This is a genomic window from Streptomyces sp. NPDC007164, assembly GCF_040634135.1.
Lineage (GTDB): Bacteria > Actinomycetota > Actinomycetes > Streptomycetales > Streptomycetaceae > Streptomyces > Streptomyces sanglieri.
Genome location: NZ_JBEYFB010000015.1, coordinates 115343 through 173013, shown reverse-complemented (window position 1 = coordinate 173013; position 57671 = coordinate 115343). Strand labels below are relative to the sequence as shown.

The 57671-nt window shown below is 71.7% G+C and carries 50 protein-coding genes (1 of these 50 cut by a window edge); 26 read left to right on the top strand and 24 right to left on the bottom strand.

Features of this window, described 5'->3' with window-relative positions:
* Positions 1–285 precede the first annotated feature (285 nt).
* Positions 286–1167 (top strand): GNAT family N-acetyltransferase, encoded by an 882-nt coding sequence (locus ABZ622_RS20775; RefSeq protein WP_360545145.1) that lies wholly within the window; start codon positions 286–288, stop codon positions 1165–1167.
* A gap of 67 nt (positions 1168–1234) precedes the next feature.
* Here ABZ622_RS20775 and meaB read toward each other — a convergent pair whose 3' ends face one another.
* From meaB to mutA, 3 genes are read right to left on the bottom strand one after another with little or no spacing between them, the layout of a single operon-like run.
* Positions 1235–2254, bottom strand: coding sequence for a methylmalonyl Co-A mutase-associated GTPase MeaB (gene meaB, locus ABZ622_RS20770; protein WP_360545143.1), 1020 nt, complete (start codon positions 2252–2254; stop codon positions 1235–1237).
* Between the two features lie 12 nt (positions 2255–2266).
* On the bottom strand, positions 2267–4468 hold the full coding sequence (gene scpA, locus ABZ622_RS20765; protein WP_360545141.1) for a methylmalonyl-CoA mutase: 2202 nt from the start codon (positions 4466–4468) through the stop codon (positions 2267–2269).
* The gene (gene mutA / locus ABZ622_RS20760; protein WP_360545139.1) at positions 4468–6330 is read right to left on the bottom strand and encodes a methylmalonyl-CoA mutase small subunit; all 1863 of its coding nucleotides are present in this window, start codon (positions 6328–6330) and stop codon (positions 4468–4470) included. Before mutA ends, scpA begins: the two co-directional genes overlap by 1 nt.
* A gap of 218 nt (positions 6331–6548) precedes the next feature.
* Between mutA and ABZ622_RS20755 the strand changes: the two genes are divergently transcribed.
* The 7 genes from ABZ622_RS20755 (at position 6549) to ABZ622_RS20725 (ending at position 13173) form a co-directional block, all read left to right on the top strand.
* Entirely contained in the window at positions 6549–6944 is a 396-nt protein-coding gene (locus tag ABZ622_RS20755; RefSeq protein ID WP_124722018.1) for a helix-turn-helix transcriptional regulator, read from the top strand.
* A 47-nt stretch (positions 6945–6991) separates the two neighbouring features.
* Positions 6992–7786, top strand: coding sequence for a molybdate ABC transporter substrate-binding protein (gene modA, locus ABZ622_RS20750; protein WP_360545137.1), 795 nt, complete (start codon positions 6992–6994; stop codon positions 7784–7786).
* Between the two features lie 104 nt (positions 7787–7890).
* Positions 7891–9831: an ABC transporter permease gene (locus ABZ622_RS20745; RefSeq protein ID WP_360545135.1), complete on the top strand. Its 1941-nt coding sequence runs from the start codon at positions 7891–7893 to the stop codon at positions 9829–9831.
* A 296-nt stretch (positions 9832–10127) separates the two neighbouring features.
* A complete protein-coding gene (locus ABZ622_RS20740) occupies positions 10128–10925 on the top strand; it encodes a tyrosine-protein phosphatase (RefSeq protein WP_360545133.1) in 798 nt (265 codons plus the stop codon).
* 205 nt (positions 10926–11130) lie between these two features.
* The gene (locus ABZ622_RS20735; RefSeq protein WP_360545131.1) at positions 11131–12075 is read left to right on the top strand and encodes a hypothetical protein; all 945 of its coding nucleotides are present in this window, start codon (positions 11131–11133) and stop codon (positions 12073–12075) included.
* A 135-nt stretch (positions 12076–12210) separates the two neighbouring features.
* Entirely contained in the window at positions 12211–12615 is a 405-nt protein-coding gene (locus ABZ622_RS20730; RefSeq protein ID WP_360545129.1) for a DUF1992 domain-containing protein, read from the top strand.
* Between the two features lie 66 nt (positions 12616–12681).
* Positions 12682–13173 carry a GNAT family N-acetyltransferase gene (locus ABZ622_RS20725; RefSeq protein WP_360545127.1) on the top strand — a complete coding sequence of 164 codons (492 nt, stop codon included), beginning with the start codon at positions 12682–12684 and terminating at the stop codon, positions 13171–13173.
* Positions 13174–13244: 71 nt separating this feature from the next.
* Here ABZ622_RS20725 and ABZ622_RS20720 read toward each other — a convergent pair whose 3' ends face one another.
* Positions 13245–13634 (bottom strand): VOC family protein, encoded by a 390-nt coding sequence (locus tag ABZ622_RS20720; RefSeq protein ID WP_360545125.1) that lies wholly within the window; start codon positions 13632–13634, stop codon positions 13245–13247.
* Positions 13635–13848: 214 nt separating this feature from the next.
* Between ABZ622_RS20720 and ABZ622_RS20715 the strand changes: the two genes are divergently transcribed.
* Positions 13849–14370: a DUF6328 family protein gene (locus ABZ622_RS20715; RefSeq protein ID WP_360545124.1), complete on the top strand. Its 522-nt coding sequence runs from the start codon at positions 13849–13851 to the stop codon at positions 14368–14370.
* Between the two features lie 31 nt (positions 14371–14401).
* On the opposite strand, the gene ABZ622_RS20710 is transcribed toward ABZ622_RS20715, so the two are convergent.
* Both ABZ622_RS20710 and ABZ622_RS20705 read right to left on the bottom strand, forming a co-directional pair.
* Positions 14402–15229: a VOC family protein gene (locus ABZ622_RS20710; RefSeq protein WP_360545122.1), complete on the bottom strand. Its 828-nt coding sequence runs from the start codon at positions 15227–15229 to the stop codon at positions 14402–14404.
* A 136-nt stretch (positions 15230–15365) separates the two neighbouring features.
* Positions 15366–15698, bottom strand: a complete 333-nt coding sequence (locus ABZ622_RS20705) for a DUF6479 family protein (protein WP_360545120.1) — start codon at positions 15696–15698, stop codon at positions 15366–15368.
* A gap of 296 nt (positions 15699–15994) precedes the next feature.
* On the opposite strand from ABZ622_RS20705, the gene ABZ622_RS20700 reads away from it, so the two are divergent.
* The 7 genes from ABZ622_RS20700 (at position 15995) to ABZ622_RS20670 (ending at position 24943) form a co-directional block, all read left to right on the top strand.
* Positions 15995–16384, top strand: coding sequence for a hypothetical protein (locus ABZ622_RS20700; protein WP_360545118.1), 390 nt, complete (start codon positions 15995–15997; stop codon positions 16382–16384).
* Positions 16385–16499: 115 nt separating this feature from the next.
* Entirely contained in the window at positions 16500–17066 is a 567-nt protein-coding gene (locus ABZ622_RS20695; protein ID WP_360545116.1) for a 2Fe-2S iron-sulfur cluster-binding protein, read from the top strand.
* The gene (locus ABZ622_RS20690; protein ID WP_360545114.1) at positions 17063–18049 is read left to right on the top strand and encodes a xanthine dehydrogenase family protein subunit M; all 987 of its coding nucleotides are present in this window, start codon (positions 17063–17065) and stop codon (positions 18047–18049) included. The genes ABZ622_RS20695 and ABZ622_RS20690 overlap by 4 nt, the downstream gene beginning before the upstream one ends.
* Before the next feature lie 75 nt (positions 18050–18124).
* Positions 18125–20224, top strand: a complete 2100-nt coding sequence (locus ABZ622_RS20685; RefSeq protein WP_360545112.1) for a xanthine dehydrogenase family protein molybdopterin-binding subunit — start codon at positions 18125–18127, stop codon at positions 20222–20224.
* 173 nt (positions 20225–20397) lie between these two features.
* Positions 20398–20907 (top strand): ATP-binding protein, encoded by a 510-nt coding sequence (locus ABZ622_RS20680; RefSeq protein WP_360545110.1) that lies wholly within the window; start codon positions 20398–20400, stop codon positions 20905–20907.
* A gap of 180 nt (positions 20908–21087) precedes the next feature.
* Entirely contained in the window at positions 21088–22506 is a 1419-nt protein-coding gene (locus ABZ622_RS20675; RefSeq protein WP_360545108.1) for an NADP-dependent succinic semialdehyde dehydrogenase, read from the top strand.
* Between the two features lie 40 nt (positions 22507–22546).
* A complete protein-coding gene (locus ABZ622_RS20670) occupies positions 22547–24943 on the top strand; it encodes a phosphoketolase family protein (protein ID WP_360545106.1) in 2397 nt (798 codons plus the stop codon).
* Between the two features lie 27 nt (positions 24944–24970).
* Here ABZ622_RS20670 and ABZ622_RS20665 read toward each other — a convergent pair whose 3' ends face one another.
* A complete protein-coding gene (locus ABZ622_RS20665) occupies positions 24971–25294 on the bottom strand; it encodes a plasmid stabilization protein (protein WP_360545104.1) in 324 nt (107 codons plus the stop codon).
* A gap of 134 nt (positions 25295–25428) precedes the next feature.
* Positions 25429–26544, bottom strand: a complete 1116-nt coding sequence (locus tag ABZ622_RS20660; protein ID WP_360545102.1) for a chemotaxis protein — start codon at positions 26542–26544, stop codon at positions 25429–25431.
* 194 nt (positions 26545–26738) lie between these two features.
* Here ABZ622_RS20660 and glsA point away from each other — a divergent pair, with 194 nt between their 5' ends.
* The gene (glsA, locus tag ABZ622_RS20655; protein WP_360545100.1) at positions 26739–28088 is read left to right on the top strand and encodes a glutaminase A; all 1350 of its coding nucleotides are present in this window, start codon (positions 26739–26741) and stop codon (positions 28086–28088) included.
* 52 nt (positions 28089–28140) lie between these two features.
* Here glsA and ABZ622_RS20650 read toward each other — a convergent pair whose 3' ends face one another.
* Positions 28141–28965 carry an endonuclease gene (locus tag ABZ622_RS20650; protein WP_360545098.1) on the bottom strand — a complete coding sequence of 275 codons (825 nt, stop codon included), beginning with the start codon at positions 28963–28965 and terminating at the stop codon, positions 28141–28143.
* Between the two features lie 253 nt (positions 28966–29218).
* On the opposite strand from ABZ622_RS20650, the gene ABZ622_RS20645 reads away from it, so the two are divergent.
* The 3 genes from ABZ622_RS20645 (at position 29219) to ABZ622_RS20635 (ending at position 31937) form a co-directional block, all read left to right on the top strand.
* On the top strand, positions 29219–29419 hold the full coding sequence (locus tag ABZ622_RS20645; RefSeq protein ID WP_259928011.1) for a hypothetical protein: 201 nt from the start codon (positions 29219–29221) through the stop codon (positions 29417–29419).
* An 80-nt stretch (positions 29420–29499) separates the two neighbouring features.
* Positions 29500–30657, top strand: coding sequence for a methyltransferase (locus tag ABZ622_RS20640; RefSeq protein WP_360545096.1), 1158 nt, complete (start codon positions 29500–29502; stop codon positions 30655–30657).
* A gap of 101 nt (positions 30658–30758) precedes the next feature.
* Positions 30759–31937, top strand: coding sequence for an acyl-CoA dehydrogenase family protein (locus tag ABZ622_RS20635; protein ID WP_360545094.1), 1179 nt, complete (start codon positions 30759–30761; stop codon positions 31935–31937).
* Positions 31938–32007: 70 nt separating this feature from the next.
* Here the strand turns inward: ABZ622_RS20635 and ABZ622_RS20630 are convergent, their stop codons facing one another.
* Together ABZ622_RS20630 and ABZ622_RS20625 are read right to left on the bottom strand one after the other, a co-directional pair.
* The gene (locus ABZ622_RS20630; protein ID WP_360545092.1) at positions 32008–32421 is read right to left on the bottom strand and encodes a cupin domain-containing protein; all 414 of its coding nucleotides are present in this window, start codon (positions 32419–32421) and stop codon (positions 32008–32010) included.
* 140 nt (positions 32422–32561) lie between these two features.
* Positions 32562–33578 carry a zinc-dependent alcohol dehydrogenase family protein gene (locus ABZ622_RS20625; protein WP_360545090.1) on the bottom strand — a complete coding sequence of 339 codons (1017 nt, stop codon included), beginning with the start codon at positions 33576–33578 and terminating at the stop codon, positions 32562–32564.
* Between the two features lie 264 nt (positions 33579–33842).
* Here ABZ622_RS20625 and ABZ622_RS20620 point away from each other — a divergent pair, with 264 nt between their 5' ends.
* Positions 33843–34736, top strand: coding sequence for a helix-turn-helix transcriptional regulator (locus ABZ622_RS20620; protein ID WP_360545088.1), 894 nt, complete (start codon positions 33843–33845; stop codon positions 34734–34736).
* 73 nt (positions 34737–34809) lie between these two features.
* Here the strand turns inward: ABZ622_RS20620 and ABZ622_RS20615 are convergent, their stop codons facing one another.
* Entirely contained in the window at positions 34810–35271 is a 462-nt protein-coding gene (locus tag ABZ622_RS20615) for a cyclic nucleotide-binding domain-containing protein (protein ID WP_360545086.1), read from the bottom strand.
* A gap of 488 nt (positions 35272–35759) precedes the next feature.
* Between ABZ622_RS20615 and ABZ622_RS20610 the strand changes: the two genes are divergently transcribed.
* The 4 genes from ABZ622_RS20610 to ABZ622_RS20595 all read left to right on the top strand — a co-directional run bounded on the left by ABZ622_RS20610 (position 35760) and on the right by ABZ622_RS20595 (position 41637).
* The gene (locus tag ABZ622_RS20610) at positions 35760–36635 is read left to right on the top strand and encodes a universal stress protein (protein ID WP_360545084.1); all 876 of its coding nucleotides are present in this window, start codon (positions 35760–35762) and stop codon (positions 36633–36635) included.
* A 170-nt stretch (positions 36636–36805) separates the two neighbouring features.
* Complete coding sequence (locus tag ABZ622_RS20605; protein WP_360545082.1) at positions 36806–37693, top strand: oxygenase MpaB family protein; 888 nt, start codon at positions 36806–36808, stop codon at positions 37691–37693.
* A 35-nt stretch (positions 37694–37728) separates the two neighbouring features.
* Positions 37729–39972, top strand: a complete 2244-nt coding sequence (locus tag ABZ622_RS20600; RefSeq protein WP_360545080.1) for a serine/threonine-protein kinase — start codon at positions 37729–37731, stop codon at positions 39970–39972.
* Between the two features lie 120 nt (positions 39973–40092).
* Complete coding sequence (locus ABZ622_RS20595) at positions 40093–41637, top strand: NAD(P)/FAD-dependent oxidoreductase (RefSeq protein ID WP_360545078.1); 1545 nt, start codon at positions 40093–40095, stop codon at positions 41635–41637.
* Positions 41638–41647: 10 nt separating this feature from the next.
* On the opposite strand, the gene ABZ622_RS20590 is transcribed toward ABZ622_RS20595, so the two are convergent.
* From ABZ622_RS20590 to ABZ622_RS20540, 11 genes are all read right to left on the bottom strand, one after another.
* Positions 41648–42622 carry an alpha/beta fold hydrolase gene (locus tag ABZ622_RS20590; RefSeq protein WP_360545076.1) on the bottom strand — a complete coding sequence of 325 codons (975 nt, stop codon included), beginning with the start codon at positions 42620–42622 and terminating at the stop codon, positions 41648–41650.
* A 4-nt stretch (positions 42623–42626) separates the two neighbouring features.
* Positions 42627–45071: a polysaccharide lyase 8 family protein gene (locus ABZ622_RS20585; RefSeq protein ID WP_360545074.1), complete on the bottom strand. Its 2445-nt coding sequence runs from the start codon at positions 45069–45071 to the stop codon at positions 42627–42629.
* Positions 45072–45078: 7 nt separating this feature from the next.
* Entirely contained in the window at positions 45079–46230 is a 1152-nt protein-coding gene (locus tag ABZ622_RS20580) for an SGNH/GDSL hydrolase family protein (RefSeq protein WP_360545072.1), read from the bottom strand.
* Positions 46227–47306: a right-handed parallel beta-helix repeat-containing protein gene (locus tag ABZ622_RS20575; protein ID WP_360545070.1), complete on the bottom strand. Its 1080-nt coding sequence runs from the start codon at positions 47304–47306 to the stop codon at positions 46227–46229. The genes ABZ622_RS20580 and ABZ622_RS20575 overlap by 4 nt, the downstream gene beginning before the upstream one ends.
* A complete protein-coding gene (locus tag ABZ622_RS20570; RefSeq protein WP_360545068.1) occupies positions 47303–47905 on the bottom strand; it encodes a DUF624 domain-containing protein in 603 nt (200 codons plus the stop codon). The genes ABZ622_RS20575 and ABZ622_RS20570 overlap by 4 nt, the downstream gene beginning before the upstream one ends.
* A gap of 5 nt (positions 47906–47910) precedes the next feature.
* On the bottom strand, positions 47911–49896 hold the full coding sequence (locus ABZ622_RS20565; protein WP_360545066.1) for a hypothetical protein: 1986 nt from the start codon (positions 49894–49896) through the stop codon (positions 47911–47913).
* Positions 49897–49899: 3 nt separating this feature from the next.
* Positions 49900–51690: a heparinase II/III family protein gene (locus ABZ622_RS20560; protein WP_360545064.1), complete on the bottom strand. Its 1791-nt coding sequence runs from the start codon at positions 51688–51690 to the stop codon at positions 49900–49902.
* Positions 51678–52442 carry an SDR family oxidoreductase gene (locus ABZ622_RS20555; protein ID WP_360545062.1) on the bottom strand — a complete coding sequence of 255 codons (765 nt, stop codon included), beginning with the start codon at positions 52440–52442 and terminating at the stop codon, positions 51678–51680. Before ABZ622_RS20555 ends, ABZ622_RS20560 begins: the two co-directional genes overlap by 13 nt.
* A gap of 44 nt (positions 52443–52486) precedes the next feature.
* Positions 52487–53410 (bottom strand): carbohydrate ABC transporter permease, encoded by a 924-nt coding sequence (locus ABZ622_RS20550; protein ID WP_360545060.1) that lies wholly within the window; start codon positions 53408–53410, stop codon positions 52487–52489.
* Entirely contained in the window at positions 53397–54239 is an 843-nt protein-coding gene (locus tag ABZ622_RS20545; protein WP_360545058.1) for a sugar ABC transporter permease, read from the bottom strand. The genes ABZ622_RS20550 and ABZ622_RS20545 overlap by 14 nt, the downstream gene beginning before the upstream one ends.
* A 138-nt stretch (positions 54240–54377) precedes the next feature.
* Positions 54378–55646 (bottom strand): ABC transporter substrate-binding protein, encoded by a 1269-nt coding sequence (locus ABZ622_RS20540; protein WP_360545056.1) that lies wholly within the window; start codon positions 55644–55646, stop codon positions 54378–54380.
* 225 nt (positions 55647–55871) lie between these two features.
* On the opposite strand from ABZ622_RS20540, the gene ABZ622_RS20535 reads away from it, so the two are divergent.
* Positions 55872–56981, top strand: a complete 1110-nt coding sequence (locus ABZ622_RS20535) for a LacI family DNA-binding transcriptional regulator (protein WP_360545054.1) — start codon at positions 55872–55874, stop codon at positions 56979–56981.
* Positions 56982–57000: 19 nt separating this feature from the next.
* Here the strand turns inward: ABZ622_RS20535 and ABZ622_RS20530 are convergent, their stop codons facing one another.
* On the bottom strand, positions 57001–57671 hold the 3' portion of the coding sequence (locus tag ABZ622_RS20530; protein WP_360545052.1) for an EamA family transporter. The gene runs 196 nt beyond the window's last position; 671 of the gene's 867 nt are visible here — the last part of the coding sequence; the start codon falls outside the window, past its right edge — the gene reads right to left on this strand; it ends in the stop codon at positions 57001–57003.

Genomic DNA, 57671 nt, shown 5'->3' with positions numbered 1-57671 from the left:
CGAACTGGATGAGGTGATGCGGAGAGCTGGACCGCCGGTCGGAAATGGACGGGCGCGGCAGCTGCGGAGAGATGAATCGGCACCGGCGCCTCGAACCGAGGCGAGCACGGGTACCACAAGCACGGTAGCACGGCCCGGCGGGAACGGGACCGTGCCGAGAGCGGGCAAGGCTGCGCGGGGGCTCCGAAATCCGGTTGTCACGGCTCTCGCGGGGTGATGTGGTTCTCCGGGCCGCCGGCCCGCTCACCCATCCTGACCTGCGCCCCGGGGCGCGGAGGAGTCACTTTGTCGATACGTATCACCGCGCTGGCCGACCCCGCTCCGCCGACCGGGAGTCACCGGCTGGCCTGGCTCGCCTCCGACGCCGGGGGCAGCCCCGTCGGTTCGGCGTTCCTGCGCGTCTTCACCCGCGAGGGCCAGGACCACCTCGCCGAACTCGAACTCGGCGTCCACCCCGCGGAGCGCCGCAACGGCGTCGGCTCACTCCTGTTCGACGCCGCGGTCGCCGCCGCCCGCGAGGCGGACCGGCGCACCGTCATTGCGCAGGTCGAGGCCGGATCGGCGGGGGATCACTTCCTGCGGGCCAAGGGGCTGCGCAAGGTCCTGACCCTGACATACGTCCGGCTTCCGCTGGCGAAGGCGGACATGCAGGCCCTGCACCGGACCGTCGGGCAACCGCACCCGGGCTACCGGCTGATCTCCTGGGACGGCACCGTCCCCGACGAGCTCGCGGAGACGTTCGCCGCCTCCCGCCGGGCGATGGACGACATGCCCATGGACGACACCGACTTCGGCACGGTCGTCTGGGACGTGGACCGGGTCCGGTCCGCGGCGGCAGCCGTCGCCGCACGCGGCGAACTCCTGCACACGGTCGCGGCGTTCGACGAGTCCACCGCGACGATCGCGGGCTTCACGGAACTCGTCGTCCCGGGTGACGGAACGGGCGACGGGCAGCACTACGGCACCGGAGTCCTTCCCGAGCACCGGGGACACGGCCTCGGAAGGTGGATGAAGGCCCGGTCCATCCTTCACGCCCGCGAGACCCGGCCCGGTCTGGCAGGGCTGCTGACGGACACCGCCGACAGCAATACGCACATGCGGCACATCAACGACGCGCTCGGCTACGAGCCGACACACACCTCGGTCGAGTACCAGCTCGATCTGTAGCCGACACGAACGTCCGGCGGCCCGGGAGTTCCGGACCGCCGGACGGAGACATCGCGTACCCGGGCCGTCAGGCCACCGGGTCACCGGACTCCGCCACCGCCGCCGCGCCCCGGAACGCGGCCAGGATCTGCTCGGCCGCCAGCGTGGCCGTCAACTCGCCGTCCCGGACCCGCTGTTCCAGCCCGGGGGTCAGCGCACGCACCTCCGGATGGCCGCGCAGACTCTCCAGCAGCTCGTCCCGCACCATCGTCCACGTCCAGTCGACCTGCTGGTCGCGCCGCTTCGCGGCGAGCCGCCCGGTCGACTCCAGCAGCGCGCGGTGCTGCTCCAGCCGTTCCCACAGGGTGTCGAGGCCGGCCGACTCACGGGCGCTGCACGTGAGCACCGGCGGTGTCCACGCCGCGTCCACCGGGTGCATCAGCCGCAGCGCACCCGCCAGTTCGCGCGCCGCCGCGCGGGCGTCCCGCTCGTGCGGGCCGTCCGCCTTGTTGACCGCGATCGCGTCCGCCAGCTCCAGCACACCCTTCTTGATGCCCTGGAGCTGATCACCGGTCCGGGCCAGCGTCAGCAGCAGAAACGTGTCGACCATGTTGGCCACCGCCGTCTCCGACTGCCCGACGCCGACCGTCTCCACCAGCACCACGCCGTAACCCGCGGCCTCCATCACCACGATGGACTCCCGGGTCGCCTTGGCCACTCCGCCGAGGGTGCCGGCGGTGGGGGACGGGCGTACGAACGCCGCCGGGTCCACCGCGAGCCGTTCCATCCTGGTCTTGTCGCCCAGGATGGAGCCGCCGGTACGGCTGGAGGAGGGGTCGACGGCCAGCACCGCGACCCGGTGCCCGAGCCCGGTGAGCATCGTGCCCAGCGCGTCGATGAACGTGGACTTCCCGACCCCGGGCACGCCGCTGATCCCGATCCGCCGGGCCGCGCCGGAGTGCGGCAGCAGCTCGCGTAGCAATCGCTGGGCCAGCACCCGGTGATCGGGGCGGGTGGACTCGACGAGAGTGATGGCGCGCGCGATGTGCGCCCGCTTCCCGTCGAGCACCCCCTTCACATAGCTGTCGATGTCGATCCTGGGAGCCATCGGGTCAGCGGCTCACAGCTCGTGGCCGAGCGCGGCGCCGAGCCGAGTCACCAGGTCGTACGCGGCATCGGGGATCACCGTCCCGGGCGGGAACACGGCTGTCGCGCCCGCCTCGTGCAGCGCCTCGACGTCCTGTGGCGGAATCACCCCGCCCACCACGATCATGATGTCCTCGCGCCCCTCGGCCGCCAGCTCCTCGCGGAGCGCCGGCACCAGCGTGAGGTGCCCGGCGGCCAGCGAGGAGACGCCCACGATGTGCACGTCCGCCTCCACCGCCTGCCGTGCCACCTCGGCCGGCGTCTGGAACAGCGGACCGACGTCCACGTCGAAACCCAGGTCGGCGAAGGCGGTCGAGATCACCTTCTGGCCGCGGTCGTGGCCGTCCTGTCCCATCTTGGCGACCAGGATGCGCGGACGGCGACCCTCGGCCTCCTCGAACCTGTCCACCAACGCCCGGGTCCGGTCCACGGAAGGGGATTCACCTGCCTCGTTGCGGTACACACCGGAGATCGTACGGATCTGGCCCGCATGCCTCCCGTACACCTTCTCCAGGGCGTCCGAGATCTCGCCCACGGTCGCCATCGCACGCGCCGCGTCCACGGCCAGGGCCAGCAGATTGCCTTCGAGCCCCGGACCGGGGTCGCGCCCGGCCGCATCCGTCAGGGCGCGCAGCGCCGCCTGGCAGGCGGTCTCGTCGCGTTCCTCGCGCAGCCGGCGCAGCTTCTCGACCTGCTGGGTGCGCACCGAGGAGTTGTCGACCTTGAGCACATCGATCTGCTCGTCGCTCTCCACCCGGTACTTGTTCACCCCGATCACCGGCTGGCGCCCGGAGTCGATCCGCGCCTGGGTACGGGCCGCGGCCTCCTCCACCCGGAGCTTCGGGATGCCCGCGTCGATGGCCTGCGCCATGCCGCCCGCCGCCTCGACCTCCTCGATGTGCCGCCAGGCCCGGCGCGCCAGGTCGTACGTCAGCTTCTCCACGTACGCGCTGCCGCCCCACGGGTCGATCACCCGGCCGGTCCCCGACTCCTGCTGGAGCAGCAGCTGGGTGTTCCGGGCGATCCGGGCGGAGAAGTCCGTCGGCAGGGCGAGCGCCTCGTCGAGCGCGTTGGTGTGCAGCGACTGGGTGTGTCCCTGGGTGGCCGCCATCGCCTCCACACAGGTCCGGGTGACGTTGTTGAACACGTCCTGTGCGGTCAGCGACCACCCGGATGTTTGCGAATGGGTGCGCAGCGAGAGCGACTTGGCGTTCTTCGGCTCGAACTCCTTGACCAGCTTGGCCCAGAGCAGCCGGGCCGCCCGCAGCTTCGCGATCTCCATGAAGAAGTTCATGCCGATCGCCCAGAAGAACGACAGCCGGGGCGCGAACGCGTCCACGTCGAGACCTGCGTCCCGGCCGGCCCGCAGATACTCCACCCCGTCCGCGAGGGTGTACGCCAGCTCCAGATCGGCCGTCGCACCCGCCTCCTGGATGTGATACCCGGAGATGGAGATCGAGTTGTAGCGCGGCATCTTCTGCGAGGTGTACGCGAAGATGTCGGAGATGATCCGCATCGAGGGCTTCGGCGGATAGATGTAGGTGTTGCGGACCATGAACTCCTTCAGAATGTCGTTCTGAATGGTCCCGGCCAGCTTCTCGGGCCCGACGCCCTGTTCCTCCGCGGCCACGATGTACAGCGCGAGCACGGGCAGCACCGCGCCGTTCATCGTCATCGACACCGACATCCGGTCCAGCGGGATGCCGTCGAAGAGCTGCCGCATGTCGTAGATCGAGTCGATCGCCACGCCCGCCATGCCGACATCGCCGGTCACCCGCGGGTGGTCGCTGTCGTAGCCCCGGTGGGTCGGCAGGTCGAAGGCGACGGAGAGCCCCTTCTGACCGGCGGCGAGGTTGCGGCGGTAGAAGGCGTTGGACTCCTCGGCGGTGGAGAACCCGGCGTACTGCCGGATCGTCCAGGGCTGGTTGACGTACATCGTCGGGTACGGGCCCCGCAGGTACGGGGCGATGCCCGGATACGTGCCGAGGAAGTCGAGCCCTTCGAGGTCGTGCCCGGTGTACAGCGGCTTCACCGCGATGCCTTCCGGGGTCTCCCACAGCAGGTCGCCGTCGGAACTGCCGGAGGACTCCTTCACCGAGGCGCGCCACTGGTCCTCGGAGACCTCGGCGGCGCCGCCCGGACCGAGCTCGATGCCGGAGAAGTCGGGGATACGCATTACGCCACATCCATACGGTCGAGGAGGGAGGAGAGCACGGCCACCACATCGGAGCCCGCGAAGACGTACTCGTCGACACCGGCGTACTCGCCGGGCCGGCCGGCCAGGAACACCCGCTCGGCGCCTGCCGAACGCAGCGCCCCGGCGACCGCCTCGGCCTGCTCGGCGTAGAGCGCGTCGCTGGAACACAGGCACGCCACGGTGGCGCTGCCCGCCCTGAACGCGTCGGCGGCCGTCGTCGCGTCGACGGAGACCGGGTCGTGGACCGGTTCGATGCCGCCCGCCTGGAACAGATTGGCGGCGAACGACGCCCGCGTGGTGTGCGCGGCGGCGGGGCCGAGCGCGGCGAGGAAGACCTTCGGCCGCTGCCCGGTCGCCGCGAGATGCGCGTCCGACCGGGCGCGCAGCGCCTCGAACGCCTCGTCACGGCGGACCCTGGGCAGACCGCCCGGTGCCGCGGCCGGTCCGCGCGGGGCAGGCTCGCGCTCCACCGGCCGCTCCGCCAGCTGCGGGAACTCGCTCACCCCGGTGATCGGCTCCTTGCGACGCGCCAGATCCCTGCTGCGCGCCGCCCAGGTGGCCGCGAGACGTTCACCGATCATTCCCGAGCCCAGCGCGGCGGCCTGACCGCCGGACCGTTCGATCTCCTGGAAGAACGACCAGGCGGCGTCGGCGAGTTCGGCGGTGAGCCGCTCCACGTACCAGGAGCCGCCCGCCGGGTCGATCACCCGGGCCAGGTGCGACTCCTCCAGCAGGATCGTCGAGGTGTTACGGGCGATGCGCCGGGCGAACGCGTCCGGCAGCCCCAGCGCGTGATCGAACGGCAGCACGGTGACGGAGTCGGCGCCGCCGACCCCCGCCCCCAGACAGGCCAGCGTCGTGCGCAGCATGTTCACCCACGGATCGCGCCGCGTCATCATCACCGAGGACGTCACCGCGTGCTGGCGCTGCGCCCCGGCTCCGGCGGCCCCGCAGACCTCCGCAACCCGGGACCACAGCCGGCGCGCGGCCCGCAGCTTGGCGATGGTCAGGAACTGGTCGGCGGTGGCCGCGTACCGGAACTCCAGCTGCCCGCAGGCTTCTTCGACCGACAGCCCGGCCTCGGTCAGCGCCCGCAGCAGGGCGACACCGGTCGCCAGCGAGGCGCCCAGCTCCTCGGCGGCCGAACCGCCGGCCTCGTGGTACGGCAGCGCGTCGACGGCCAGCGCCCGCAGCCTGGGGAACTCGCGGGCACACCGCTGGGCCCAGTGGACGGCGGCCGACAGATCGGGCTCGGCTCCGCCGCGGGCGGCTTGCCCGAACGGGTCCGCGCCGAGGTTGCCGCGCAGGCTCCGCGGGTCGATGCCCCGTTCCGTGCAGATCCGCAGAAACTCGGTGGCCGCGGCGTCGGTTTCACCGCCCGCGTCGAGCACCACGGGAGCCAGATCGAGGAAGACGCCGTCCAGGGCCCCCGCCAGCGCGGACACCGGGACACCCGCGGCACCGCCCACGGTCAGCCACAGCGAGGTGACACCGTTCTCCAGATCGGCGAGCAGCGCCTCGTTGAGACGCGCGGGATCGGGAAGGGTGTGCCGCTGCCGTACGTCCCAGCCGCCCGCCGCGTTGCCCTCGGACCTGCTGCCGCGGGTGAAGGGGGCGAAGCCCGGATATCCGGCATCGGGCGCGCTGTCGCGCGAGGTGTAGAGGGGGCGGGTGGTGAGCCCGTCCTCGACCGTGGTGGACAGCGCTTCCTCGGCGGCCGAACCCGCAGCCTCCTTGCCCGACTTGCGCAGCACACCTTCGACGAGGTGTTGCCAGTGCTCATGGGCGGGGGCGGGGAATTCGGCGGCCAACGAAAGCCCGTCGGCAGGCAGGACCGTCATGCCCAGATGCTAGGTCAGGGCGCTTGAGCGCAGCATGGGTTCCGCTTGTGACCTTGCCCTCTCCGAGCGCACTTGATCCTTCACCCACCGTCGCGTAGCCGGTCCTCGCCCCCGCCCCGGCCCGGTGCTTGGCGATTCCTCCAATGCCCCTGGCATTTGCTCCACAGATCACCCGGATGGATTGCAGCTGCGAGGACGATTCGAATATCTTGTCGCACATGCAGTCCTACACAATCGGCCAGGCGGCACGTCTGCTGGGGGTCAGCCCCGACACGGCCCGCCGCTGGGCGGACGCCGGGCGGGTCGCCACCCACCGCGACGAGAGCGGCCGCAGGCTCATCGACGGCCGGGACCTGGCCGCCTTCTCCATCGAGGTCGGCCAGGGCGGGGGAGGCGAGGACGACACCTCGTACACCTCGGCCCGCAACGCATTCCCGGGCATCGTCACCGCGGTGAAGCTCGGCGATGTCGCGGCCCAGGTCGAGATCCAGGCGGGCCCGCACCGTCTGGTGTCACTGCTCACCCGGGAGGCCGTCGAGGAACTGGGGCTGGAGGTCGGCATGCAGGCCACCGCTCGCGTGAAGTCCACCAGCGTGCACATCGATCGCGTCTGACGGCGCGTCACCCACGGCACGCATCAACTTCAAGGAGTCACCGGACCATGTCGACCACCCTCACCGGGCGGCGCGCCGCCGCAGCGGTCATCACCGCCGCACTGCTGCTCCCGCTCGCCGCGTGCGGCGGCAGCGACGACAGCAAGAAGGAATCCGCCGGGAAGCCGGCGCCGTCCGACATCCGGCTGACGGTGCTGGCCGCGGCCTCGCTCACCGATGTGTTCAAGACCGCGGGCGCCGCGTACGAGAAGGAGCACCCGGGCACGAAGGTGACGTTCTCCTTCGCCGGCTCCCAGGAGCTCGCCGCCCAGGTGAAGCAGGGCGCGCCCGCCGACGCCCTCGTCGTCGCCGACACCAGGACGATGGACGGGCTGAAGTCCGACACGGCGACGCCCGTCGTCATCGCCAGGAACCGCCTCGTCATCGCCACCCGCGAGGGCAATCCGGAGAAGATCGCGGGCCTGAAGGACTTGACCGACCCCGGGCTCAAGGTCGTCCTGGCCGCGTCCGAGGTGCCGGTCGGCCGCTACAGCAAGCAGGTCCTCGACGCCCAGAAGCTCACCGTCGAGCCGGTCTCCCAGGAGCCCAACGTCCGCGCCGTCCTCAGCAAGGTAGAGCTCGGCGAGGCCGACGCGGGCATCGTCTACCGGACCGACGCCGCCACGGCCACCGACAAGGTCGACGCCGTCGACATCCCGGACGCGCAGAACGCCGTGGCCTCCTACCCGGCCGCTACGCTGCGGCAGTCCAGGAACAGCGAGGCCGCCACGGAGTTCGTGAAGTGGCTGAGCACCCCGCAGGCGCAGAAGATCCTGCAGTCGGCGGGCTTCCAGCAGCCCTAGCCTCCAGCAGCCCCAGGTGTTCTGTCCCGGGAGGTCCTGTCCGGCCGGCCGCCCGGGGGAGCGTGAGCGGCCCTGCCCGAACCGACCGATTCCGGGAACCTCCGATGAGAGCTCTCCGCAGCCGGGTGCCCGGCGTGCGCACACCCCTCGCTCTGGCGATCCCCGCGCTGCTCGCCGTCGCGTTCCTGCTGATCCCGCTGATCGGCATTCTGGCCCGTACGTCCTGGGCCGACCTCGGCACCCATCTGACCAGCCCGGAAGTCACCCAGGCGCTCAGACTCTCCCTGCTGGTCTCCTTCTGGGCGCTGGGCCTCTCCCTGCTGCTCGGGGTGCCGCTGGCCTGGCTGCTGGCCCGGACGGACTTTCCCGGCAAGGCGTTCGTACGCTCCCTGGTCCTGCTCCCGATGGTGCTGCCGCCCACCGTCGGAGGCGTGGCGCTCCTCCTCGGCTTCGGCCGCCGGGGACTGCTCGGCCCCTGGCTGGAGGACACCTTCGGGATCACGCTGCCCTTCCACACCTCGGGCGCGGTGGTCGCGGCGACCTTCGTCGCGATGCCGTTCCTCGTCATCAGCCTCGAAGGCGCACTGGCCGGACTGCGCCCCGCGTACGAGGAGACGGCGGCCTCCCTCGGAGCCTCACCGGTCCGGGTGTTCTTCACCGTCACCCTCCCGATGGTCGCCCCCGGGCTCGCCGCCGGGGCCGCCCTCACCTGGGCACGGGCGCTCGGCGAATTCGGTGCCACCATCACCTTCGCGGGCAATCTGCCCGGCACCACCCAGACGCTTCCGCTCCAGGTCTACCTGCTGCTCCAGGACTCCCCGGAGGCCGCCACCTCCGTATCGCTGCTGCTGCTCGCCATCGCCATGGCCGTACTGATCACGCTGCGGGGGCGCTGGACCGGAACGCCGCGCGACCGCGCACGCGGCGCGCAGCCCCCGGCGGACGACCCGGCCGTCCCGGACACGGCACTGCGCGCGGACCGGGAGACGCCCCCTGCCCCGCAGGAACGACGCTCGCTGCACGCCGAGGTCACCGGCTTCGCCCGGCTGACCCTCGAAGCGGCGCCCGGCACCACGATCGCCGTCGTCGGCCCCAACGGCGCGGGCAAGACGACCCTGCTGCGCGCGCTCCTCGGCCTGACCCCGCGCGCCCGCGCCCGGCTGAGCCTCGGCGACACCGACGTCACCGAACTGCCCCCGCACCGACGTCAGGTCGCCTGGGTGCCGCAGGACGGCGCGCTCTTCCCGCACCTGAGCGCGCTGACGAACACGGCGTACGGGCTCCGCGCCCACGGCGTCTCCCGCGCCGAGGCCCGGCGAGAGGCGCAGCAGTGGCTCGACCGGCTGGGCGTCGGACACCTCGCCCACCGCAGGCCCGCCCAGCTCTCCGGCGGCCAGGCCCAGCGCGTGGCACTGGCCAGGGCGCTCGCCGCCCGCCCCTGGCTGCTGCTGCTCGACGAGCCGCTCGCCGCCCTCGACCAGACCACCCGCGCCCATGTCCGGCACACCCTGCGCACCCACCTCGCCGGGTTCGGCGGCGTCTGTCTGATCGTCACCCACGACCCCGTCGAAGCGGTCTCACTGGCCGACCGGGTGCTGGTGCTCGACGAGGGCCGCACCCTCCAGGACGCGCCACCGGCCGAGGTCACCCGGAATCCCCGCTCACCGTGGGTCGCCCGGATGCTCGGCCGCAACGCCTGGCCCGGCACCGCCGCGCCCGACGGCACGCTGGCCCTCGCGGGCCGCGGCCGGCTGGTCGTCGCGGACGCGCTCGCCGAGGGGACGGCGGCCCTCGCGATCATCGCGCCCGAAGCGGTCTCCGTGCACCACGACAGGCCCGGCGGTAGCCCCCGCAACGTCTGGCCCGGAACGGTGCGCGAGCTCACCGCCGTCGGCAGCCGGCTCCGGGTGGTGATCGCCTCCGACGAGGCGCCGGACCTGGTCGCCGAGATCACCCCCGAAGCGGCGACCGAGCTGGGCCTGGTGGAGGGCACTGCCGTATGGACGAGCGTCAAGGCGACCGAGGTCACCGTCGTCGTGCTCTGAACGCACGGATTCCGCGTACCGGCCAGGGACGTACCGGCCCGCTCTGTTCTCCGGTGGGAAACACTGGGCCGAGAATTCATGAGCGGGTATTCACGGAACACACCGCTATTGGTGTGGTACGCCCCTGACCTGGGGTGAGAGCGGTTGCGATTTCACATTTCCTTTATCCCGGCACATGCCCCCAAACGGTGTCCACCGGCGTTTTACTTTGTCGATTTCCCGGCTGCGTGCGACGTTTGATCCGGCAAAACCGAATGAATTCGGATACGCGTCGAGCGAAAAAGGGGAAGTTCATCGTGCAGACAGCCAGGGCCGTCCAGGCATCCACCGTCCTCAATCTGCGCGACCTGGGCGGCGTCGCCCTGGGCCCGGACCAGCGGGTCCGGGCCGGTGCCGTGCTGCGGTCCGGGCAGCTCAGCGGGCTCGACGCGGCGCAGGACTCCGGGATGTCCACGCTCGGCATCCGCACCGTCGTCGATCTGCGGACCGCCGACGAGCGGGCCGCTGCCCCCGACCGGCTGCCGCAGGGCGCGCGGCTGTTCGTCGCCGATGTGCTCGGGGACAACCCGGGTGTGGCGCCCGCCCGGCTGCGCGCCCTGCTCGCCGATCCCGTGGCCGCGGAGCAGATGCTCGGCGGCGGAAAGGCGGCCGGGCTGTTCGCGGACACCTACCGGCAGATGGTGCTCTCGCCGGGCGCGTCCGCCGCCTACCGGGCCTTCGTCGAGACCGTCGCCGACGACCGTGCCCGCCCGGTGCTCTTCCACTGCACGGCGGGCAAGGACCGGACCGGCTGGGCCGCCGCCCTGCTCCTGATGATGCTCGGCGCGTCGCGCGATGCGGTGCGCGCCGAGTTCCTCGCGGTGAATCCGGTGGTGCGGGTGGCCTTCGCGCCGTACGTGCAGGACTTCCTCGACGCGGGGGGCGACCCGGAGATCGCCTCCGCGATCACCGAGGTGCGCCCCCGCTACCTCGACACGGCGCTGGACGCCATGGACGAACGCTGGGGCGGACTCGACGGCTATGTGCGCGACGGTCTGCGCATCCCCGAGGCGGTGGTGGAGCGGCTGCGCGCCGGCCTGGTGGTGCCGGCCTGAGCGGCGGGCCGCGATCCGGCCGGCTCTCCTGTCCCCCTGCCCGCCCACGAGCCCCTGCCCGCCCGCGAACCTCTGTTCATCCGCGAACCTCCTGCCCACCCGCGAATCGATGGCGGGCTCTCGGGTTGACTTGATACCCCCAGGGGGTATGTTGTGAGGCATCGGGAAGCGCTGCCTCCCGGTCGACCCGATGGAGGGAACCGTCATGAACAACGCACTGAGGATCACCGCCTTCGCCGCCGCACTCGCCGCGACCTTCGGAACCGCATACGGGGTGGGCAGGAGCGTCGACCCGCTGGTGGCCGCCGAGGACCGCCCCGCACAACAACAGCACGGCGGCCACGGCGGGGGAGAGGAGGGCGGGACGGAGGCGGCTGCGGATCACACGCCCGGCGGACTGCAGATCTCCGAGGGTGGCTACACCCTGGACCTGGCGACACCGACGGTCCGGGCCGGGGCCCGGACCGAGATCCGGTTCGCCGTCAAGGACGACAGCGGGCGCAAGGTCACCGCCTATCAGCGTGAGCACGGCAAGGAGCTGCATTTCATCCTCGCCTCCACCGACCTCACCCAGTACCGTCACCTGCACCCCGTCCGTGCGGCCGACGGCACCTGGTCGACCTCCGTCGCCCTGCCCGAGGCCGGTGGCTACCGGGTGTTCGCCGACTTCACACCGGCGGCCGCGGGCGCCGGGAACCTCACCCTCGGCGCGGATCTGGCCGTCTCCGGCGCCTACCGCCCCGCCGCTCTCCCGGCCCCGGGCACCACCGCCGAGGTCGACGGCTACCGAGTCGCGCTCGGCGGTGAACTCCGGGCCGGCCGGAGCGGCGAACTGAAGCTGTCCATCAGCAGGAACGGCCGTCCCGTCACCGACCTCCAGCCCTACCTCGGTGCGTACGGGCACCTGGTCGCCCTGCGCTCGGGTGACCTGGCCTATCTGCACGTCCACCCGAACGAGGGCGGCCCCGGGCCGGAAGTGTCCTTCACCGCTACGGCACCCAGTGCCGGAACGTACCGGCTCTTCCTCGACTTCAAGCACGAGGGCGAGGTGCGCACCGCGGCGTTCACCGTCCGGGTGGCGGAACCGGGGAACGACGACGGCGGGCACCGGGAAGGCGGGGCCGGGGCGGCCGCCGGACACGCGCACTGAAACGGGCCGCCGGACCCGAAACGGTATTGCGCCGAGGGGTGTTGTGCCGCGGGGCGCGGAGGCCGGGAGCGGCGCCCCCTCGGCCCCTGGGTATCGTGGGGGACCGGATTACGAATCCTCCGAGAGGGGCGTACGTTGACCGAGCGAAAGCCTGCGGGCGTCAGCTTCGAATCATGGGTCGACAAGCAGGTCCGGGAGTCCGAGCAGCGTGGCGACATCTCGCAGTTGCCGGGATTCGGCAAGCCGCTCGACAGCATCGGGGCTCCCTACGACGAGAACTGGTGGATCAAGCAGAAGCTTCAGCGCGAGGGGGTCTCGGTGCTCCCGCCGGCCCTGGCCCTGCGCAAGCAGGCGGAGGACGCGGCCGAATCGGTGTCCGGGGCGCGGACGGAGGCCGAGGTGCGGCGCATCCTGTCCGAGGTGAACGAGAAGATCGCGGCGGCCATCAGGCGGCCGCCGCCGGGTCCGCCGCTGAACCTCAAGCCGTTCGACATCGACGCCATGGTCGACGAATGGCGCACGGCGCGCGATCCGTCGTAGTGCCCGACGGGCCGGCCGATGGCACGTGAGTGGGTGCCCGGCATTCGGATGCGTAATACTCCATTCATGAAATCGAGCATTACGCGCCGGGGTGGCGGGACGCCGCGGGAGTCCGTACGCGTCAGGCGTGCCACCGCCCGGGACGCGAAGCGGCTCACCCGGCTGGTCAGGACGTCCCGCGCCTACGAGGGGCACTACGCCGCCATGGTCGCCGGATACCGGGTCGGACCGGACTACATCGAGACCCACCGGGTCTTCGCGGCCGTGGAGCCCGACACCGACCGGCTGCTCGGCTTCTACTCGCTCGTTCTCGCGCCGCCGGAGCTCGACCTCATGTTCGTCGCCGACGCCGCGCAGGGACTCGGCATCGGACGGCTCCTCGTCGGGCATCTGCGCGGCGAGGCGGAGCGCGCCGGACTCACCGCAGTGCGCATCGTCTCGCACCCGCCCGCCGAGGGCTTCTACCGGAGTGTGGGGGCCCGTCGGACCGGCACCCTGGCCGCCGACCCGCCCGCGGTGATGTGGGACCGGCCCGAGCTGCTGCTGCCGATCGACTGACCGGACGCGAGGGGGCCCGGCCCGGCACCCGTATCCGGATGCGGGCCGAACCCCCTTGCCGGAGCGTCGTGTTACGAGGCGAAGCCCCCGTACGGACGCGTGATGATCTCCATGCCGTGACCGGCGGGATCGATGAAGTACACGCCCCGGCCGCCGTCGTTGTGGTTGATCTCGCCCGGATGCTTCCCGTGCGGATCCGCGTAGTACGTGACCCCGAGTTCCTTGATGCGGGCGTACGCGGTGTCGAACTCCCCTTCCGAGACGAGGAAGGCGTAGTGCTGCGTGGTGATCGGGGCTTCGGGAACGGTCGCGAAGTCCAGGGTGACCCCGTTCGCGGTGGCGACCGGGACGAACGGGCCCCATTCCTCGCCGACTTCGAGCCCCAGTATGTCCGCCAGGAACTCGGCGGACTCCCGGTTGTTCCGGGAGTGGATGATGGTGTGATTCAACTCGACTGACACTGTGGAATGCCTCCAACAGGCATCTCACGGGCACCTCCACGCCTCACCCGGCCGGTGACCGACGCGCGATGCCGTACTCAAGATCCTAGGTGAGGCCGGACCGATCGTCGAGGGCCGGGCGGACGATCCGGTCATCTCCCCGTCCCCGGTGAACCGTTACGGTGGGGGAGGAGGGGAACACGAAGTACTCCGGGTATTGGGACGGAGGCTCCCGGTGACCTCGACAGCGCATCGCCCCGACCGCGACCGCCCGGGCCACGACGACGGCCGCGACGAGACACCGGAGGAACGGGCGGACCGGCGGTGGACCGATCTGCTCCAGGAACTGCGGGTCGCCCAGACCGGCGTCCAGATTCTCTTCGGCTTCCTGCTCGCCGTCGTCTTCCAGCCCCGCTTCGCCGAGCTCTCGGACACCGACCGCACCATCTACGTGGTCACCGTGATGCTGGGATCGGCCACCGCCGCCGCACTGATCGGCCCCGTCTCGTACCACCGGCTGCTCACCGGGCGGCGGCTCAAACCGCAGACGGTCACCTGGGCGTCACGGATGACGGTGGTGGGACTCGTCCTGCTGTTCTGCACCATGTGCTCCGCCCTGCTGCTCATCCTGCGGGTGGCCCTGCACAACTCCGTCGCGCTGTGGCTGGTCGGCGGAATGGCGCTGTGGTTCCTGATCTGCTGGTTCGTCCTCCCGGCCTGGGCACTGGCCCGCTCCTCGTCCACGCATGACACATGACCGGGCGCCGCAGGGGGAGCGGGCGGTGCGGTCAGCCGGGACCGTCCGCCGTGAGACCCCGGACGTCCGTGACCGTGAAGAGGCCGCCGTCCGGGTCCAGCAGCGTCGCCGTCGTGCCCTGCGCCAGCGCCCGCTGCTCGACCAGGCTGCCGCCGTGCTCCCGCGCGGCCGCGACCGTGGCCGCCACATCGGCGACCGGGAAGTGCACCTGCCAGTGTGGGCGGACCAGCGGATCGGGCGCCGCCTCCACCGCGCCCGAGCTGATCCGGACCAGCCGGCGCCCGTCGCACTCGACGATGACCTCGTCCTTCTCGTACGACACCTCGCAGCACCCCGGGCGCCCGCTCGCCCAGTCGAGCACCTGCCCGTAGAAGATCGCGGCGTCGAAGGCGTTCCTGGTGTGCAGTCGCAGCCAGGCGTGCGAATGGTCGTCCGGCGCGGGCGGCGAGGTCGCGGGCTCGGTCCGCTCCCAGATCCCGAACACCGCACCGTCCCGGTCCGCCGCGAGCGCCCCGCGCCCCTTGCCGAGCGCCATCGGGCCCACGGCGACGGTGCCACTGCGCTCACGGATGCGTGAGGCGGCCGCATCGGCGTCGGTGACGGCGAAGTAGGGCGTCCAGACGACGGCCACCCGGTAGGCGGTCGCCACCGCGCCGATGCCGGCGACCGGTACCTCGCCCCGGCGCGCGACCGAGAACTCCTGCCCCAGCTTGCCCGGACGGAAGGTCCACCCCAGCACGGCGCCGTAGAACTCCTGCGCCGCCCGCAGATCGCGGGTCATGAGGTTGACCCAGCAGGGCGCTGCGGGTCCGGTCAGCGGCGCAGGTGTCGGCGCCTTCCCCGGGTGGCTTCCGGTCATGGTCCTACTGCCTTCATCGGTTCTGAGGTCTGGGTACGCCCGTGGCCGACGGGCCCACACCAGCCTCACCGGAGGCAGCCACCCCCGCAACACGCGAGGCCCCTGCCCGGGGCCGGCGCCGGGGGAGTCCGCCGGGTCAGTCGCGCCGCTCGTCGGTGTCGCGGGGGATGGGCTCGTTCCCGTGGTCACCGAGTTCGTACGGCGAAAGGCCCCGGCGGTCGGGCGGGAAGTGGTCGTCGCCGTGCACATCGCGCTCCTCCAGGTGGGCGCGGTGGTCCGGCCGGGGTGGCTGCTCGTCGGGTCTGGGTGGTGGCAGCTCCTGGGCCCGGCGCCGCTTCCCCAGCCAGACCGCGCCGATCAGCACGGCCACCAGCACCACTCCGACAATGCCCATCACCGACCCGGTCGCGCCCCGCCCGTCGGCGAGAACGAGAGCCAGTGAAGTCAGGTCTGTGCTCGAAAGGTCCATGCTTGCCGGATACCCCGAGGCGGAGCCGTCACGCAATAATTGCCATGAATTCATGTTTTAAGTGGATATGACCTGAAAAGGAGTTTCGCGTCGAGGGTGCAGCGGTCGTGCGGGGAACGCGGGGTGCGGTGAGGTGTACGTACCCGAACGGCGACCGTCTGCGGGGCCGCGCGCACCCGGCCTCGTGTCGCCGTCGTCCTGCCACGGGGAGAGCCTGGAGACATCCTCGAAACGCCGCAGGGGCACGGCGCCCGGCGCGGGGACGCGGAGCGGAACACCGAGCGGAAGGAACCGCGGTGAACACCATCAAGGAGAAGCAGACGGAGGAGAGCGGGTACGGGCAGGAGGTCTCGGTCGTCATCAGCGGGTGCGAGAAGGCCGACGCGCGGATGGTCTTCGACGTGCTGCGGGCCGCGTTCACCACTGACCGGGCCTCGGTCGACGTACCGCAGCAGCTCGCCGGGAAGCGTCCCACCGCGTGGGTGGTGACCGTCGACGTCGCCGAGGCGAGGGTGGTCTCCGGGCCGGTCGCCCTCGGAGCGCCCGTGAGCGTCGACGTCCAGGGCGGTTACTGGGCGGTGGAACGGCTCCGCCAGAGCCTGGCGCACGCCTTCGACGTGACGGTCGTCGGCACCGTCTCCGGCGACCAGGAGGAAGAGGTGCGGCTGCGGCTGGCGAACCGGTAGACCGATGGGCCGACAGTCCGGCGGGGCGCGGCCCGGCGGCGGAGCAATGGCACGGTACGCCCTCACACGTCTGGTAGAAAACGGATAAAAGGTCACCTCTGAAAGGTGCGAGTGCGTGGACCCCTCTCGCGGGCGGGACGACGGTGCGCAACAGCCGGGAGCAACCGGCGACCGTTCCACCCTGACACTGCAGATCAACGGAACCGAGCGGACGCTCACGCTCGATCACCGCACCACCGTCCTGGACACCCTGCGCGAGCACCTCGGTCTCACCGGTGCGAAGAAGGGCTGCGACCACGGACAGTGCGGGGCGTGCACCGTCATCGTCGACGGCCGGCGGGCCAACAGCTGCCTGCTGCTCGCCGTCGCCCACGACGGCGCCGCCATCACCACCGTCGAGGGCCTCGCCGACGGCGACCGGCTCCACCCCCTCCAGGAAGCCTTCCTGGACCGCGACGCCCTGCAGTGCGGCTACTGCACCCCCGGCCAGATCTGCTCGGCGGTGGGCATGCTCGGCGAGGCGGCGGACGGCTTCCCGTCCCACGCCACCGCCCGCAGGGCGCCCGTCACGGCCCCGGCACCGCTCGACGCCGACGAGATCCGCGAGCGGATGAGCGGCAACCTGTGCCGCTGCGGCGCCTACCCCCGCATCGTCGAGGCGATCGAGGACGTGGCGCTGTGAAACCCTTCGGCTATCACCGCGCCCGGTCCGCCGAGGAAGCGGTACACGAACACGCCGCGCACCCCGGCGCCGTGTTCCTCGGCGGCGGCACCAACCTCGTCGACCTGATGAAGCTCGGCGTGGCGGCCCCGGACCGGCTCATTGACATCAGCCGGCTGCCGCTGGACCACGTGGCCGACACCGAGGACGGCGGCCTGCGGATCGGCGCGACCGTACGCAACAGCGCCCTGGCCGCCCATCCCGCGGTACGCGCCCGCTACCCCGCCCTGTCCCAGGCACTGCTGTCCGGCGCCTCCGGGCAGCTCCGCAACACCGCCACGACCGGCGGGAACCTGCTGCAACGCACCCGGTGCGCGTACTTCCAGGACACCTCCAAACCGTGCAACAAACGGGACCCCGGCACCGGCTGCCCCGCCCTCGACAGCGCGCAGCGCGACCTCGCCGTGCTCGGCCACTCCACGCACTGCGTCGCCACCCACCCGTCCGACATGGCCGTCGCCCTGTCCGCCCTCGACGCCACCGTCCACCTGCACGGGCCGGACGGCGCGCGGACCGTGCCCGCCACCGGATTCCACCGCCTGCCGGGCGACACCCCCGACCGGGACACCGAGATCCGGCCGGGCGAACTCGTCACCGAGCTGGTCCTGCCACCGCGCCCGGAAGGCGCCGCCTCCCTCTACCGCAAGGCCCGCGACCGCGCCTCCTTCGCCTTCGCCCTCGCGTCCGTCGCCGCCGTACTGGGCGTCCGGGGCGGCCGGATCGAATACGCCGCGCTGGCCTTCGGCGGGCTCGCCCACCGGCCCTGGCGCGCCCGGGCCGCCGAAGACCTGCTCCGGGGCGCACCGGCCACCGGGGAGACTTTCGAACGGGCGGTGGACGCCGAACTCGCCGCGGCCCGTCCACTGCGCGAGAACGCCTTCAAGGTGGGCCTCGCCCGCAACCTGGCCGTCGACGCGCTCGCCGAACTCGCCGCCGACCGCTGAGCGGCCCGCCCCGGCACCGCCCGCCGACAGCCGAGCAACCGCACCAACGCCGCCCCCCGCCGTGAGGACCCCGTCATGAGCCAGGCCCCGTCACCACTGGGCACCCCCGTCGTCCGCCGTGAGGGCCGGGACAAGGTCACGGGCACCGCCCGCTACGCCGCCGAGCACACCCCGCCGGGGTGTCTGTACGGCCGGCCCGTCCCCGCCACGATCGCCCGCGGCCGCGTCGACGCCGTCCACCCGGACGAGGCACTGGCCCTGCCTGGCGTGCACGCCGTGCTCACCCACCACAACGCGCCCCGGCTGAAGGAGCCCGACGACCCGACCCTCGCCGTCCTCCAGAACGACCGGGTCCCGCACCGGGGCTGGCCCGTCGCGCTCGTGGTGGCCGACTCCCCGGAGGCCGCCCGCGCCGGGGCCGAGGCACTGCGGATCACGTACGAGACCGACGGGCACGACGTCCTGCTGACCGAGGACCACCCCGGCCTGTACACCCCGGAGATCGTCAACGGCGGCTACCCCGCCGTCCGGGAACGCGGCGACACCGAACGGGCCTTCGTCACGGCACCCGTACAGGTCGACGCCACCTACACCGTCGGAGCCCTGCACAACCACCCCATGGAGCCGCACGCCACGACGGCGCGGTGGGACGACGACGGACATCTGACCGTCCACGACTCCAGCCAGGGCTCCACCACGGTCCGCGACAGCCTCGCCACCGCCTTCGGGCTGAGGCCGCAGCAGATCACCGCCGTCTCCGAGCACGTCGGCGGCGGCTTCGGATCCAAGGGCACCCCGCGCCCGCAGACCGTCCTGGCCGCCATGGCCGCCCGCCACACCGGCCGCCCCGTCAAGATCGCGCTGCCCCGCCGCCAGCTGGCCGCCGTGGTCGGCCATCGGGCCCCCACCATCCAGCACATCCGGCTCGGCGCCGGACTCGACGGCATTCTCACCGCGATCGACCACGAGACCATCACCCACACCTCCACCATCAAGGAGTTCGTGGAGCAGGCGGCCGTACCGACCCGGATCATGTACGGCTCCGCCACCAGCCGCACCGCCCACCGGGTGGTCGCCCTGGACGTGCCGAGCCCCTCCTGGATGCGCGCACCGGGTGAGGCCCCGGGCATGTACGCGCTCGAATCGGCGATGGACGAACTCGCCTCGGCCCTCGGCATGGACCCCGTCGAACTGCGCATCCGCAACGACCCGGCCGTCGAACCGGACTCCGGGCGCGCGTTCAGCAGCCGCGGCCTGGCCGCCTGTCTGGAGAAGGGCGCCGCGCGCTTCGGCTGGTACGACCGCGATCCCCGTCCCGCGAGCCGTGAGGAGGGGCCGCTGCTGCTCGGCACGGGCGTCGCCGCCGCCACCTACCCCGTCTACATCGCCGCCTCCAGCGCCTCGGCGCACGCGGCCGCCGACGGCTCGTTCCGCATCCGGGTCAACGCCACCGACATCGGCACCGGCGCCCGTACCGTGCTCGCGCAGATCGCCGCCGACGTCCTGGCCACCCCCGTGGACAACGTCCGGATCGACATCGGCAGCAGCGAACTGCCCGACGCCCCACTGGCGGGCGGATCGTCCGGCACCGCCTCCTGGGGCTGGTCCGTGCACAAGGCGTGCACCCTGCTGCTGCGACAGCTGCGCGAGCGCACCGGCCCGGTCCCCGCCGAAGGGCTCACCGTCACCGCCGACACCCAGCAGGAGACCGCCGGACAATCTCCGTACGCACGCCACGCGTTCGGCGCACACTTCGCCGAAGTCGCCGTGCACTCACGGACGGGCGAGGTACGGCTGCGCCGGATGCTCGGGGTCTTCGCCGCCGGACGCATCCTCAACTCCCGTACCGCGCGCTCCCAGTTCATCGGCGGCATGACCATGGGGATCGGCATGGCGCTGACCGAGGCCTCCACCATGGACCCCGTCTTCGGGGACTACACCGAGAACGATCTCGCCTCCTACCATGTGCCGGCCTGCGCCGACGTGCCGGAGATCGAGGCGCACTGGATCGACGAGGAGGATCCGCATCTCAACCCGATGGGCAGCAAGGGCATCGGCGAGATCGGCATCGTCGGCGCCGCGGCGGCCGTCGGCAACGCCGTCCGGCACGCCACCGGAATCAGGCTCCGCGGCCTCCCGCTCACCCCGGACACCCTGCTGCCGTACCTCCTGTGACCCGGGCGGCCCCCTGGGCCACGGCCGACCGGGTGTTCCTTGTGTTGCGGGACCGCCTCCGCGGGGCCACTCTGTGAAGTGACCCAGAAGTGACATCTGCTCACTCTTCGTGTTCGGGGGTCGTTGGTTCAACGGGGCGAAGCCAGTGGGCCTCGATGTGAGGAGCCTCGACGATGACCGTTCCACTCGACCGGCACTACCTGGTCGAACTCCAGGTTTCGGCAGAGCGTGTGTCCCAGCTGCGACGAATAATCGCGGCGCACCTCCGCCACTGGAGTCTCGAACTCCATATCCGGCCGGTATGCCGTGGTGTGGAGGAGCTGCTGACCAATGTCCACCGGCATGTCGGTGACAACAACAACTGCGTCGTCGAACTCCGCTGGTCCGGGCGGCATCTCACGGTCTCCGTCGCCGACAACGGCTCCGAGATGCCGCGGCTGCTCAGCAACGGCGGCGGTGGCCTGAGCCGGGTCATGGCCCTGAGCGACAGCTGGGGCACCTGCCGCACGGCCGAGGGCAAGGTCGTCTGGTTCACCAGGTACGCCAAGGAGCCGTACAGCGTCGACCTGGTGCGGCTGCCGCCGCTGCCCGGCGTGCGCGAGTTCCGGCGCACGCCCGTCGAGGCCGCGGCCCCCGCCCCCGCCGCCGAGTCCACGACGGCATCCGACCCCGCTCTCGTCTGATCCGGGCCACCGGGACGGCACGGCCGCCGGCCGCACCGCCGGCCGATTCCCCCCGGCGCGGACGACGTGCACACCGCACGAACGGACCGCGCCGGACGGGTGTCCGCCCGCCGGGGCCCGCGTTGCGGCGCGGCGTACGGCACGGCACGGTCGAAGGACCGAGGCAAGGAGGACACGGCCATGCCCATCGCGACGGTCAATCCCGCGAACGGCGAAACCCTCAGAAGATTCGAAGCGCTCGACGTGGCGGGGATCGAGCAGCGGCTCGACGCCGCCGCCACCGCGTACCGGCAGTACCGCACCACCGGCTTCGCCGAACGTGCCCGGCTGCTGAACCAGGCCGCCGGGCTGCTCGACGAGGACCAGCAGGACATCGCGCGCACCATGACCATCGAAATGGGCAAACCCGTCAAGGCGGCCCGTGCGGAGGCCGCCAAATGCGCCAAGGCGATGCGCTGGTACGCGGCCCACGCGGAGGAACTCCTCGCCGACCAGCACCCGTCCCCGGCCGACGTGGCGGACTCCGGCGCCTCCCGCGCCTACGTCCACTACCGCCCGCTCGGCCCCGTGCTCGCCGTGATGCCGTGGAACTTCCCGCTCTGGCAGGTCGTACGGTTCGCCGCCCCGGCCCTCATGGCGGGCAACGTCGGCCTGCTCAAGCACGCCTCCAACGTCCCGCAGACGGCGATGTATCTGGAGGGCCTGTTCCGCCGGGCCGGATTCCCGGCGGGCTGCTTCCAGAGCCTGCTGGTGGGATCGGGCGCGGTCGAGTCGATCCTGCGTGACCGCCGGGTCGCCGCGGCCACCCTCACCGGCAGCGAACCGGCCGGCCGCTCGGTCGCGTCGATCGCCGGCGACGAGGTGAAGCACACGGTCCTGGAGCTGGGCGGCAGCGACCCGTACCTCGTCATGCCGTCCGCGGACGTCGCCAGGGCCGCCCGCACCGCCGTGACCGCGCGGGTGCAGAACAACGGGCAGTCCTGCATCGCCGCCAAGCGGTTCATCGTGCACACCGAGGTGTACGAGGAGTTCGCCGAACGGTTCACCGTGGGCATGAGCAACCTGACGGTCGGCGACCCCATGCAGGAATCCACCGACGTCGGCCCCCTCGCCAGCGAACAGGGCCGCACCGACCTTGAAGAGCTGGTCGACGACGCGGTACGGCAGGGCGCGCGGGCGCTGTGCGGAGGCGGCAGGCCCGATGGACTCGCCCCGGAACTGGAGCGCGGCTGGTTCTACACCCCCACGGTCCTCACCGGAATCACCCCCGCCATGCGCATCCACCACGAGGAGACCTTCGGCCCCGTCGCCTCCCTCTACCGGGTCGACGGCCTGGACGAAGCCGTGGCACTCGCCAACGACAGCCCCTTCGGCCTCAGCTCCAACGTATGGACCCGCGACGCGGACGAGGCCCGCCGCTGCGTACGCGACCTGGAGGCGGGCGGTGTCTTCTTCAACGGCATGACGGCGTCCCATCCCGCACTGCCCTTCGGCGGTGTGAAGCGCTCCGGCTACGGACGCGAACTCGCCGGGCAGGGCATACGCGCATTCTGCAACGCGACCACGGTCTGGTACGGCCCCGAGCCCGTCGGCCCGTAGGACCTGCCCGGCGCACTGAAGCCTCCCGTCTGGAGACACGATGAGCAACGCCCCCGGCCCGGCGGCCGCTTCCGGCCCCACCGGCCCGTCCGACGAAGAGGTCGCGGCACTCGACGCGCACTGGCGGGCCGCCAACTACCTGACCGTCGGCCAGATCTATCTGATGGCCAATCCGCTCCTGACCCGGCCGCTGGCCCGGGAGCACATCAAGCCGCGCCTGCTCGGCCACTGGGGCACCTCACCCGGACTGAACCTGGTCCACACCCATCTCAACCGCGTCATCAGGTCGCGCGGAGTCCAGGGCCTCTGCGTCTGGGGCCCGGGCCACGGCGGACCCGCCGTCCTCGCCAACTCCTGGCTGGAGGGCAGCTACTCGCAGACGTACCCGGACGTCACCCGCGACGCCGAAGGCATGGCACTGCTGTTCAGACAGTTCTCCTTCCCCGGCGGGGTGCCCAGCCATGTGGCACCCGAGACACCCGGCTCCATCCACGAGGGCGGCGAACTCGGCTACGCCCTCACCCACGCCTACGGGGCCGCCCTGGACCACCCCGGGCTGATCGTCACCTGCGTCATCGGCGACGGAGAGGCCGAGACCGGACCGCTCGCCGCGTCCTGGCACTCCAACAAGTTCCTCGACCCGGTGCACGACGGGGCCGTCCTCCCGATCCTCCACCTCAACGGCTACAAGATCGCCAACCCGACCGTGCTCGCCCGCCTCCCCGAGACGGAGCTCGACGCCCTGCTGCGCGGCTACGGGCACGACCCGCTCTACGTCGGCGGCGACGAGCCGATCGGCGTCCACCGGGCGATGGCCGCCGCGATGGACCTGGCCGTCGACCGGATCAGGGAACTCCAGGCGGCCGCCCGCACCGGCGGCGACACCGGCCGCCCGCACTGGCCGATGATCGTGCTGCGCACCCCCAAGGGCTGGACCGGCCCGGTCGAGGTCGACGGGGTGCCCGTCGAAGGCACCTGGCGCGCCCACCAGGTCCCCCTGCCCGGCGTCCGGGACGACCAGGAGCATCTGCGGCAGCTGGAGGAGTGGATGCGCTCCTACCGGCCCGAGGAACTCTTCGACGCGTCCGGACGGCCCAGCCCCCAGGTGCTCGCCTGCGTACCCGAGGGCGACGCCCGGCTCGGCTCGACACCGTACGCCAACGGCGGTCTGCTCCTGCGCGATCTGCCGATCCCGCCGCTGGACAGTCACGCCGTCCAGGTCGACAGGCCCGGCACCGCGCTGCACGAGCCGACCCGGGTGCTCGGCGGCCTGCTGGAGGCCGTCATGGCAGCCACCGCGGAGCGCCGCGACTTCCGCGTCGTGGGCCCCGACGAAACCGCCTCGAACCGGCTCGACGGCCTCTACGACGCCACCGCCAAGGCCTGGCAGGAACGGACGCTGCCGACCGACGAGCACCTCGCCCGCGACGGACGCGTCATGGAGGTGCTCTCCGAGCACCTGTGCCAGGGCTGGCTGGAGGGCTACCTCCTCACCGGCCGGCACGGCCTCTTCTCCTGCTACGAGGCGTTCGCCCACATCGTCGACTCGATGGTCAACCAGCACATCAAATGGCTCAGGACCTCCCGCCGGCTGGCCTGGCGCCGGCCCATCGCCTCGCTCAACTACCTGCTCACCTCGCACGTCTGGCGCCAGGACCACAACGGCTTCTCCCACCAGGACCCGGGCTTCGTCGACCACATCCTCAACAAGAGCCCCGAGGTCGTACGGGTCTATCTGCCGCCGGACGCCAACACTCTGCTCTCCGTCGCCGACCACGCGCTGCGCAGCCGCGACTACGTCAATGTGATCGTGGCCGGCAAACAGCCGTCCTTCGACTGGCTCACCCTCGACCAGGCCCGCGCGCACTGCGCCCGCGGCGCCGGGGTGTGGGAATGGGCGGGCACGGAGGACGGCAGCCGCGCACCCGACGTGGTGCTCGCCTGCGCCGGCGACGTACCCACACTGGAGACACTGGCCGCCGCCGACCTGCTCCGCACCCACCTGCCGGAACTGGCCGTACGCGTGGTCAACGTGGTCGACATGGCACGGCTGCTGCCCCGCGAGGAGCACCCGCACGGGATGCCGGACTCCGAGTACGACGCCGTGTTCACCAGGGACACCCCCGTGATCTTCGCGTACCACGGCTACCCCTGGCTGATCCACCGGCTCGCCTACCGGCGAGCGGGCCACGGGCAGCTGCATGTGCGGGGCTACAAGGAGGAGGGCACCACCACCACGCCCTTCGACATGGTGGTCCGCAACGACCTGGACCGCTACCGGCTGGTCATGGACGTCATCGACCGGGTGCCCGGCCTCGGTGTCCGCGCCGTGGCGGTGCGCCAGGCGATGGCGGATGTCCGCACCCGCCACCACGCCTGGATCCGCGAACACGGCACGGACCTGCCCGAGGTGGCCGACTGGACCTGGAGCGGCTGACGGCGGCCCCGCTGCGCCCGGTGCGGCTCAGCGGCCGACCGCGCGTGCCAGCTCGGCCTTCGTCATGTGCGACCGCCCGTGGACGTTCTTCTTCTTCGCCTCTTCGTAGAGCTGGTCGCGGGTCGGACCTTCCGCTCCGCTGTGGGAGCGCAGACCACCGCGTCGCGAGGACGACATGTCCTCGATGGAGGTACGACTCGCCGTCCTCGACTCACCGGCGCGGGCGCGTTCCTTGTTGACCGTACGGGCCGCGATCTCCTCGGCGCGTTCCTCGCTCACCCCGCGCTCCTGCGCGCTCTCCTTGATGTGCTCGTACTGCCGCTCCCGCTTGGCATTGGATCCGCTTGGCATGGTGCGGTCACCCTTCTCTCCGGGACCTGCCCCGGGGCCCGGCGGGCCCCTCCCCAGTCTCCCAGCGACGCCCCGGGCCCGCATGCCTGAGGCATGCGGGCCCGGGGGAGGGGTACGGCGTCGCGCCGGTCCGTTCAGTAGCGCAGGGCCGCCGCGATCCGTCCGTGCTCGGTGAGCGAGCCGTCCGGCAGGAAGACCACGTCGGCGCCGCTGTCCAGGGCCGCCTCGACGAGCTCGTCCACGATGTCCTCGCGGACCGTGCCGTCCGTGAGGTCCACGGTCTCGCCGCTCACCGGCTCCAGGTGCCCGTCCGTCACCCGGACCGTCCGCTGGAAGTGCTCCTCCACCGCGACCAGCCCGGCACGGCCCTCCCGGACGGCCGCCCACACCTCGTCGAGACCGCCGGCGAAGGCACGACGGCCACGGGCCTCGTCCAGCCTGCCGTCGATCTCCGCGGCGAACCGCTGCTGCCGTTCGTCGAGCGCCGGCCGCAGCTCCTTGAGCAGCTCGCTCGGCGACATGTCGGCCGGCACACCCTTGGTGACCCGGCCGACGGCCGGCTTGGCACCCTCCCCGACCTCGTCCAGCAGAGCGAGGGCGGGGGCGAGGCCCACCAGATAGAGCGGGCGGGGGTCCTCGGCCAGGACCGCTCGCAGCTTCTCGTCGACGGTGCGCAGGAAGTTGCGCGTCTCCTCGTCGTTGAAGGTGCTCGGAGTGTCGCCGATCTGCTCCTCGCGCTGCGGGTCGGCCGGCTCCTGCGGAGCCGTCAGCGGGAACCCGCCGCTGTGCTCCTCGCGCAGGGCGTCCGCCGTGCCGCTCCACAGGACGGCCCGGTCGGCCGACACGGTGAGCGCCCAGAAGGGCTGGGCCTGAGCCTTCGCGGCGACCAGATTGCGGGTCAGATAGGTGTCGCTGAGCACCACCCGTTCGGGCGCGGTGCGCGGAAGCTGCCAGATCTGGTGCTGGTCGGCGGTGACGAGGAGGACCAGGGAGTCCAGGGCCCGTCGGGGGTCCACCTCGGTGACCGCCCGGTCGAGTTGGCCCTTGAGCGCGGTCCGTGCCTCGCGGGTGACCGCGGGGTCCGCCTCCAGCCGCCCGGCGGCCTCGGCCACCAGGTTGCGCAGCCGAACGGCGTCCGTGGCGTTGTCCGGGGCGCGGCGGTGTGTCGGCATGGTCAGGGACAGGGCCGGATAGGGCTTGACCGCCCGCAGTTCCTGCAACAGGCCGGCGGTCAGGGCATCCGTATCCATCGTTCTCTCCCAGGGGTTTCGGCCGGAATCCGCTCCCGAGCGAAGCGGGTGAAGTCGACGAGTCAATTCATACCTTTTGAACCTAATATGGGCGAGTTCTTCATTCCCTGTCCCCGGGAGGTGCGTGCGATGTCCACGATCTTCCGCGCGGCCCCGGAGGGTCCGGGCCGGACGCGGCTGACGGCCGGGGCCGGGTGAGCTCCGCCGCCGACGCCGTCACCGACGCGCTGCGTGAACTGCACACCAGGTTCGCCGGGCTGCGGGACGGCCGGCTCGCCGACTACATCCCGCAGCTGGCGCGGACCGAGCCGGACGCGTTCGGGCTGGCACTGATCAGCATGGACGGCCACCGCTACAGCGCGGGTGACGCAGGTGCCCCGTTCACCATGCAGTCCGTGTCGAAACCGTTCGTCTATGCGCTCGCCCTGTCCGTCCTGGGGCTCGACGAGGTGTGCCGCTGGGTCGGCGCCGAGCCCAGCGGGGAGGCGTACAACGCCATCAGCCTGGAGCCGGACACCGGGCGGCCCGACAACGCCATGGTCAACGCGGGGGCCATCATCACCACCGCGCTGATCCCGGACGCCCCCGACGCCCCGAGGTTCGAACGCATCCTCGACTGTCTGAGCCGCTTCGCCGGGCGGCGGCTGGACGTGGACGAGCAGGTGTACGCCTCCGAGTCCGCCACCGGCGACCGCAACCGCGCCCTGGCCTATCTGATCCGGAGCACCGGACCGCTGCCCGTGGACCCGGTGGCCGCGGTCGAGACGTACTTCAGACAGTGCGCGGTACGGGTCACCGCGCTGGACCTGGCCGCGATGGCCGCCACTCTCGCGAACGGCGGCGTGAACCCGCTCACCGACGACGCGGTGGTCCCGGAGCCGGTCGCCGCGCAGGTGCTGGCGGTGATGGCGACCTGTGGCATGTACGACGCCTCCGGAGAGTGGCTGCTGCGCGTCGGGCTGCCGGCGAAGAGCGGTGTGTCCGGCGGGCTGATCGCCGCCGGCCCCGCACGGTTCGGCCTGGCCACGTACAGCCCCCGGTTGGACCCGGGCGGCACCTCGGTGCGCGGGCGGGCCGCGCTCGGTGCTCTGTCGGAGAGGCTCGGCCTGCATCTGATGCACAATCCGGCGCTGGCCGCCTCCACCGTCACACTCGTCGCCACCGCCGGTGATCTGCCCGTCGCCGGGGCCGCCCCGCAGGATCGCGCCCTGCGTGAACGGGTCGGGGTCGTGGCCGCCCAGGGCGCCATCGACTTCACCGCGGCCGAGCGGGTGCTGTACGCGCTGGACGAGTCGCGCACCCAGGGTGCCGGACCGGTCGTGCTGGACCTGGGGCAGGTGACCGGCGTCGACCGGGTGGCCCGGGCGATGCTGCGTGGCGGGCTCGGCCGGATCGCGGCGGACGGAGCGCGTACCGCCGTCGCCGACCCGGCACGGCGGCTCGCGCTGCCCGGCCCCGGACAGCGGGACGCGCCGACGGCCCCGCGGTCCTTCGCCACCCGTGAACAGGCCGTGGCCTGGTGCACCGGCGGCCCAGCGGGCTGAGCCCCCCCGGTCGGTCCGGCGGATGCCCGCCGGACCTCCGGAGCGGCCGGGTCTACCAGATGGACCCGACCCACTCGGGGTGATCGATGAACGGGTTCCGGTTGTGCTGGTACTGGTCGAATATGACGTCGTTGCGCCGCTTCTCGAAGGTGTCCGGCGGGTCCTCCTGGCTCCACGTCTTCAGCACCGACAGCCGGCCGATGTTCGGGGCGGAGCCGTTGTTCACCTTGTCGTTGGGCTCCAGGTCCGGGAAGGAGTCGTCGCCCTCGTAGCGCACCGCCATGTAGAGCAGCATGCGCGCGACATCGCCTTTGACCGCGTCGCGCGGCTCGAACGAGTCGCTGTCCGTGTAGTTGCCCGGCGCGCCGCTGACCGAGCTGCCGCCGTTGTCGAAGTCCTTGTTGCCACGGATCGAGTTGACCGTGACGTCCTCCGGACGCAGGTGGTGGATGTCGGTGCCGGGGCCGGTGGCGGTGCCGAAGTCGCCGTGCGACTTGGCCCAGACGTGCTCACGGTTCCAGTCGCCGACCGAGCCGCCGTTGGAGTTCTTGGACTGGGAGCGGCCGGTGTAGAGGAGGATCACGTTCGAGCTGTTGGCGGGGTCCTCGTCGGTGTCCTTGAGGGCTTCCCAGACCTGGCTGTAGGAGAGCTTGGTCTGGTCGCTGATGATCTCGTGCAGAGCACTCTTCAGCGCGGTCCCGCTCTTGCCGAGCGCGTCCTGGTAGTACGTGTCGTCGAGTACCCGCAGCGGTGACGCGGCGGTGGGCGCGGCCTCGGGTGTGGCGGCCGGAGCGGCGGCCGCGGTGCCGCCGAGTATCGCGAAGGCGGCAAGGGTCGCCAGCAGCGGGCGCCGGTAACGAAGGTGACGACGGGACATGTGGGGTGTCCTCTCCGAAAATGAGTGCGCCACGACACCGTCACAAGGTGGGGGGCGGCGCCGCGGCGGTCGTGTGTGGTACGTGGTACGCGGGAGCCTTCCACACGCACCGTGACCATGGTGTGAACAGCGTGTATCTATCATGTGCAGGTCAAGTGATGGGTCGATCCCGACGCCGGGAGAGGTCCGGGAGCCCTCGGATGCGGCGGCGCGGGCGCGGGGCGAGAATGACCGAAAGGACCGAGGAGGCGGCATGAGCGACGAGCCCGAATCCGTATCCGCATCTCGGGGAGTGACTCCCGACAGCCTCTTGCACACCGGCGGCAGCGATCATCCGTCGGCGGAGGACCTGGTGCTCGCCTCCGGGCGGGACCTGACCCCGAAGAATCTCCAGTGGGCGGAGCGCAGGCTCGCCCAGGAGGGCCGCTCGGCGATCGACAAGGTGCTGCCCTAGGTCCGGCGCTGCCTCGGACCCAGGGGCCGGCGCGGGGAGTGTGTGGGCGCTCCCCGCGGCTCGGCTAGCCTGGGTGGACAATGAATCGTTTGACGACGTCAGGGGCCGGGTTCGAGCTCTCCCGCCACCCCGAGGACCCGCGCGACCCGCTCCGTGCCTGGGACGCTGCCGATGAGTATCTGCTGCGGAGGCTGGAAGGGGCCGACGGGACGGATCCGGTCGATCTGTCGGGCGCCGTGGTCGTGGTGGGCGACCGCTGGGGCGCGCTGAGCACCGTACTGGCGGGGCACCGGCCCGTACAGATCACCGACTCCTACCTGGCGCAGCGCGCGACCCTGGCGAACCTGGGCCGCAACGGCCTGGACGCGGACGCGGTGCGCCTGCTCTCGGCCAGGGACACTCCGCCGGACCGCATCGACGTCCTGCTGGTGCGTGTCCCGAAGAGCCTCGCGCTCCTGGAGGACCAGCTGCACCGGCTCGCGCCGGCCGTCCATCCCGGCACGGTCGTCATCGGCACCGGGATGGTCAAGGAGATCCACACCTCCACCCTCAAGCTCTTCGAGCGGATCATCGGTCCGACCCGCACCTCCCTCGCGGTCAAGAAGGCCCGGCTGATCTTCTGCACCCCCGGCGGCGGAACACCTCGTACGCCCAGCCCCTGGCCGTACCGGTACGACCTGCCCGAGGGGCTCGGACCGGTCTCCGGCCGGACCGTCACCAACCACGCCGGGATCTTCTGCGCCGAGCGCCTCGACATCGGCACCCGGTTCTTCCTCGGCCACCTCCCCACGCGCAGCGGCCCCGACCGGGTCGTCGACCTCGGCTGCGGGAACGGCGTCGTCGGGCTGTCCGCGGCGCTCGCCAACCCCGAGGCGACGGTCACCTTCATCGACGAGTCGTACCAGGCGGTCGCCTCCGCCGAGGAGACCTTCAGGGCCAACACCGGGCCGGACGCCAAGGCCGGGTTCGTCGTCGGCGACGGGACGGCGGAACTGCCGCCCGCCAGTGTGGACCTGGTGCTCAACAACCCGCCGTTCCACTCCCACCAGGCCACCACCGACGCGACGGCCCGCACCATGTTCCACGGCGCCCGCGACGCACTGCGGCCCGGCGGCGAACTGTGGGTGGTCGGCAACCGGCACCTCGGCTACCACACCCGGCTCCGCCGCATCTTCGGCAACTGCGTCACGGTCGCGGGCGACCCGAAGTTCGTGGTCCTGCGGGCCGTCAGGCGCTGACCCGCCGGAACCCGTCCCGGCCCTTCCGGATTCTTGCAACACGTTCTACTGTGTGCGCCGCCGCACACGGACGACGCGACCGCGAGACTCCCGGAGGGGCCGTGCACCTCGAATACACGCCTGATCAGCAGCAGTTGCGCGCCGAGCTGCGCGCCTACTTCGCCGCACTGGTCCCCGACGACGCCTACGCGCGCTACGCCGCCCCCGAGGCCCAGAAGGCCTTCTACCGGGACACGATCCGCCGCCTGGGCACCGACGGCTGGCTCGGCGTCGGCTGGCCGACGGAGTACGGCGGACGCGGACTGTCCCCGATGGAACAGTTCATCTTCTTCGACGAGGCCGCACAGGCGGGCGTACCGCTGCCGCTGATGGCCCTCAACACCGTCGGCCCGACGATCATGCGGTACGGCACCGACGAGCAGAAGGCGTACTTCCTGCCGAAGATCCTGTCCGGCGAGATCGACTTCGCGATCGGGTACAGCGAGCCCGACGCGGGCACCGACCTCGCCGCCCTCAGGACCAGGGCCGTGCGCGACGGCGACGAATATGTTGTCGACGGGCAGAAGATCTGGACGACCAACGGCGACACCGCGGACTGGGTGTGGCTCGCCGTCCGCACCGACCCGGACGCGGCACCGCACAAGGGCATCACCATGCTGCTCGTCCCGACCACGGACCCCGGCTACTCCTGCACCCTGATCAACACCCTCGCCTCGCACGACACCACCGCCAGCTACTACGAGAACATCCGAGTCCCCGTCTCCCGCCGCGTCGGCGAGGAGAACCAGGGCTGGCGGCTCATCACCAACCAGCTCAACCACGAACGCGTCACCCTCGCCGCCCACGGCACCATGGCGATCCGCGCCCTCCACAACGTCCAGCGCTGGGCGGCCGGCACCCGGCTCACGGACGGGCGCCGCGTGATCGACCTCGGCTGGGTCCGCGCCCTGCTGGCCCGCACCCACACCAGGCTCGACGCCATGAAGCTCCTGAACTGGCAGATGGTCTCCGCGGTGCAGAACGCCACCCTCACCCCGCAGGACGCCTCCGCCGTCAAGGTCTACGGCTCCGAGGCCCGCCGCGACGCCTACGCCTGGCTGATGGAGATCGTCGGCTCGGCGGGACCGCTCAAGGAGGGATCGGCGGGCGCCGTGCTGCACGGCGAACTCGAACGCGGATACCGCTCCGCCGTCATCTTCACCTTCGGCGGCGGCAACAACGAGATCCAGCGGGAGATCATCTCGTGGATCGGGCTGGGGATGCCGCGCGTACGGCGGTGAGGTGCGAACACGGAGGGTGGGAGGCCGGAACGCTTGCGGCAGCTCGCCGACAACATCCCTGTGCCGGTTGTTACCGGTTGCGGCTGCGGGAAGCGGTGTACTGCGAGTCGGTGACGGGCTCTGCCCACCGGGTTTCGGGGGAGCCGTCGCCGGTGCCTTCCCACATGGCGATGTGTTCCATGAAGCGGCCGGGGGTGGCGCCGTGCCAGTGATCTTCGCCGGGCGGGCAGCCGACGGTTTCACCGGGGTGGGCTTCGAGGACGGTGCCGTCGCGGGTGCCGACCAAGGCGATGCCGGAGACCACGTGCAGGGTCTGGCCCATGGCGTGGGAGTGCCAGTGGGTACGGGCACCGGGGGAGAAGCGGACGAGGTTCGCCTGCATCCTGGAGGGTTCCTGACCGACGACGATGACATCCCACCAGACGTCTCCGGTGAACCAGTCGGCCGGAGCCTTGCCGGTGGGCTGGGACTTGATGAATTCCACTGGGCTTCCTGTCGATTCGATGAGGTGTTGTGTTGTCCGCCGGGGGCGGCCCGTCGGGTAGCCGCGGGCCCGGACGCCGTCGGCCTGAGGGAGAGGAGGACCGGTGACGGGCCGGTGACGGCCGGGCCCGTCGCCGGCTGTCACGGCTTGAGGAGTGCCTTGATCGCGCGGCGCTCGTCCATGGCCCTGTAGCCCTCGGCGACCTGGTCCAGGGGCAGGCTGAGGTCGAAGACCTTGCCGGGGTCGATGCGGCCGGTCAGGACGCGGTCGATGAGGTCGGGAAGGTACCGGCGCACGGGGGCGGGGCCGCCACGCAGGCCGACGTGCGAGAAGAAGAGCTCCTGTCCGTCGACGGCGACCTCGTGCGGGACGCCGACGAAGCCGACGTTGCCGCCCGGCCGCGCGGAGTGCAGGGCCTGCTGCATGGCCTGGGCGGTGCCCACGCACTCCAGCACGCTGTCGGCACCGATCCCTCCGGTGAGGTCCTTGACGCGGGCCACGCCTTCGTCGCCACGCTCGGTGACGACGTCGGTGGCACCGAACTCGCGCGCGAGCTTCTGGCGGGAGGCGTGGCGGCTCATCGCGATGATCCGCTCCGCACCCATCTCCTTCGCCGCGATCACCCCACACAGACCGACCGCGCCGTCGCCGACCACCACGACGGTCGAGCCGGGCCCGACCCCGGCGGCGTCGGCGGCCCACCAGCCGGTGCCCATGACGTCGGAGACGGCCAGCAGGCCGGGCCAGAACTCCTCGCCCGGCACCGCTTCGGTGGCGACCAGGGTGCCCTGCGCGTTGGGGATGCGTACGTACTCGGCCTGGCAGGTGCTCATGAACTCGCGGTTCAGGCAACTGGACTGGAAGCCGTTACGGCAATTCGCGCACGTGTTGTCCGAGGTCGCGAAGGAGCCGACGACGAACTGACCCGGCCTGACCGCGGTGACCTCGGACCCGACCTCCTCCACGAAGCCGACGTACTCGTGCCCCATGGGGTGGGCCCGCTCGATCGGCTCCGCGCCGCGGTACGGCCACAGGTCCGAGCCGCACACACAGGTCACGGCCGTCCGGATGACCGCGTCGGTCGGCTTGAGGATCTTCGCGTCGTCCACGGTCTCGAAGTGCACATCGCCGGGGGCGTGGATCACTGCTCCGCGCATGAGGGAGGTTTCCTTACGTTACGTACTGTGGCGGCCGGCACCCGGGGCGGTGCGCCGACAGCCGCTGAATGCGGTTGCGAGCCCGGTGCGGGCGACGAAAATTCGCCGCGGTCCCGGGACCGAGCGCTCCGTCCGCCCCGTGGGGGCGGCCGCTGAGCGCCACGTCATCCAGAGAACCGCTCCTGGGCGCGGACAGCGAGTCACGGACAAGGGGTGTACCGGCAGTACATCGCTCCGGCTGCGCTCGGGCCGTACGGTCGAGACATGGACAACCGTGATGAGGTCCGCGAGTTCCTGACCTCGCGGCGCGCCAAGATCAGCCCCGAACGGGCCGGGCTCCCCGCGGGTTCCCGGCGCCGGGTGCCGGGCCTGCGCCGCAGTGAGGTCGCGGCCCTGGCCGACATGAGCGTCGAGTACTACGCCAAACTCGAACGGGGCAACCTCGCCGGTGTCTCCCCGAGCGTGCTCGAAGCAGTCGCCCGCGTGCTGCGGCTGGACGACGCCGAACGGGCCCATCTGCTGAATCTGGCGCAGGCAGCCGGCGGCTCCGACGCCCTCACCCGTCCCCGTCGCCGGCGCACCAAGGGCCAGTGGCAGCCCCACCGCAGCCTTCAGTGGACGCTGGACGCGATCACCGAGGGCCCGGCGTTCGTGCGCAACGCGCGCATGGACATCCTCGCGACGAACCCGCTCGCCCGCTCCTTCTACCGCGACATCTACGCCACACCCGGCAACCAGACGAATCTCGCGCGGTTCCAGTTCCTCGATCCGGCCGCCCGGCGCTTCTACCCCGACTGGGACCTGTTCGCCGACGTGGCCGTCGCCATCCTGCGCACCGAGGCCGGCCGCAACCCGTACGACAAGGACCTGCACGACCTCGTCGGTGAACTGTCGACCCGGAGCAAGGAGTTCCGCACCCGGTGGGGCGCCCACGACGTCCGCCACCACGGCACCGGCACGAAGCGCTTCCACCACGAGGTGGTCGGGGAGCTCACGCTCGCCTTCGAGGGCCTGGAGCCGGCCGCCGAGCCCGGTCTGACCCTGACCATCTACGCTGCCGAGCCCGGTTCGGCGTCCGAAGAGGGCCTGCGTCTGCTCGCCTCCTGGGCCGCCACCCACGAGGCCCCGGCACCCGCGCAGCAACCCACGACGAACTGACGCTCCACCCGCCGGGCCAGGAAACGGGCACCGTTCTCGCCCGACCGGGGCGGGGTCCGGACGGCGGTACGGATCACACGGGGCCGCCGCTGCCGTGGGGGGCGTAGAGATCGAGAAGACGGGTCCGGGCGGCCTGCAACCGGTGGGCGAGAACCTGACCGACCCAATGGCCGATGGCCGAGCCGAAGGCGGGATCCGCGTCCATCGCCATCCGTACCGTCGCCGCGTCGAACTCATGGGTACGGACATGCGTCATCGCCTCGGCCCCGAGGTGCCAGACGTAGGGATCGAACAGCCAGGACCAGCCCACGAGTTCACCGGGCCCCAGGTTCTCGATCGAGGCCGGGGGGCTTTCCGGGACGCGGAAGTCCAGCGTGACGGTGCCCGAACGCAGGATCCAGAAGCGGTCCGCGTGGTCCCCTTCGTCGAAGAGACGGGTTCCCTCGTCGAAATTGACCTCGTGCCCGAACTGCATCAGGCGGGCACGGTACGGGGCAGGCAGCGCCGTGGTGATACGAGTGGGAGAAGCGCTCATGGGGTGGCCTCCTCTGCGCCTTCCTCTACGGCTTCCGACTCTGCGTGTTCCTCTACGGCTTCCTCCGCGGCTTCCGACTCCGCGCCTTCCTCCGCGGCTTCCGATTTCGGCCTCGCCGGACGACCGTCACGCGGACTGCGCCGACCGGCCCCTGCCGCGGTTCCGGACGGACCCGGGCCGGCGTACTGCGCGGTCTCACGGCCCCGGGCCCCTCTGCCGGCCGAGGCCGTTCCTTGCGCCCGATCGTGAGACCGGTCCGGAGAGTTCCGTGAGCACCTCCGGCGGGTTCTGCCCGATGCTCCGCCTCTCCACTATCGGCCTCCGGCGCATCCCGGGCCAGCCGGAGGCCGCCCCCCGGTATGCGCCGCCGGAGGATCTGGGGTACTTGTCGGATGAAGAGGACTCGCGCCCGGCGCGGCTGCGCAGCTGCTCGACCCCGTAGACCCCCTGCCGCCGTTCCGGCTTCCTGAGAGACGGAGGCATTCGTCATGGAGCCAGTCGTCACCGTCGGCCTCGACGGGTCCCCCGAGAGCCTGGCCGCTGCCCGTTGGGCCGCCGACGAGGCCGAGCGGCGCAAGCTCACGCTGCGCCTGCTGCACGCATGGCCGCTGCTGGCCCAGGAACCGGCCGGCGTTCCCGCCGAGAAGGACCAGAACTACTGGGCGAGGCGGATCGTGCGCACCACGCGGGCGGAAATCCAGGCGCACCACCCGGGCCTCCGGGTCGTCGAGAACCTGGTCGCCGACGACGCCGAGCACGCGCTGCTGCGAGCGGCAGCGGAGTCCGAGATGACCGTGCTCGGTTCGCGTGGGCTGGTGCCCGTCGAGAGTTACTTCCTCGGTGACATCAGCCTGCCCGTCGTGGCCCGCGCCGAGCGGCCGGTGGTCCTGGTACGGGCCGGTACGGAGGACGACGACCGGCAGTCCACCCGGACCGGAACGAGCGGCGTGGTGGTGGCGCTCAAACTTCACGGTCCGTGCGACGACCTGCTCCGGTTCGCCTTCGAGACCGCTGCCGCGCGAGGCATGCCTCTTCGGGCCGTCCACGGCCGCAGCCTGCCGGTGGACGCGTACGTGCCCTGGGGCGTGGACCACGAGGTCGCGGAAGAGATCAGCCGGGAGACGCAGGAGCTCCTCGCCCGGACCCTCCTTGCCTGGCGTGAGAGGTTCCCGCAGGTGGACGTCACCGACGGCACGGCACTCGTGAGCCCCGCCAAGGCCGTCGTGCAGGCTGCCGAGGGCGCCGATCTGCTGGTCGTCGGCCGGGGCCCGCGCCATCGTGGCCCGGCACCGTCCCTGGGGCCCGTGGCCCAGGCCGCCATCCATCACGCACGCTGCCCCGTCGCGGTCGTCCCCCACGACTGACGCGAGCCCCGCACGGGGACGACGCGTGGCGACGCGGAATTCGGGCCGGTGCGGCGGTGACCGCCGGTGCGTGACCGTGCGGGACGGGGGTCTGGAGCTTCGGCCCGCTCACGCGCATCCTGTGGGTGCGTACCGCAGGCGTACGCCGCCGAGCGGGAGGAACGAGCGACATGGTGGACGCCGACCCGGGGCTCTTCGGGCCCGAATCCGTGACCTGGCAGATGCACGGCGACCCGATGATGTGGATCGCCGGGGTACGGGCGCTCTACCTCCAGGCGCTGCACCCGCGCGCCGTGCGCGGCGTCATGCAGAACTCGGACTTCCGCAAGGACGCCTGGGGGCGGCTGATGCGGACGGCCGGCTTCGTCGGCACGATCACCTACGGCACCACCGAGGCCGCCGAGCAGGCCGGGGCCCGGGTCCGCCGGATCCACCGGCTCATCAAGGCCAGCGATCCGGAGACCGGGGAGAGCTACGGCATCGACGAGCCCGGACTGCTGCTGTGGATCCACTGCGCGGAGGTGGACTCCTACCTCCAGGTCGAGCGCCGCTCCGGCTTCCCGCTCACCGCCGCCCAGGCCGACCGCTACGTCGACGAACACCGCCACAGCGCCCGCCTGGTCGGCCTCGACCCCGTGGACGTGCCGGCCACCACCGCACAGCTCGCCGCCTACTTCGAGAGCGTGCGGCCCCGGCTCGCCGCGTCCCCGGAGGCCCTGGACGTCGACGACTTCCTGCGCCGGCCCCCCGTCCACCCGCTGCTCGTACCGGCGCGGGCCCTGCTGTGGCGGCGCGTCGCGGCACTCGCCTACCAGTCGCTGCCCCCGTACGCCCACGAGCTCTACGGCAGACCCGTCGCACCGGTGCACACCGTCGACCGCCGCCTGCGCACCGCCGGAACGTTGCTGCGGTGCGTCCCCGCCCGGCTCCGCTGGCAGCTCCCGCCCGGTCACATTCTGAACGCGATGGCCCGGCTCGGTCCCGGCAGCCGCCCCACCCCGTACAAACTGCGCAGCCGGGCCGCCATACTGGACGGGCCGGGGAGGGCGCAGCAGTAGACAGCAGGCGGAACAAACGGGGGCGACAGCAGGCGATGGCGGACACCAGGCTGATCCAGAGCCGGTACCGACTGCTCGATCTGATCGGGCGCGGAGGCATGGGTGAGGTGTGGCGCGCCCGCGACGAATCGCTCGGCCGCCATGTCGCCGTCAAATGCCTCAAGCCGATGGGGTCCCAGCACGACCAGTCCTTCACCCGTGTCCTGCGCGAACGCTTCCGCCGTGAGGCCCGGGTCGCCGCCGCGCTCCAGCACCGGGGCGTCACCGTCGTCCACGACTTCGGCGAGCACGAGGGCGTCCTCTACCTGGTCATGGAGCTCCTGGACGGGCGCAACCTCAGCCAGCTCCTGGAGGACAACAAGCAGCACCCGCTGCCGGTGCCCGACGTCGTCGACATCGCCGAACAGGTCGCCGACGCCCTCGGCTACACCCACCAGCAGGGCATCGTGCACCGCGACCTCAAGCCCGCCAACATCATGCGGCTGGCCGACGGAACGGTGAAGATCTGCGACTTCGGCATCGCCCGGCTCGGCCACGACGTCGGCTTCACCTCCCGCCTCACCGGCACCGGCATCGCCATGGGCACCCCGCACTACATGTCGCCCGAGCAGATCAGCGGCGGTCAGATCGACCACCGCAGCGACCTCTACTCACTGGGCTGCGTGCTGTACGAGATCGCCACCGGAGTACCGCCGTTCGACCTCGACGACGCCTGGGCCGTCCTGGTCGGACACCGCGACACCCAGCCCCGGCCGCTGCGCACCCACCGGGCCGAACTCCCGGGCTTCTTCGACCGCGTCGTACTGGAACTGCTGGCCAAGACCCCCGAGGAGCGCCCCGTCGACGCGGGCGACCTCCGGCAGCGGATCGCCGTCGGCCGTACCGGCGAGCAGCCGCATCTGCCGCCCACCGGGCAGGTACCGCTCGCACCGCCCGTTCCCGTCGTACGCCCGGGGCAGCAGCTGCCGGCCTGGACCCGCGGCATGACCGCCGGTCACGGGGCGACCGGCACCCACCCCGGGCTCGCCCCGCCCGATCACTGGGCCGGGCTCACCGGGGAGTGGACCACCGGCACCGGTCTGCGCGGCCCGACCGGCGAACTGCCGCCGGTCAGGGCCGAGCGGCCCACCCCGTCGCCGGAACTGCTGTCGGTCCTCGCCAGCCGGCACAGCGCGGGCCTCAACCTGGGCCGCCTCGGCCACTGGGAGGAGGCCGGCGAAGTACACCGCGCGGTCGCCGCCGAACGGGAGCACGCCCTCGGCCCCGACCACCTCGACACGCTCGCCAGCCGCTACGAGATCGGCTTCACCCTCAGCCGCACCGGACGTGTCCCGGACGCCCTGCGGGAGTTCGACCGCGTCGCCCGGGGCCGCGAGCGTGCCCTGGGCCCCGACCACCCGGAGACCCTGGCGGCCCGCCAGGAGACGGCGTACGTGCTGGGCCGGCTCGGCCGGCACTTCGAGGCCCATCAGGTGTACGCGGCGGTTCTCGCCTCCCGGGAACGGTCGATGGGCCCCGACCACCCCGACACCCTGCGCTGCCGCCACAACCTCGCCTTCAACCTCAGCAGGCTGGGCCGCCTGGAGGACTCGTACCGGATGGCCAGGGACGTCGCGTCGGCCCGCAGCCGGCTGCTGGGCGCCGACCACCCCGACACCCTGGTCACGCTCTACGAGGTGGCGTACACCCTGGGCCGGCTGGGGCGCTGGACGGAGGCCCTGCAGGCGTACCGGGAAGTCGACCGGGCCCGGTCGCGGTCGCTCGGCGCCGACCACCCCGACACGCTCTCCGCCCGCTACGAGGTGGGCATCAGCCTCGGCCGGCTGGGCCGCAGCGCGGAGGCCCTGGAGCTGTACCGCGCCCTCGTGGCGGACCGGACCAGGGTGGGCGGTTCCACCGACCCCGAGACGCTCCGCGCCCGCCACGGCCTCGGCGTCAACCTGGGGCGCCTGGCCCGCTGGGAGGAGGCGCTCGCCGAAGCGCGCGACGTGTGCGCGATCCGCGAACGCGTCCTGGGCCCCGACCACGCCGACACCCTCGTCAGCCGCCGCGAGGTCGCCGTCGGCCTCGGCTGGCTCGGCCGCTGGGCCGACGCCCTCACCGTCTACCGCACGGTCGCCGCGGCCCGCGACCGGCTGCTGGGCGCCGGCCACCCCGACGCCCTCGCAGCCCGCAACGACGAGGCGCACTGCCTGGAGCAGCTGGGCCGGGGAACGGAGGCCGTGGAGCTGTACCGGCAGGTCGCGGCGTTGCGCGGCGGACAGCAGCCACCGCACTGACGGGGCGGCACGGCCTCCGGTCACGCGGCGGGTCGGCGTTGCGCAGCGGGCAGCGGCCGCGACACCGGCCGGTCACCACGGCCTCTGGTCACGGGCGATCGCGCCGTGCTACGAAGGGTCATGCCCGCACCCGACAGCTATGACGCAGTGATCGTGGGCGGCGGCCACAACGGTCTGGTCGCCGCCGCCTACCTCGCCCGTGCCGGACGGTCCGTCCTGGTCCTGGAACGCTTGGCCACCACCGGGGGAGCGGCCGTCTCGACCCGCCCCTTCGACGGGGTCGACGCCCGCCTGTCGCGCTACTCGTACCTGGTGTCCCTGCTCCCGCCCAAGATCGTCCGCGATCTCGGACTGGACTTCGCGGTGCGGAAGCGGACCGTCTCCTCGTACACCCCGACCGTGCGTGGCGGCCGCGCCACCGGACTGCTCGTCGGCGGGAAGGGCACCAGGGACTCCTTCGCCGCGCTCACCGGATCCGACCGCGAGTACCGGGCGTGGGAGCGTTTCTACGGCATGACCCGGCACGTCGCCGAACGCGTCTTCCCGACCCTCACCGAACCGCTGCCCGGCCGCGACGCCCTGCGCGGGCGGATCGACGACCCGCAGGCCTGGCGGATGCTCTTCGAGGAGCCCATCGGCGTCGCCGTCGAGCAGAACTTCGCCGACGACCTGGTACGCGGAGTCGTCCTCACCGACGCCCTGATCGGGACCTTCGCCGACGCGCACGATCCCACGCTGCTCCAGAACCGCTGCTTCCTCTACCACGTCATCGGCGGCGCGACCGGCGACTGGGACGTTCCCGTCGGCGGCATGGGGGCGCTCACCGACGCCCTGGCGCGGGCCGCCCGCGAGGCCGGGGCGGAGATCCGGGTCCGGCACGAGGCGACCCGGATCGAGACCGACGGAACACGCGCCGAGATCACCGTCCGTTCACCCGACTCCGAACACGTCGTCGCGGCCCGCAAGGTCCTGGTCAACGCCTCGCCGCAGGCGCTCGCCGCCCTCCTCGGGGACGAACCGCCCGCCCCGGCCGAGGGCGCGCAGCTGAAGGTGAACATGCTGCTGGAACGGCTGCCCCGGCTCCGCGACCGCTCCGTCGACCCGCGCGAGGCCTTCGCCGGGACGTTCCACATCGCCGAGGGGTACGGGCAGCTCGCGGACGCCTACCGGGACGCGGCGGCGGGGCGGCTGCCCGCAGCCCCGCCGTCCGAGATCTACTGCCACTCGCTGACCGACCCGTCGATCCTCGGCCCGGACCTGGCTGCCCGCGGCTGTCAGACCCTCACTCTCTTCGGTCTGCACGCCCCCGCCCGGCTCTTCGCCGCCGACAACGCGGCGACCCGCGCCGAACTGCTGGCCGCTACGCTCGCCGAACTCGACGCGCACCTGGAGGAGCCGGTCACCGACTGCCTCGCCCGCGACGGGAACGGGGAGCCGTGCATCGAGGCGAAGACCCCGCTCGACCTGGAGCGGGACCTGCGGCTGCCCGGCGGTCACATCTTCCACCGCGACCTCGCCTTCCCGTACGCCACGGAGTCCACCGGCCGGTGGGGGGTGGAGACGGCGCACGCCAATGTGCTGCTGTGCGGGGCCGGTGCGGTGCGCGGCGGCGGGGTCAGCGGGGTGCCCGGCCACAACGCCGCGATGGCGGCGCTGGGCCGGTGACCGAGGTGTGCTACTGGCCGAACACGCCCCGCAGCGCGCCGAGCTTGCGCGGCAGGTCGTACTCGGCGCCGCCCTCGTGCCCGTTGTACGGGAACACCTCGATCTGCGCCGGGCCCGCATAGCGGTGGTAGGCGGCGAACACCGTGGACGACGGGCAGATCTTGTCCATCAGGCCGACCGAGAACCACGCCGGCGCGGTCGCCCGTGCCGCGAAGTTGACCCCGTCGAAGTAGGACAGCGTCTCTATCGCCTCGTCGATCCGGAAGCGGTGCCCGGACAGCCAGCGGGCGATCTCCGCGTACGGTCCGGCGTCCGTGATCTGCGAGGCGCGCCGGTAGTGGCAGAGGAACGGCACATCGGCGACTGCGGCCACGAGGTCGTCCCGCAGCCCGGCGACGGCCAGCGCCAGCCCGCCGCCCTGGCTGCCGCCGAGCACCGCCACGCGGGAGGCGTCCACCGCCTCGTGGGCCTTCGCCGCGTCGACCGCCCGCACCGCGTCCGTGATCAGCCGCCGGTAGTAGTGGCGGTAGGGGTCCTCGATGCCGCGGGTCAGGAAGCCGGGCGAGGAGGAGCCGTGCCCGTCCGGGCCGATGTCCGGGGTGTCGGCGGTGTTCTTGCCGCCGCCGCCCTGGCCCCGGTTGTCCATCACCAGATGGGCGTAGCCGAGCGCGCTCCAGGTCAGCCAGGAGTACGGGATGCCCCGGCCGCCGTTGTAGCCGATGTACTGGACCACGGCGGGCAGCGGGCCGGAACGCGTCTTCGGCAGCATCAGCCAGGCCTTGACCGGCTGCCCGCCCCAGCCACGGAACGTCACGTCGAACACGTCGACGGTCGCGAACCCGGCGTCGTGCGGGACGAACTCGGCGTCCAGGCCGTGGCGGGCCGTCTCGGTGAGCGTCTTCTCCCAGAAGGCGTCGAAGTCGGCCGGCTCCTCCGGCTCCGGCCGGTAGTCGCGCAGCCGGTCCAGAGGCATGTCGAACAGCAAGGGTCTAGCTCCTCTTCAGGGTGAGGTTGAGGGTTGCGCCGTGGCGGCCGGTCGTGTCGGCGGTGATCCGGACGCCGTCCTTGGTGGACCGGGCGCTGACGCCCGGATCGGCGGAGACGACGCTCAGGCCGTGCCGCGCCAGGTCCAGCACGACCGAGGACCGCAGCTGGGTCGGGTCGGACAGCGACACCTTCACCGTCTTCCCGTCCGGCCGCACCAGCACCGAGGCGGGGCCGTCCGAGGTGAGGTCCCGGACGGTGCCGGCGGTCCAGAAGTTCGCGGCGACCAGCCCGTCCGCGCAGCGCTGCACCGCGTGCACGGCGGTGGAGCGGGCGATCAGCTTCACCGGCGGCGCGGCCGACCACTGCGCGGTCCGTTCGGCCGAGGCGGCCGGGGCCTGGAGCCAGAAGTAGCCGGCCCCGCTCGGTGCGGCACCGTGGTCCTGCCACAGCGTCAGGTACGGGCGGGTGACCGATGTGTCCGTGCCGTACTTGAGGTTGATCTCGCGCCAGGTCGCGGTGCGCTCCTCGCGCAGACCGTTCAGCGTGGCGGGCTCGGGGAAGACATAGCCGCCGGTTCCGGCCACGTGCAGCCACCGGACCTTGTCCAGCCGGGCCGACCAGCCGGCGTCCGTGGGCGCCGCCGTGCCGTTGACCAGCAGGGCCGCCTTCGGATCGCGGAGTTTCCGGTTCTCGACGACCGTTTCGGCCGTGCCCGCGTCGGCGCCGATGCCCGAGCCGACGCAGGCGATCACGTCGTCCAGGCAGAACCAGCTCTTCAGCCCGTGCAGCGAGCTGCCGTACGCGCGCAGCTCCATGCCGTACGCGCCGAGCGTGGTGCCGGGCAGTGAGGTGCCGCCCGTCCAGTCGGCCGTGCTGGTGGTGCGCTGCCCCGCCGCGTCGGCCGGGCGGCCCGCGATGACGGTGGTGCCGGGCAGCCGGGCCGGGTCGACGGTCGGCCAGTAGTCCTCGCTGTAATGGCCGAGGTCGTCGGTGTAGAGCAGGACCATGCCGTCGGAGAGGTGCCAGGCGTGCAGGTTCTCGTTCTGGATCGACTCGTAGTTGTAGATCCGGGACGAGTACGCGGAGATGCCGAGCGCGAACGACGGCCGGTGGTGGGCGGCCTTGTCCATCCGCGGGTGCTGTCTGTGCGCGACCAGCGGCCCCCGGGCCGGCACCGTGGAGGCGATGACCTGCCGGGCGGCGACCAGCGAGGCCAGGTCGGTGACGGCCAGGAAGTCCCGGTAGGTGTCCTCGGCGATCCACTGCTTGACCAGGGAGGTGAAACGGTCGGCCGTCTCGCCGGGGAAGCTCGGGATCAGCCGCACCACCGCCTCGATGACCGTCTGCGCCGACACATGGCCCTGCTTGCTGGGCCGGGCGATCTCGCGCCCGCACACCGAAGCCATCACGTCGCCGCGCACCAGCAGCGGGTCGAAGCCGTCGTCGACCCAGCCGCGGATGTTGTCGAGGTCGGGGTCGGTGACCGCCCACTCGGTCCCGGCGAGGAGGTTCAGCAGCCGGGACAGGTTGTTCAGCAGTTCCTTGCCGTACCCGCCGTTGTACGGGTGCTTGTAGTGCTGGAGGAACGAACCGTCGGAGTAGAAGCCCTCGCCGGTGCCCTCCGCCGCGGCGCTCGCGTCGTTGAAGGCGAGGACGCTGTTGGCGCCCGAACCCTCGACGTCCGAAAGAGCGTCACGGACCCGGGCCAGATCGCCGCCGGTGCCGCTGAGCACCGCGTTGACGGCGACCACGGTGGAGATCCAGACCCGGTTGGCGCCGGTGGCGATCTGCCGGTCGGCCCGCCAGAGGTTCGGGTCGGGCGTGTAGTGCCGCACGGCCGCGGTGATCCGGCCCAGCCGCTCCGTGCCCAGCACGTCGTGCAGCAGCACGGCGGCGTCGTTGAGGGCGAGCGCGGAGCCGATCTCCCAGTCCCAGTCGTTGTCGAACCGGGTATGGCCGGCGCCGTAGCGGTTCGTCAGCATCCAGTCGAGGCCGGCCAGCAGCAGATCGCGCAGCGCGGTGTCGCCGTACTGCGGGGTGCCGGGGACGGCCCACGCGGTCGCGACCGTGGCGAGCCGCTTGAACGACGTCGTCACATGGTTGGAGAGCGTGGTGCTGGTCAGATCGGGGAACAGCCCGTCGGTCCGGGCCGGGTCGAGCCCCTTGACGGAGGTGGTCGCGGCCTTGCCGATCCGGGCCACGGCAGCGGCGATCTGCGGGTCCGTCAGGTCGAGGCCGGGGCCGCCGGTGAGCAGGGTGTGCCAGCGGGTGCGCAGGGCGGTGGGGTCGTCGGTGACGGCGGCCGGGGCCGTCGCGTGAGCGGTGCCCGTGGCGGCGGTGAGCGTCAGCGGGAGCGCGGCGGCAGCGCCGAGAGCCGCCGCCCCGGCGAGAACGGTGCGCCGGGTGGTGCCCGGAATGGTGCCTGGAGTGGTGCCTGGGTTCGTCATGCGGCCCTCACAGGAGATTTCGGCGGTCGACGGCCGCTGCCAGCGCGGCATGACCGGAAGGGTTGGGGTGGAGTCCGTCCCCGCTGTCGTACGCGGGCAGCAGCCGTGCCGGGTTCCGCGCGTCGCGCAGGGCCGCGTCGAAGTCGACGACGGCGTCGAAGACCCGGCCGGTGCGCACCGCCGCGTTGATCCGCTGCCGGACCGCTTCGAGCTCGGGCGTCCAGCGGGTCCAGCCGCCGAACGGGGCGACGGTCGCGCCGACCGTCCGCAGCCCGGCGTTGCGGGCGCGCAGCACCAGTTGCCGGTACCCGGCCAGGACGCGCGCCGGATCGGTCTGGCTCGGCGGCTGCTGGAGGTCGTTGACGCCGAGGTGGACGAGGACGGTGCGCAGTCCGGGCAGCGACAGCACATCGCGGTCGAAGCGCGCCTGCCCGCCCGGCCCGAACCTGGCGTCGTCCAGCAGCAGCCGGTTGCCGCTGATGCCGAGATTGGCGACGGACGAGCCGGGAAGCCGCCTGGCCAGCTGGTCGGGCCAGCGCAGATCGGCGTCGTCGGGTGTGCCGACGCCCTCCGTGATGGAGTCGCCGAGCACCGCGATCACGGGCCCGTGCGCGCCCGTCACCTCGACGCCGGTCAACAGGAACACCGATGTGGTGCGCTCGCCGTCGACGGAGTGCGAGGCATGGGTGTTGCGGTGGAAGGAGAGCGGACCGGTGGGGCCGGGAAGCCGGGTCTCGACCGTCAGCCGTGAGGCCTCGGGGGCACGCAGTCCGGCGACCGCGTCGCTGGTCAGCGAGGAGCCCGCGGCGAGCCACGCCTGCCGCTGCCCGCCGAACGTCACGGGCAGGCCGCCCGCCGTCACCGGGCCGACGAGGACCGGGGCCGTGCCGAAGGCGTGCCCGTAGCGCAGCCGGACGTTTCCGCCAGCGGAGAGCCGTACGTCGGCGACGCACGTGCCGTCGGTCAGGCCGGCGCTCGCCACCGTGTCCGTGGCGGTCGGTGCGGTCTGCGCGGTCGCCCACGACGTCGTCCAGCGCGACCGGCCCGCGCCGCCGTTCGACCGCTCGGCCGCCTGGGCCCCCGGTGCCGTGGCCGCGACCGCCGCCAGACCGGCCGCCGCCGTCAGTACCCCGCGTCTCGCGGGTCCCCGCCCGGTCACTGGGGGCACGCACCCGTCGGGTCGTACGCGCTGCCGTAGGTGCCGACCGCGTCGCCACCGGTGTTGTCGCTCATGGTGTTGGTGCACACCGGACCTTGCGGGGTGCGCATGAACTTGATGCCGCCGCCCGTGTTACCGGTGATGGTGTTGCCGTAAATACTGGTGTTCACGCCGTCGGTCGCGGTGTCACCGCCGAGCCGGATGCCGGAACCGACGTTGTCGTGAATGGTGTTGTAACGGAAGATGTTGCCGCTGCCGCGCGCGTCCAGGCCGCCGGAGCTGGAGTCCTTCTGACCGCTGCAGTCGTTGTACTCGACGTAGTTGTTGGTCGAGTTCTCCTTCACATCCACGCACTCGTTGCCCTGGGTGGCGATGGTGTTGTGATGGATGCGGTTGTTCCTGCTGATGTCGGGGGCCGCGTCCGGTGCGCCGTTCGCCCCCTGCTGTTCCGGGGCGGTGCCGAGGTAGATGCCCTCGCCGTTCTTGCCGCCGCCGCCGAACTTGAAGTCGTTGACCCCGCAGTTGGTGATCGTGTTGTCGGAGATGTCCGCGCCGGTCACCAGATAGCGCACCCGGAGGCACTCGTCGGCGGCGTTCTTCAGCGTCATCCCGGTGATGCGCAGACCGCCCACCCCGTTACCCGGAGTCGTGCTCATGACATACACGAGTTTGAGGCGGTACCCCGACACATCGGTGGACGACCCGTGCAGCCCGTCCACGGTGAAGCCGCTGAGCGTCGTCGAGTCGTGCTGCACCTGGATGATCCGGGCGTCGCCGGCCCCCTTCACCACGGCGCTCGCCGGGCCGGTGAGGGTGACACCGGCGCGCTTGGTCACGACGTCCTGCTTGTACGTACCGGCGGCGAGGTTGACCACCGCGCCCGTCGGCGCCAGATCGACCGCCTTCTGGATCGTGGCGAGCGGGGCGCTCGCCGACGTACCGGCGTTGGAGTCGCTGCCGGACGGCGACACGTAGTACGCGGTGGCGGACTCGGCGGCGACGGACGGCGGGGGGAAGGCGAGCGGCGCGCCGGCGGCGAGCGCGGCGACGAGAGTGGTGCGCAGTACACGGCTCATGGGGTGTGCCTCCTGGGGTCTGCGAAGGACAGAGCGAGCAGTACGGGGATGCTGGGGCCGAGGAGCAGGGGTCCCAGCGGTACGACGAGGGAGATCAGCGCGGCGGAGACCACCGCGCCGAGCAGTGCGGTGCCACGGGCCGCCGACCCGAAGCCGAGGGCCAGTGCACCGCGCGACCAGGTGCGGACCGTGCCGTGCGGCGAGCGGCCCGCCTCGGCCGCGAGCGCCACATGGTGGATGGCCAGGGCGGCCGCGATGCCCACCTGTGCGGCGAGCAGCACGAACGTCCACGGCTCCGGACGGCCCAGCAGATGGACGATGTTGGCGGCGAGCACGACGGCCGCCGCGGTGGACACCAGGGAGTGGCGCCACAGGGACCGCCAGTACTGCGGGAAGGCGGCGAAGGTGTTGGTGAAGCAGCGGCTGTCACTCTCCGCCCGCCACCGCTGGAGGGCGTGCCCCATCGCGGCGAGCGCGGGGAGCCAGGTCACGACACCGAGCGACAGCAGGGTGAAGGCGGCGCCGGCGGCCGCCGGGTAGGCCACGAACTCCAGCCGCCGCAGCAGCGTCGGCCAGCCGGACGAGAGGGTTGCCTGCATGGTGATCAGCCGACCTTTCCTGTGTACGGCTCCGGGACATCGAGCAGCACGCGGCCGTCCAGCTCCAGCCGGGTGGCCGCCACCACGTACGGGGCCGAGTCCTCGGTGCCGAGCAGCACCGCCGCCGCGTCCGCCGACACCGAGGCGGTACGGATCCGGCGGGTGACTGGGGAGAGGAGCACGGTCTCCTCGCCGAAGGTGACGCCCTGGCCCCGCGTGCACAGCACCCGCTCGGCGGGGGCCGGTGCCGGGCCCGGGACGATCGCGGTGAGGAAGAGCGCGTCCGTCGCGCGCGCGGTCCTCGCGCTCAGGGTGTGCAGTGTGCGGGTGAGCCGCAGTTCCGGCGTGCTGGACGTCGGATTGGCCTCCACCTCGGTGGCCTCGGAGACGACCGAGGCATCCTGCGGCGCGAACTGCCGCACCAGGGCCGAGGCCGCCCCGGACCGGATCAGCCGGCCGCCGTCCGGCCCCGGCTCGGTGGGCCGGTCGGTCTGGAGCAGGAACGTCCACTCCCGCTCCGCGTCCGCCTCGGCGAGATCCAGCAGCACGAGCCGTCCCGACGGGGTGAACACCAGCGTCCGGTCCAGCCGCCGCACCCCGAGCGCGGGGTCGTACATCGCGGCGATCTCCGCCGTGGCGTGCGCCCACCCGCAGTCCGGACCGGCGAGCACATCGCGCTGCCGGGCCTGCCGCTCGTACGGGATGTCCTTGTAGACGTGATAGCGGTCCTCGTCCGCGTAACCCTGGCCGTCCACCAGCAGCAGATTGTGGTGCGCGGCCCGCTTGCGGTTGCTGTAGCCCTCGTCGACCGCGAGGAACGCACCCTGCGACACCAGCACGAACGAGCCCGAATCCGGGTGGTGGTGCCCCTGGTTGAGGGTTTCCCAGCCCAGCTCCGCCCGGTGCTTCGCGGACGTCTCCCACGCCTTGTGACCACCGCCGGGGCTCGCCTTGAACGAGACGAGAGTGGCGTCGTCGTCCCACCCGGTCCGGGCCGCGAGGAGGCCGAGATCCGGGAAGAACGCCCGTGTCTCGGTGGGCCGGGCGGCGGCCGCGGACGGGTCGTACCAGAGGTATTCGAGATACGCCTCCGGCAGGATCCCCGGCCGCACCCCGCTCTGTGCCGCCTCCTGCCACAGCAGTTCACCCGAGGCGAGATCGCCCAGCCACTGCGCCTGCGGAATCCCGTACTGCGCCGCGAGACGGTAGTACAGGCCGGCGCTGTGTCCGCTGCGCCGGTCGTGGCAGTCGCCGTGGTCGATGTTGAACGCGAAGCCGGGAGCCAGCTGGTGCAGCCGGTAGCGGAAGGTGTTCGAGAGGAAGCCGCCCCGCCCCCACCAGTCGATGCCTTCCGCCTCCTGGAGGAGATCCAGGTGGATGGCGAGGAACGGCACGCCGTAACGCCAGTAGACGACCCCCTCGGCGTGCGAACCGTCGTCCGGCATCAGATCGAGGACCGTGCCGAGGTTGTCCTTGGCACGCTCGGTCCACTCCTCCTTGCCCAGCACATAACCGGCCGTCGCCAGACCCGCGTAGCAGATCCAGTTGTGGTTCTGCCAGTACGAGGACGACCACCAGCGGCCCTCGCTCGCCACCGCGAACTCGTACATCCGCCGCCCCTGGAGCAGCAGCTTGTACCGCAGCAGCGCCCGCACGCCCTCCGGCAGATCGTCGCCGATCCACCGGTAGGCGAGCGAGAGGTGGTGCAGCAGCCAGCCGGCGTCCAGATCGTGGTCCGGCATATGTGCCTTGCCCCAGTGCGGCAGCCGCACCGCGGCCTCGATCCAGCGCAGGCTCTCCGCCAGATGGGCCGGATCGCCGCTCACCCGATAGGCCAGCGCCGGATTGGAGGCGGCCGGGCCGAGCCAGGTGATGCTGGCCAGGGGGTGCGTACGCGGCGGGGTCAGCCCGCGGTGGCGGGCCGCCTCCTCGTACAGCCGCGCCTGCTGCGCGGGGCGCGGGCCGGGCGGCGGGGTCGCCGAGAGCAACAAGGGTCAGTCCTCCGTCCGGAACCGTGCGGTGGCGCCGTCGGTCAGTGAGACCGTCAGTACCCCGTCACCGTCCAGTGTCACGTCGGCCACGGCGGGCCCGGCCGACGCCGCCTGGTACACCGAGGCGAAGGTGACCAGGTCCGACTGGGTGGTGAAGTCGACCCGGGTGCGCACCCGTTGCGGGTCGTCGGCCGGGCCGGGGCCCGGCCGGGAGACCGGACGCACGGCCGCGCCGGGGGTGTGGGTGTGCCAGCCGTGCAGGGTCTCGTCGCCGTACCAGGTGGTGCGGACCTCGCCCGAGGCCTGGAGCTGGACGTCCAGCGCGACGCCGGGGCGCAGCTGCGCGGTGAGGCGCCGCTCGTCCTCGGCACGCACCGTCAGCAGATCGACCAGATAACTGTCACCCAGCACCACCCGTCGCACCGCGCGCACACCCTCGTACGCGGTCGTCGCCTCGGCGGTGACGGACGAACCGTCCGAGCCGAGCAGCCGCCCGGTGCACTCGGCCTGTTCGGCGCCGTCCACCCGGAACGCCGGATGGGCCTGGGTGGACGCGTACAGATCCCGGAACTCGGCGTGCGCGTAGGGCACTTGGCCAGGGTCGGGCTGCCACGGGGTGGTGTCCCCGTACAGGTACAGGGACAGCTTGTCCCGATGGCCGTGCGAGCCGCCGTGCGGACCGAAGTCCAGCAGCGCGTGGACGCCCGCGTGCTGCAGCACCGCGTACCCGGCGGCCGGGAACACCGTCACCGGACCGGGCGCCGGCCGCCGCGGCAGCGGCGGTCCGGCGAACCAGCCGGCCAGCTCGCGGTCGAGCCCGTCGTCCTGCGCACCGAGCTCGGCACGGGCCCGCCCGGCCACCGCTTCCAGTGCCGAAGAGGGCACCAACTGCTGTGCCAGAGCCACGAGTTCGAGCCACTCCAGGGCGAGCGGGTGGCGCAGATACGGGCCGTCGTGCAGCGCAGGCAGGATGCCGCCCGGCGTGGCGATCGCCGCCAGCACATCCGTCATCCCGGCCAGTACGTCCACCACGTCGGACGGCACGGCGGCGGGGTCGGTGCCCCGCAGCGCCAGCAGCGCCGCCCGCAGCACGAACCCGTGGTAATAGGTGCTGCCTTCCCACTCCCAGCCGTCGTCGGCGACCGCGACGCGCAGATGCTCGTACAGCCCGTGCTCGCCCTCCAGCCACTGCCCGGCGCCGCCCCACTCCTGGCCACGGGCCGCCGCAGCACCCCGGCTCGCCGCCACACCGGCCGCGTTGAGCCACGCGGTGTAGTTGGAGGCGAGGTGGCCCTGGCCGGTGAGCACATCCCGGGCGTCGAGAGCGGCCTGCTCCAGCGCGTCCAGCAGCGGCAGCACCGGGGCCAGGTCCTCGGTCGACTGCTCGGCGAGCGTGATCACGGTGTGCCCGACGTTCACCGCCCAGATGGCGTCGGTCAGCGCCTGGTGGAAGAGCCGGCCGCGCAGCATCCAGGACTGCGCCTCGCCGTGCCGATCGGTGGCCAGCGAGGCGTACAGCCCCGCGTACTCCACCAGCCGCGACACCGACTCCGCGCGCTCCTTGCGGTGGGCGAGCACCCGCAGGTGCCGCGCCCACGCCTGGTGCGAGAGCACCAGCCAGGCGCCGCGCACCGCCTCGTCGTCCACCCGGCAGCCGTACGCGCAGCGCGCACCGTCCTCGGGGAACACCCCGGAGAGCAGGTCACCGTGGTCGAGCTCCACGCCGTGCGCCGGGCAGACGTACGCGTGCCACCAGCCGCCCCGCTCCCGGGCGATCCGCCTCAACGCGGCCACACGCCACCGTCGATGTCCACCGTGGTGGCGGTGAGGAAGCCGGACGACGGCAGGGCCAGGTGGACGACGGCGGCGCCGACGTCCTCGGGGGTGCCGGCCCGGCCGACCGGGATGCCCGCCTCCATCGCCTGCTGTGCCTCGGGCGCGGTGAACGTGTCGTGGAAGGCGGTGCCCTTGATGAAGCCGGGCGCGACGGCGTTGACGGTGATGCCGGTGGAGCCGAGCTCCTTGGCCAGGCCCTTGGTGAAGCCGCGCACACCGGCCTTGGCCGCCGCGTAGGCCACCGAGCCGGGGCCGCCGCCGTTGTGCGCGGCCAGCGAGGACATCGTGATGATGCGGCCGGCCGGCGACTGCGTCAGGTGGGGGACGGCGGCGCGCACGGTGCGGAACGTGGACGTCAGATTGGTGGAGATGACCTGGTCGAAGTGGTCGTCGGACATCTCGGCGATGGTGGCCCGGCCGATCAGATGACCCGCGTTGCAGACCAGCACGTCCAGTCCGCCGAGGAAGCCGGTCGCCTCCTCGACGAGCCGGTCCACGTCGGCGGTCACCGTGACATCGGCCTTGAACGCCTTGGCCCGGCGGCCCAGCGCCTCGATCGCGGAGACCGTCTTGGCGGCCTCGTCGGCGGAGGAGTTGTAGTGGACGGCGACGTCCGCGCCGGCCTCGGCGAGCGCGACGGCGATGGCGCGGCCGATGCCGTGGCCCGCGCCGGTCACCAGTGCGCGGGAGCCGTTGAGATCAGCAGACATGGAGTAAGTACCTTTCGAAGAACGGTCGTCGGGGCTTGATCCGGTCACTTGAGACCGGCGGTCGCGAAGCCCTGTACGAAGTAGCGCTGGCCGATGAGGAAGAGAATGACCATGGGCAGGGTGGCCAGCGTGGTGCCGGCCATCAGGAAGTGCCATTGGGGGCCGTTCTCCGTCTTGAAGACGGAGAGCCCCACCTGGATCACCCGCAGGCTGTCCGTGCGGGTCACCAGCAGCGGCCAGAGGAAGTTGTTCCACGACGACTCGAAGGTCAGCAGCGCCACGGTGGTGAGCGCGGGCTTGACCTGCGGCGTCATGATCCGGGTGTAGATCCGGAACTCGCCCAGACCGTCGAGCCTGGCCGCCTCCTCCAGCTCCACCGGAAGGTCCAGATAGAACTGACGGAAGAGGAAGACCGCGAAGGGGGTGACGGCGCCGGGAACGATCAGCGCCCACCAGGAGTCCAGCCAGCCGCTGCCGCCCTGGCCGAAGATGTCGTTCCCGCCGGCCAGCGGCATGAAGCGGACGATCAGGAACTCCGGCAGCACCTTTGTGTACGTGGGGATCATCAGCGCGGCGATGAAGAGGTAGAAGATGACCTCGCTGCCGCGGAACTTGATCCGCGCCAGCGCGTACCCGGCCATCGACGCCACGACCACGTTGATGAGGGTGTGGCTGAAGGCGATGATGAAGCTGTTGCGCGCGTACGTCGCGAACGGCGCCGCCTTCAGCGCGTCGATGTAGTTCCCGAACTCCCAGTGTTCCGGCAACAGTCCGGCGTCCTGGGAGGCGATCTCCACCGGGGTCTTGAGCGAGGTGAGCACCATCCAGACGAACGGCACCACCATCAGCAGCGAGACGACGGTGAGGGTCACATAGAGCGCGATCCGGCCGGCGGTGAGCGGCTTGCCGTTCTTCACCGGCCGGGACTTGCGCGTGGCCCCCGGCGCGTGCAGCTCAGTTGTGGCCACGGGTGCCTCCCATGATCCGCCGGTTGACCAGGGTGAAGCCCATCAGCAGCACGAACAGCACCAGTGACTGGGCGGAGGCGTACCCGACGCGGAACTCCCGGAAGGCGGACTTGTAGATCTCGAACGTCATCATCGTGGTGCTGTTGCCCGGGCCGCCGTCGGTCAGGATGTAGATCTGGTCGAAGGACTGGAACGCGGTGATCATCGACGTGATGAGGACGAAGAACGTCGCGGGTTTCAGCAGCGGCAGTGTGATCGAGAAGAACTGCCGCACCTTCGAGGCGCCGTCCACCGAGGCCGCCTCGTACAGCTCCTTCGGCAGGGACTGCAGTGCGGCCAAGTAGATGAGCATCTTCATGCCGATGCCCTGCCAGATGCCGACCAGGATCACCGAGGGCATCGCCCACGTGGTCGACGAGAGCCAGGCCGGGCCGTCGATCCCGAGGAAGGACAGCAGTGTGTTCAGCAGCCCGTTGCCCGGGTTGTAGATCCACAGCCAGACCAGTGCGATCGCCACGGTCGCCGTCACCTGCGGCAGGAAGACCGCGGTACGGAAGATACCGCGGGCCTTCAGGCCGGTGTGCAGCGCCAGGGCGATGAGCAGCCCCAGCGCCATGCCGAACGGCACGGTGAAGAAGGTGTAGACGACCGTGTTGACGATGGACTTGCGGAAGACCGCGTCGCCCATCATCTCGGTGAAGTTGTCCAGACCCACGAACTGCGGCGCCGTCAGCACGTCGTACTTCGTGAAGGCCAGGACCACCGATGCGACGACCGGCAGGCCGATCCAGAGCGAGGCATGCAGCAGCGCGGGCGCCACCATCAGCATGCCGGCGCGTTGCCTGCGGCGCCCAGGTCCCGTCGGAACCCGGCCGGCGCGCTTCTTCGCGACCGTGCGTCCGGTCGGGGCGGAGGGCGGCGCGGGGCGAGCCTTCAATACGGATGTAGCTCCCACAGTGACGGGTCCTTACATCCGGCCGATTGCGGCCTCGGCGAGCCGGCCGAGTTCCGCGATGGCGTCCTTAGCCGACTGGCTGCCCACGATCGCGGGCTCCAGCGTGGGCTTGATCTTCTCGCGGATCTCCATCCAGGCTGCGGTGCCGCCCTCGGAGCACGCGGCGCCCATGCTCTGCAGGGAGAGATCGACGAACTTGTTCTCCTTCACGTACGAGGTGTCGCTGAGGTCCTTCAGGCCGGGCACCGAACCGCGCTGCTTGGCCGCGCCGAGGATCGACTCGGGCGTCGCGAGGTACTCGACGAGCGCACGGGCCGCCGCCGGGTGCTTGGATCTGGCGGACTGGGTCACGAGCGTGCCGCCCTGGAGCATCGCGGGCTTGCGGTTGGCGAGGATGAACGCACCGAGCTTGTCGTCCTTGAGGAGGTCCGGCGTCTGCTCCCCGACCTGCCTCCACAGCCCGCTGGTCGTCATCATCATCGACGCCTTGCCGGTCTGTACGTTGGTCGGGGCACCGAGCTCCGTCTTCTTGGCGTAGTCGGCGGAGCCGTCCTTGACCAGGTCCTTGAAGAACTGCAGCGCCTCGACCCCTCGGGCGTCGGTGAACAGCACCTTCTTGCCGTCCGCGCTGAACAGCTGGCCGCCGTTGGCGAAGAGGAAGGCCTCCCAGCACTGGCGCAAATTGATGGAAAACGGGTCGAAACCGATCCGGCCGTCCTTCGTGAGCTGCTTGGCCACGGCGCGCAGTTCGGCCCAGTTCGCCGGGGTCTTCTTGATGCCGGCCTCGGCGAAGTGGTCCTTGCGGTAGACGACGATGCGGGTGTCGAGGACGACCGGCAGGGCGTAGAGCTTGCCGTCGTACCGGGACGGCTCAAGCACCCGCTCCTCGTAGTCGTGCGCGGTGGCGAACTTCTCCGGCAGCTCCGCGATCGCCTTCTTCGCGGCGAACGGCGGGATCCAGCCCACGCCCATCATCAGCACGTCGGGCAGCAGACCGCCCGCGAGACCGGTGGTGATCTTCTCGTTGAGCTGGTCGTACGTGGTGTAGTCCACGTTCACCTTGACGTCCGGATACTTCTTCCGGAACCCGCCCAGGATCTCCTTCTCCAACAGCGTCTTGCCGTCGGCACCTTCGTAGATCGGGGTGAGCAGAGTGATCTCACCTTCGGCGGGACCGTCGGCGGAGCCTGCCGCCGAAGTGCCGGTTCCGCACCCGCTGAGCGCGGCGGCAGCGGTACCGGCGCCGATGGCGGCAAGCAGCGACCGTCTTTTGAGTTGCATGGAACACCCCTTTTGAGGTGGAGACTGTGGACCGATCCAGCGATAGAACCCAGCCATGGCCGGGAAGTGCTGGTAAATCGATGCACTGATGCTAGGAACGTCGTCAGAGGGACGTCAACAGCTGATGCACATGAATTTTCGGGGATGTTAACGGGTGTACCGGTAAACGAAGTTCAGTAAATCGATACACTGGTATGGTTCATCGGGTTCCGAACGGGAGGTGGCATGAGCGGGGTAACGATCCATCAGGTCGCGGAGGCCGCGGGGGTCTCCGCGAGCACGGTCTCCAACGTCCTCAATGGGCGGACGGACCGTATGCAGGCGGCCACGCTGGCCCGTGTGGAGCAGGTGATCGAGCAGCTCAGCTACCGGCCCAACCGCGCCGCCCGGATGCTGCGCACCGGCCGCATCAAGGTCATCGGCCTCATCGTGCCGTCGGTCGCCAACCCCTTCTGGGGGGCGCTCGCCCGCGAGCTGGAGGCCATCGCGCTGGCCGAGGGCTATCACGTACTGCTCTGCAACAGCGAGCGCGACGCGGCCCGTGAGCTCAAGTACGGCGAGGAACTGCTCGCGGACGGGGTGAGCGGAGTGGTGCTGTGCTCCTCGCTGCCCTCGCTGGACCACATGACACCACTGCTGAGCCGAGGGCTGAAGATGGTCGCCTTCGACCGCACCGCACAGGCGGGCGATCCGCCGTCGCTGGCCTCCATCAGCGTCGACAACGCGATGGGCGCCGAGATCGCCACCCGCCATCTGATCGAGCTCGGTCACCGCCGGCTGGCGTTCGTCTCCGGCTCGGTCAACAGTGTCAACCGCCGCGAGCGACTGCGCGGCTTCCGGGCCGCCCTGGAGGCGGCCGGTCTCGACCCGGCCGACGCGATCGTCTGGCCCGGCGCGGACGCCACCGAGTTCGGCGACAAGGACGCGGCCGAACTGGGCCGCAACGCCGCCAGGGAGCTGCTCGGCGGCCCCCGCCCGCCCACCGCGTTCGTCGCCATCAACGACATGTGCGCGATCGGGATCTGCCGGGGGGCCAAGGACGCCGGGCGCAACGCCGGACAGGACGTCTCCGTGGTCGGCTTCGACGACATCCTCCTCGCCGACCTCTTCGAACCACCGCTCACCACGGTCCGCCAGCCGCTGCCGGAGATGGCCGCGGAGACCTTCCAGCAGTTGCGGGCCCGGATCGACTCGGCCCCGGCGGCCGGACGGTCACTGCTCATCCGGCCGCGGCTGGTGGTACGGGAGTCGACGGCCCCGGCGCCGGCCGGTGCGACCGCCGCGATCCCGGCACCGGCCGGCGCGGAGCGGCCGGTCGCGGGCCGGACGGCGTAGCAGGGGCCCGTCCGCCGGGTCAGGGATGGGCGAGTTCGAGTACGACGATGCCGGCGAGGACGGCCGCGCCGGCAGTGAGGCGCAGCCGCCCGAACCGCTCGCGGAAGAGCAGCGTGGCGATCAGCGCCGCGATGAGGATGCTGGTTTCACGCAGGGCGGCGACGGTCGCCAGGTCGCCGTGGGCCTGCGCCCAGATGACGAGGCCGTAGGCGGTCAGCGAGATGACGCCGCCGGTCAGGCCGATCCCGCGGACCGGCTTCAGCTGCGCGAGCAGCGGACGGCCCCGCCGGGCGAGCGCCAGCAGCGGAATGACGGGGCCCTGGCAGAGGAAGAGCCACGCGATGTAGCCGATCACGGTCTGGGAGCGGTGGACGCCCGTCCCGTCGACGACCGTGTAGCCCGCGATGACGACTCCGGTGGCCACCGCCGCGGCGAGCGCGGGCAGCTGTGCGCGCCCGGGCCACCCGTCCGCGAAGGCCAGACCGGCCAGACCTGCGGAAATCACCAGCACCCCCACCATCGCGGCGGCGGCGAGCGGTTGCCCCAGCACGGTCACGGAGGCGACGGCCACGAGCAGCGGGGCGGTGCCGCGCGCGATGGGATACATCTGGCCGAAGTCACCGAGCTGGTAGGCGCGCAGCAGGAAGAGCTGGGAGAGCACCTCCAGCGCGGCGGACACCAGGATGAACG

Coding starts and splice junctions, on each gene's coding strand:
- ABZ622_RS20605 (WP_360545082.1), top strand. CDS start 36,806: ATGGTGGACGCCGACCCGGGGCTCTTCGGGCCCGAATCCGTGACCTGG.
- ABZ622_RS20755 (WP_124722018.1), top strand. CDS start 6,549: ATGCAGTCCTACACAATCGGCCAGGCGGCACGTCTGCTGGGGGTCAGC.
- ABZ622_RS20570 (WP_360545068.1), bottom strand. CDS start 47,905: ATGCAGGCAACCCTCTCGTCCGGCTGGCCGACGCTGCTGCGGCGGCTG.
- ABZ622_RS20650 (WP_360545098.1), bottom strand. CDS start 28,965: ATGTCCCGTCGTCACCTTCGTTACCGGCGCCCGCTGCTGGCGACCCTT.
- modA (WP_360545137.1), top strand. CDS start 6,992: ATGTCGACCACCCTCACCGGGCGGCGCGCCGCCGCAGCGGTCATCACC.
- ABZ622_RS20675 (WP_360545108.1), top strand. CDS start 21,088: ATGCCCATCGCGACGGTCAATCCCGCGAACGGCGAAACCCTCAGAAGA.
- scpA (WP_360545141.1), bottom strand. CDS start 4,468: ATGCGTATCCCCGACTTCTCCGGCATCGAGCTCGGTCCGGGCGGCGCC.
- ABZ622_RS20660 (WP_360545102.1), bottom strand. CDS start 26,544: ATGGATACGGATGCCCTGACCGCCGGCCTGTTGCAGGAACTGCGGGCG.
- ABZ622_RS20680 (WP_360545110.1), top strand. CDS start 20,398: ATGACCGTTCCACTCGACCGGCACTACCTGGTCGAACTCCAGGTTTCG.
- ABZ622_RS20620 (WP_360545088.1), top strand. CDS start 33,843: ATGGACAACCGTGATGAGGTCCGCGAGTTCCTGACCTCGCGGCGCGCC.
- ABZ622_RS20555 (WP_360545062.1), bottom strand. CDS start 52,442: ATGTCTGCTGATCTCAACGGCTCCCGCGCACTGGTGACCGGCGCGGGC.
- ABZ622_RS20615 (WP_360545086.1), bottom strand. CDS start 35,271: ATGAGCGCTTCTCCCACTCGTATCACCACGGCGCTGCCTGCCCCGTAC.
- mutA (WP_360545139.1), bottom strand. CDS start 6,330: ATGACGGTCCTGCCTGCCGACGGGCTTTCGTTGGCCGCCGAATTCCCC.
- ABZ622_RS20625 (WP_360545090.1), bottom strand. CDS start 33,578: ATGCGCGGAGCAGTGATCCACGCCCCCGGCGATGTGCACTTCGAGACC.
- ABZ622_RS20600 (WP_360545080.1), top strand. CDS start 37,729: ATGGCGGACACCAGGCTGATCCAGAGCCGGTACCGACTGCTCGATCTG.
- ABZ622_RS20710 (WP_360545122.1), bottom strand. CDS start 15,229: ATGACCGGAAGCCACCCGGGGAAGGCGCCGACACCTGCGCCGCTGACC.
- ABZ622_RS20670 (WP_360545106.1), top strand. CDS start 22,547: ATGAGCAACGCCCCCGGCCCGGCGGCCGCTTCCGGCCCCACCGGCCCG.
- ABZ622_RS20735 (WP_360545131.1), top strand. CDS start 11,131: ATGAACAACGCACTGAGGATCACCGCCTTCGCCGCCGCACTCGCCGCG.
- ABZ622_RS20640 (WP_360545096.1), top strand. CDS start 29,500: ATGAATCGTTTGACGACGTCAGGGGCCGGGTTCGAGCTCTCCCGCCAC.
- ABZ622_RS20545 (WP_360545058.1), bottom strand. CDS start 54,239: ATGCTGATGGTGGCGCCCGCGCTGCTGCATGCCTCGCTCTGGATCGGC.
- ABZ622_RS20610 (WP_360545084.1), top strand. CDS start 35,760: ATGGAGCCAGTCGTCACCGTCGGCCTCGACGGGTCCCCCGAGAGCCTG.
- ABZ622_RS20585 (WP_360545074.1), bottom strand. CDS start 45,071: ATGACGAACCCAGGCACCACTCCAGGCACCATTCCGGGCACCACCCGG.
- ABZ622_RS20705 (WP_360545120.1), bottom strand. CDS start 15,698: ATGGACCTTTCGAGCACAGACCTGACTTCACTGGCTCTCGTTCTCGCC.
- ABZ622_RS20540 (WP_360545056.1), bottom strand. CDS start 55,646: ATGCAACTCAAAAGACGGTCGCTGCTTGCCGCCATCGGCGCCGGTACC.
- ABZ622_RS20745 (WP_360545135.1), top strand. CDS start 7,891: ATGAGAGCTCTCCGCAGCCGGGTGCCCGGCGTGCGCACACCCCTCGCT.
- meaB (WP_360545143.1), bottom strand. CDS start 2,254: ATGGCTCCCAGGATCGACATCGACAGCTATGTGAAGGGGGTGCTCGAC.
- ABZ622_RS20595 (WP_360545078.1), top strand. CDS start 40,093: ATGCCCGCACCCGACAGCTATGACGCAGTGATCGTGGGCGGCGGCCAC.
- ABZ622_RS20665 (WP_360545104.1), bottom strand. CDS start 25,294: ATGCCAAGCGGATCCAATGCCAAGCGGGAGCGGCAGTACGAGCACATC.
- ABZ622_RS20685 (WP_360545112.1), top strand. CDS start 18,125: ATGAGCCAGGCCCCGTCACCACTGGGCACCCCCGTCGTCCGCCGTGAG.
- ABZ622_RS20645 (WP_259928011.1), top strand. CDS start 29,219: ATGAGCGACGAGCCCGAATCCGTATCCGCATCTCGGGGAGTGACTCCC.
- ABZ622_RS20535 (WP_360545054.1), top strand. CDS start 55,872: ATGAGCGGGGTAACGATCCATCAGGTCGCGGAGGCCGCGGGGGTCTCC.
- ABZ622_RS20725 (WP_360545127.1), top strand. CDS start 12,682: ATGAAATCGAGCATTACGCGCCGGGGTGGCGGGACGCCGCGGGAGTCC.
- ABZ622_RS20575 (WP_360545070.1), bottom strand. CDS start 47,306: ATGAGCCGTGTACTGCGCACCACTCTCGTCGCCGCGCTCGCCGCCGGC.